Annotated in this window: 51 protein-coding genes (1 of these 51 cut by a window edge); 29 read left to right on the top strand and 22 right to left on the bottom strand. The window is 64.8% G+C overall.

Features of this window, described 5'->3' with window-relative positions; translation table 11 throughout:
* Positions 1-30: 30 nt before the first annotated feature.
* Both ACV1FX_RS28920 and ACV1FX_RS28915 read left to right on the top strand, forming a co-directional pair.
* The gene (locus tag ACV1FX_RS28920; RefSeq protein ID WP_473120963.1) at positions 31-894 is read left to right on the top strand and encodes an urea carboxylase-associated family protein; all 864 of its coding nucleotides are present in this window, start codon (positions 31-33) and stop codon (positions 892-894) included.
* 88 nt (positions 895-982) lie between these two features.
* The gene (locus ACV1FX_RS28915; RefSeq protein WP_473120962.1) at positions 983-1,225 is read left to right on the top strand and encodes a GCG_CRPN prefix-to-repeats domain-containing protein; all 243 of its coding nucleotides are present in this window, start codon (positions 983-985) and stop codon (positions 1,223-1,225) included.
* 63 nt (positions 1,226-1,288) lie between these two features.
* Here ACV1FX_RS28915 and ACV1FX_RS28910 read toward each other — a convergent pair whose 3' ends face one another.
* Positions 1,289-3,307, bottom strand: coding sequence for a glycogen debranching protein (locus tag ACV1FX_RS28910; protein WP_473120961.1), 2,019 nt, complete (start codon positions 3,305-3,307; stop codon positions 1,289-1,291).
* 238 nt (positions 3,308-3,545) lie between these two features.
* Between ACV1FX_RS28910 and ACV1FX_RS28905 the strand changes: the two genes are divergently transcribed.
* The 5 genes from ACV1FX_RS28905 (at position 3,546) to ACV1FX_RS28885 (ending at position 11,806) form a co-directional block, all read left to right on the top strand.
* Positions 3,546-4,091, top strand: coding sequence for an AraC family transcriptional regulator (locus tag ACV1FX_RS28905; RefSeq protein WP_473120960.1), 546 nt, complete (start codon positions 3,546-3,548; stop codon positions 4,089-4,091).
* Positions 4,092-4,097: 6 nt separating this feature from the next.
* Positions 4,098-4,568, top strand: coding sequence for a helix-turn-helix transcriptional regulator (locus ACV1FX_RS28900; protein WP_473120959.1), 471 nt, complete (start codon positions 4,098-4,100; stop codon positions 4,566-4,568).
* A 99-nt stretch (positions 4,569-4,667) separates the two neighbouring features.
* A complete protein-coding gene (locus ACV1FX_RS28895) occupies positions 4,668-6,347 on the top strand; it encodes a methyl-accepting chemotaxis protein (RefSeq protein ID WP_473120958.1) in 1,680 nt (559 codons plus the stop codon).
* Positions 6,348-6,546: 199 nt separating this feature from the next.
* The gene (locus ACV1FX_RS28890; RefSeq protein WP_473120957.1) at positions 6,547-9,852 is read left to right on the top strand and encodes a carboxyl transferase domain-containing protein; all 3,306 of its coding nucleotides are present in this window, start codon (positions 6,547-6,549) and stop codon (positions 9,850-9,852) included.
* Positions 9,853-9,946: 94 nt separating this feature from the next.
* Entirely contained in the window at positions 9,947-11,806 is a 1,860-nt protein-coding gene (locus ACV1FX_RS28885; protein ID WP_473120956.1) for a sigma-54-dependent Fis family transcriptional regulator, read from the top strand.
* Between the two features lie 200 nt (positions 11,807-12,006).
* On the opposite strand, the gene ACV1FX_RS28880 is transcribed toward ACV1FX_RS28885, so the two are convergent.
* Both ACV1FX_RS28880 and ACV1FX_RS28875 read right to left on the bottom strand, forming a co-directional pair.
* Entirely contained in the window at positions 12,007-12,561 is a 555-nt protein-coding gene (locus tag ACV1FX_RS28880) for a flavin reductase family protein (RefSeq protein ID WP_473120955.1), read from the bottom strand.
* 58 nt (positions 12,562-12,619) lie between these two features.
* A complete protein-coding gene (locus tag ACV1FX_RS28875; protein WP_473120954.1) occupies positions 12,620-13,717 on the bottom strand; it encodes an LLM class flavin-dependent oxidoreductase in 1,098 nt (365 codons plus the stop codon).
* Between the two features lie 244 nt (positions 13,718-13,961).
* Between ACV1FX_RS28875 and ACV1FX_RS28870 the strand changes: the two genes are divergently transcribed.
* Positions 13,962-14,876 (top strand): 2-dehydro-3-deoxygalactonokinase, encoded by a 915-nt coding sequence (locus ACV1FX_RS28870; RefSeq protein ID WP_473120953.1) that lies wholly within the window; start codon positions 13,962-13,964, stop codon positions 14,874-14,876.
* A 13-nt stretch (positions 14,877-14,889) separates the two neighbouring features.
* Positions 14,890-15,522, top strand: a complete 633-nt coding sequence (locus ACV1FX_RS28865; RefSeq protein ID WP_473120952.1) for a 2-dehydro-3-deoxy-6-phosphogalactonate aldolase — start codon at positions 14,890-14,892, stop codon at positions 15,520-15,522.
* Positions 15,523-15,534: 12 nt separating this feature from the next.
* Here ACV1FX_RS28865 and ACV1FX_RS28860 read toward each other — a convergent pair whose 3' ends face one another.
* Positions 15,535-15,900: a hypothetical protein gene (locus tag ACV1FX_RS28860; protein WP_473120951.1), complete on the bottom strand. Its 366-nt coding sequence runs from the start codon at positions 15,898-15,900 to the stop codon at positions 15,535-15,537.
* Between the two features lie 69 nt (positions 15,901-15,969).
* Entirely contained in the window at positions 15,970-16,881 is a 912-nt protein-coding gene (locus ACV1FX_RS28855; RefSeq protein ID WP_473120950.1) for a PaaI family thioesterase, read from the bottom strand.
* 122 nt (positions 16,882-17,003) lie between these two features.
* Between ACV1FX_RS28855 and ACV1FX_RS28850 the strand changes: the two genes are divergently transcribed.
* Complete coding sequence (locus ACV1FX_RS28850) at positions 17,004-17,321, top strand: hypothetical protein (RefSeq protein WP_473120949.1); 318 nt, start codon at positions 17,004-17,006, stop codon at positions 17,319-17,321.
* 66 nt (positions 17,322-17,387) lie between these two features.
* On the opposite strand, the gene ACV1FX_RS28845 is transcribed toward ACV1FX_RS28850, so the two are convergent.
* The gene (locus tag ACV1FX_RS28845; RefSeq protein WP_473120948.1) at positions 17,388-18,863 is read right to left on the bottom strand and encodes an amidase; all 1,476 of its coding nucleotides are present in this window, start codon (positions 18,861-18,863) and stop codon (positions 17,388-17,390) included.
* A 594-nt stretch (positions 18,864-19,457) separates the two neighbouring features.
* Here ACV1FX_RS28845 and ACV1FX_RS28840 point away from each other — a divergent pair.
* The 4 genes from ACV1FX_RS28840 (at position 19,458) to ACV1FX_RS28825 (ending at position 24,508) form a co-directional block, all read left to right on the top strand.
* Positions 19,458-21,794 carry a Tex family protein gene (locus tag ACV1FX_RS28840; RefSeq protein ID WP_473120947.1) on the top strand — a complete coding sequence of 779 codons (2,337 nt, stop codon included), beginning with the start codon at positions 19,458-19,460 and terminating at the stop codon, positions 21,792-21,794.
* 332 nt (positions 21,795-22,126) lie between these two features.
* Complete coding sequence (locus ACV1FX_RS28835) at positions 22,127-22,642, top strand: hypothetical protein (protein ID WP_473120946.1); 516 nt, start codon at positions 22,127-22,129, stop codon at positions 22,640-22,642.
* Between the two features lie 110 nt (positions 22,643-22,752).
* A complete protein-coding gene (locus ACV1FX_RS28830; protein ID WP_473120945.1) occupies positions 22,753-23,445 on the top strand; it encodes a response regulator transcription factor in 693 nt (230 codons plus the stop codon).
* On the top strand, positions 23,432-24,508 hold the full coding sequence (locus tag ACV1FX_RS28825) for a sensor histidine kinase (RefSeq protein WP_473120944.1): 1,077 nt from the start codon (positions 23,432-23,434) through the stop codon (positions 24,506-24,508). The genes ACV1FX_RS28830 and ACV1FX_RS28825 overlap by 14 nt, the downstream gene beginning before the upstream one ends.
* Before the next feature lie 2 nt (positions 24,509-24,510).
* Here ACV1FX_RS28825 and ACV1FX_RS28820 read toward each other — a convergent pair whose 3' ends face one another.
* Both ACV1FX_RS28820 and ACV1FX_RS28815 read right to left on the bottom strand, forming a co-directional pair.
* Positions 24,511-24,876 carry a response regulator transcription factor gene (locus ACV1FX_RS28820; protein WP_473120943.1) on the bottom strand — a complete coding sequence of 122 codons (366 nt, stop codon included), beginning with the start codon at positions 24,874-24,876 and terminating at the stop codon, positions 24,511-24,513.
* A complete protein-coding gene (locus ACV1FX_RS28815; RefSeq protein ID WP_473120942.1) occupies positions 24,873-25,739 on the bottom strand; it encodes a S1C family serine protease in 867 nt (288 codons plus the stop codon). Before ACV1FX_RS28815 ends, ACV1FX_RS28820 begins: the two co-directional genes overlap by 4 nt.
* 186 nt (positions 25,740-25,925) lie before the next feature.
* Here ACV1FX_RS28815 and ACV1FX_RS28810 point away from each other — a divergent pair, with 186 nt between their 5' ends.
* Positions 25,926-26,891 carry a VOC family protein gene (locus tag ACV1FX_RS28810; protein ID WP_473120941.1) on the top strand — a complete coding sequence of 322 codons (966 nt, stop codon included), beginning with the start codon at positions 25,926-25,928 and terminating at the stop codon, positions 26,889-26,891.
* A gap of 9 nt (positions 26,892-26,900) precedes the next feature.
* Here the strand turns inward: ACV1FX_RS28810 and ACV1FX_RS28805 are convergent, their stop codons facing one another.
* Together ACV1FX_RS28805 and ACV1FX_RS28800 are read right to left on the bottom strand one after the other, a co-directional pair.
* A complete protein-coding gene (locus ACV1FX_RS28805) occupies positions 26,901-27,173 on the bottom strand; it encodes a hypothetical protein (protein WP_473120940.1) in 273 nt (90 codons plus the stop codon).
* Between the two features lie 12 nt (positions 27,174-27,185).
* Complete coding sequence (locus ACV1FX_RS28800) at positions 27,186-27,512, bottom strand: YbjQ family protein (RefSeq protein WP_473120939.1); 327 nt, start codon at positions 27,510-27,512, stop codon at positions 27,186-27,188.
* Between the two features lie 162 nt (positions 27,513-27,674).
* On the opposite strand from ACV1FX_RS28800, the gene ACV1FX_RS28795 reads away from it, so the two are divergent.
* The 5 genes from ACV1FX_RS28795 to ACV1FX_RS28775 all read left to right on the top strand — a co-directional run bounded on the left by ACV1FX_RS28795 (position 27,675) and on the right by ACV1FX_RS28775 (position 33,457).
* Positions 27,675-28,550: a dihydrodipicolinate synthase family protein gene (locus tag ACV1FX_RS28795; protein ID WP_473120938.1), complete on the top strand. Its 876-nt coding sequence runs from the start codon at positions 27,675-27,677 to the stop codon at positions 28,548-28,550.
* Positions 28,551-28,686: 136 nt separating this feature from the next.
* On the top strand, positions 28,687-31,011 hold the full coding sequence (locus ACV1FX_RS28790; protein ID WP_473120937.1) for a xanthine dehydrogenase family protein molybdopterin-binding subunit: 2,325 nt from the start codon (positions 28,687-28,689) through the stop codon (positions 31,009-31,011).
* 280 nt (positions 31,012-31,291) lie between these two features.
* Positions 31,292-31,900 (top strand): LemA family protein, encoded by a 609-nt coding sequence (locus ACV1FX_RS28785; protein WP_473120936.1) that lies wholly within the window; start codon positions 31,292-31,294, stop codon positions 31,898-31,900.
* Positions 31,901-32,032: 132 nt separating this feature from the next.
* A complete protein-coding gene (locus tag ACV1FX_RS28780) occupies positions 32,033-32,956 on the top strand; it encodes a TPM domain-containing protein (protein ID WP_473120935.1) in 924 nt (307 codons plus the stop codon).
* Between the two features lie 3 nt (positions 32,957-32,959).
* The gene (locus ACV1FX_RS28775) at positions 32,960-33,457 is read left to right on the top strand and encodes a TPM domain-containing protein (protein WP_473120934.1); all 498 of its coding nucleotides are present in this window, start codon (positions 32,960-32,962) and stop codon (positions 33,455-33,457) included.
* Positions 33,458-33,568: 111 nt separating this feature from the next.
* Here ACV1FX_RS28775 and ACV1FX_RS28770 read toward each other — a convergent pair whose 3' ends face one another.
* Together ACV1FX_RS28770 and ACV1FX_RS28765 are read right to left on the bottom strand one after the other, a co-directional pair.
* Complete coding sequence (locus tag ACV1FX_RS28770) at positions 33,569-34,381, bottom strand: MBL fold metallo-hydrolase (RefSeq protein ID WP_473120933.1); 813 nt, start codon at positions 34,379-34,381, stop codon at positions 33,569-33,571.
* Entirely contained in the window at positions 34,378-34,749 is a 372-nt protein-coding gene (locus ACV1FX_RS28765) for a Crp/Fnr family transcriptional regulator (protein ID WP_473120932.1), read from the bottom strand. Before ACV1FX_RS28765 ends, ACV1FX_RS28770 begins: the two co-directional genes overlap by 4 nt.
* Positions 34,750-35,035: 286 nt before the next feature.
* Here ACV1FX_RS28765 and ACV1FX_RS28760 point away from each other — a divergent pair, with 286 nt between their 5' ends.
* The 3 genes from ACV1FX_RS28760 (at position 35,036) to ACV1FX_RS28750 (ending at position 37,960) form a co-directional block, all read left to right on the top strand.
* Complete coding sequence (locus ACV1FX_RS28760) at positions 35,036-36,139, top strand: hypothetical protein (RefSeq protein ID WP_473120974.1); 1,104 nt, start codon at positions 35,036-35,038, stop codon at positions 36,137-36,139.
* A 94-nt stretch (positions 36,140-36,233) separates the two neighbouring features.
* Positions 36,234-37,769, top strand: coding sequence for a hypothetical protein (locus tag ACV1FX_RS28755; protein ID WP_473120931.1), 1,536 nt, complete (start codon positions 36,234-36,236; stop codon positions 37,767-37,769).
* 23 nt (positions 37,770-37,792) lie between these two features.
* A complete protein-coding gene (locus ACV1FX_RS28750; protein WP_473120930.1) occupies positions 37,793-37,960 on the top strand; it encodes a hypothetical protein in 168 nt (55 codons plus the stop codon).
* Between the two features lie 10 nt (positions 37,961-37,970).
* Here ACV1FX_RS28750 and ACV1FX_RS28745 read toward each other — a convergent pair whose 3' ends face one another.
* The 3 genes from ACV1FX_RS28745 to putA all read right to left on the bottom strand — a co-directional run bounded on the left by ACV1FX_RS28745 (position 37,971) and on the right by putA (position 43,109).
* Positions 37,971-38,618: a glutathione S-transferase family protein gene (locus ACV1FX_RS28745; protein ID WP_473120929.1), complete on the bottom strand. Its 648-nt coding sequence runs from the start codon at positions 38,616-38,618 to the stop codon at positions 37,971-37,973.
* A 181-nt stretch (positions 38,619-38,799) separates the two neighbouring features.
* Positions 38,800-40,005, bottom strand: coding sequence for a CaiB/BaiF CoA transferase family protein (locus ACV1FX_RS28740; protein WP_473120928.1), 1,206 nt, complete (start codon positions 40,003-40,005; stop codon positions 38,800-38,802).
* A gap of 104 nt (positions 40,006-40,109) precedes the next feature.
* Complete coding sequence (gene putA, locus ACV1FX_RS28735; RefSeq protein ID WP_473120927.1) at positions 40,110-43,109, bottom strand: bifunctional proline dehydrogenase/L-glutamate gamma-semialdehyde dehydrogenase PutA; 3,000 nt, start codon at positions 43,107-43,109, stop codon at positions 40,110-40,112.
* Between the two features lie 112 nt (positions 43,110-43,221).
* Here putA and ACV1FX_RS28730 point away from each other — a divergent pair, with 112 nt between their 5' ends.
* Complete coding sequence (locus ACV1FX_RS28730) at positions 43,222-43,683, top strand: Lrp/AsnC ligand binding domain-containing protein (protein WP_473120926.1); 462 nt, start codon at positions 43,222-43,224, stop codon at positions 43,681-43,683.
* Positions 43,684-43,857: 174 nt separating this feature from the next.
* Here the strand turns inward: ACV1FX_RS28730 and ACV1FX_RS28725 are convergent, their stop codons facing one another.
* The 4 genes from ACV1FX_RS28725 to ACV1FX_RS28710 all read right to left on the bottom strand — a co-directional run bounded on the left by ACV1FX_RS28725 (position 43,858) and on the right by ACV1FX_RS28710 (position 47,655).
* Complete coding sequence (locus tag ACV1FX_RS28725; RefSeq protein WP_027527932.1) at positions 43,858-44,058, bottom strand: cold-shock protein; 201 nt, start codon at positions 44,056-44,058, stop codon at positions 43,858-43,860.
* Positions 44,059-44,269: 211 nt separating this feature from the next.
* Positions 44,270-44,572: a SorB family sulfite dehydrogenase c-type cytochrome subunit gene (sorB, locus tag ACV1FX_RS28720; protein WP_473120925.1), complete on the bottom strand. Its 303-nt coding sequence runs from the start codon at positions 44,570-44,572 to the stop codon at positions 44,270-44,272.
* A gap of 12 nt (positions 44,573-44,584) precedes the next feature.
* A complete protein-coding gene (gene sorA / locus ACV1FX_RS28715) occupies positions 44,585-45,784 on the bottom strand; it encodes a SorA family sulfite dehydrogenase catalytic subunit (protein WP_473120924.1) in 1,200 nt (399 codons plus the stop codon).
* A 140-nt stretch (positions 45,785-45,924) separates the two neighbouring features.
* Positions 45,925-47,655: an adenylate/guanylate cyclase domain-containing protein gene (locus tag ACV1FX_RS28710; protein WP_473120923.1), complete on the bottom strand. Its 1,731-nt coding sequence runs from the start codon at positions 47,653-47,655 to the stop codon at positions 45,925-45,927.
* A 343-nt stretch (positions 47,656-47,998) separates the two neighbouring features.
* Between ACV1FX_RS28710 and ACV1FX_RS28705 the strand changes: the two genes are divergently transcribed.
* The 3 genes from ACV1FX_RS28705 (at position 47,999) to ACV1FX_RS28695 (ending at position 51,340) form a co-directional block, all read left to right on the top strand.
* The gene (locus ACV1FX_RS28705; protein ID WP_473120922.1) at positions 47,999-49,570 is read left to right on the top strand and encodes a glycosyltransferase family 39 protein; all 1,572 of its coding nucleotides are present in this window, start codon (positions 47,999-48,001) and stop codon (positions 49,568-49,570) included.
* Positions 49,571-50,504: 934 nt separating this feature from the next.
* Positions 50,505-50,795: a hypothetical protein gene (locus ACV1FX_RS28700; protein ID WP_473120921.1), complete on the top strand. Its 291-nt coding sequence runs from the start codon at positions 50,505-50,507 to the stop codon at positions 50,793-50,795.
* A gap of 62 nt (positions 50,796-50,857) precedes the next feature.
* Complete coding sequence (locus ACV1FX_RS28695; protein WP_473120920.1) at positions 50,858-51,340, top strand: hypothetical protein; 483 nt, start codon at positions 50,858-50,860, stop codon at positions 51,338-51,340.
* Positions 51,341-51,558: 218 nt separating this feature from the next.
* Here ACV1FX_RS28695 and ACV1FX_RS28690 read toward each other — a convergent pair whose 3' ends face one another.
* Together ACV1FX_RS28690 and ACV1FX_RS28685 are read right to left on the bottom strand one after the other, a co-directional pair.
* Entirely contained in the window at positions 51,559-52,587 is a 1,029-nt protein-coding gene (locus ACV1FX_RS28690) for a YcjF family protein (RefSeq protein ID WP_473120919.1), read from the bottom strand.
* Entirely contained in the window at positions 52,584-54,053 is a 1,470-nt protein-coding gene (locus ACV1FX_RS28685; RefSeq protein ID WP_473120918.1) for a YcjX family GTP-binding protein, read from the bottom strand. Before ACV1FX_RS28685 ends, ACV1FX_RS28690 begins: the two co-directional genes overlap by 4 nt.
* 184 nt (positions 54,054-54,237) lie before the next feature.
* On the opposite strand from ACV1FX_RS28685, the gene trhA reads away from it, so the two are divergent.
* Positions 54,238-54,933 (top strand): PAQR family membrane homeostasis protein TrhA, encoded by a 696-nt coding sequence (trhA, locus tag ACV1FX_RS28680; RefSeq protein WP_473120917.1) that lies wholly within the window; start codon positions 54,238-54,240, stop codon positions 54,931-54,933.
* A 41-nt stretch (positions 54,934-54,974) separates the two neighbouring features.
* The gene (locus ACV1FX_RS28675; RefSeq protein WP_473120916.1) at positions 54,975-55,769 is read left to right on the top strand and encodes an SDR family oxidoreductase; all 795 of its coding nucleotides are present in this window, start codon (positions 54,975-54,977) and stop codon (positions 55,767-55,769) included.
* Between the two features lie 91 nt (positions 55,770-55,860).
* On the opposite strand, the gene mdlC is transcribed toward ACV1FX_RS28675, so the two are convergent.
* Positions 55,861-56,457, bottom strand: the 3' portion of a protein-coding gene (mdlC, locus tag ACV1FX_RS28670; RefSeq protein WP_473120915.1) for a benzoylformate decarboxylase. Its footprint extends 1,026 nt past the window's final position; the window shows 597 of its 1,623 coding nt (coding positions 1,027-1,623); its start codon lies beyond the right edge, outside the window; it ends in the stop codon at positions 55,861-55,863.

Genomic DNA, 56,457 nt, shown 5'->3' with positions numbered 1-56,457 from the left:
TCCCGTCGCCGCTTCGATCCAAGGTGAACCATGTCATCAAGAATCCCACCTGCTCCCGCCGATGCAGCCTCACGCCGGGCGGCCAGGCCGACTGTCGTCTATCCCGCCGGTTCAATGCCGAAGCCGGATATGGCCGTTCTCGAAGCCGCGCGGCGGACGATGGTCAAGACGCAGGAGATCGTGGTGCCGCCGCGCGATGCGCGCGCGTTTCGCGTCTTGCGCGGCCAGTTCTTCCGTATCGTCAGCATCGAAGGTCCGCAGGTCGGCGACCTCAATCTCTGGAACGCTCACGATCTCTCCGAGCGCTTCTTCAGCGGCAAGACGCGCGCGCTTCACGCAACGCATGTCGGCACCGGCGACCGGCTCTGGAGCACCATGCCGCATCTGCGGCCGATGTCGACCATCAGCCACGACACGCTCGGCTGGTACGGTTTTGATGCGGACGGCGCCGGCATCCACGACGTGATCGGCACCCGCTGCGATCCCTACACGAAGCTGCTGCTGGGCGGCACGTCATATGACTTCTGCTGCCACTCCAACCTCTCGCGCGCGCTGGCGGCCGAATTGAAGACGGACGCGCGTGATGTCGAGCACCACGTCCACGACGTGCTCAATGTCTTCATGTGCACCGGCTTTACCGGGGATACGCACCAGTATTTCATGAAGGCCAGTCCCGTCCGTCCCGGCGACTTCATCGAGTTTTTCGCGGAGATCGATCTGCTCGGCGCGCTGTCGGCCTGCCCGGGCGGCGATTGCGGCGCGACCCATTCCAGCGACGTTGCGGCCTGTTATCCGCTCAAGATCGAGATCTTCGAGCCGGATCCGACGACACTGGGCAGCTGGAGCTGGCCGTTGCCGAATACCTACCATCGCGGCCATGGCAGCGATCGCTGAGTGCCGGGAACCAAAGCTACCGTCCGCGCGTCATTGACGGGTTCCCGTGGCTCCTGCCGGAGCCGGAGGCAACCAGAAGGGGGAGACCATGAGAGCGCTTTTCGTCACCGCTTTGCTGATCGCGACCGTTGCCGGCGTTGATCTTGCCCGCGCCGCCTATGGATGTGGCCCCGGCTGTCATCCCACCATCTCCGGGGCCTGTGTCGTCGATGGATGGGGAACTGGCGCGCGCGTGTGGAACGAGTGCCCAGCGGGGGCGCAGCCCCAGCCGCGCTGTCCTTCAGGCTACGTCTGGAGCCCGCGCAAACGCGCCTGCTTCCTCAGTTATTAGGCCCGTCACGTTTCGCAACGAAGGTTGGCATTCCCAAGCGCCAGCATTGATGGCGCAAGGTGGTCATGTGCTCTCTGACGAAGCAACGAGGACCGCGACCGATCGCGGGCCGACGCTGTACGAGCTGGAGATGTATGGCTGTGCGGCGATCTCCTCGACGATATCGTTCGGACTGTCCAGCGACGTATCCACCACGCGCTTCCAGATCGGTGACGTCGGGAGATTGAAGCTCAGCGGCTCCCAATACGCATTGAACATCGCAAAAATGTCGGCGCCGTCAGTCGATGCGCCGCGCAGATGCAGCGCCAGCGAGCGCGATCCGCTGCCAAGATCGGGATCGCCGTCGGTGCCGTGCCATGTGCAGTCGGCGCCCCATCCAGTGCTCCCAGCGATCACCGGATGGGCCTTGCGCAAGCCGATCATCATGCGGAAGAAGCGCAGCACATCGGCGTTGGTTTCGGTGAGGTCCCAGTCGAGCCAGGTGGTCTCGTTGTCCTGGTCGTAAACGTTCGCATTTCCGTTCTGGCTGTGCATGAACTCGTCGCCCGCAACGAACATCGGCACGCCGTTCGACAGCATCAGCAGGCAGCAGAAGTTCTTGATCTGCCGCTTCCTCAGCACGGCCACATCGGGAGGTACGTTATTCGTGCCCTCGTAGCCGCAGCCCCAGCTGCGCTGGTCGTCATTGGTGTAGCTGACGAGATCGCAGAGATTGAGCCCGTCATGGCAATCGACGAAGTTGATGCTCTGCGTACGCCGGTCGGCGTCAGCGAGCGTGTCCGGAAACAGGTCCGTGCTGCCGTAGAGGCGGGTCATGAGATCGGCGACCAGGCCGCCATCGCCCTTGACGAAGCCGCGGACGGTGCTGCGGAAATGATCGTTCCATTGGCACCATGACCGGCCCGGAAAGGCGCGGCCCATCTGGTAGCCGCCACCCGCGTCCCACGGTTCGGCGATCAGCCTGATATCGGCGAGATCATTGTCGCCGGAAATCTCCACGACGATCGGCGGATCCTCTGAATTGAGCGAGCCGTCCTCGTTGCGGGCGAAGATCGAGGCGAGGTCGAAGCGGAAGCCGTCGACACCGATTGACGTCGCCCAATATCTCAGGCTGTCGACGACCATCAGCCGCGGGGCCGGATGCGCGGTCCGCAAATCGTTGCCGCATCCGCTGAAATTGACGTAGCTGGATAGGTCGGTCGGCGACAACGCGTAGTAGGTCGAGTTGTCGATGCCGCGGAACGAGTATGTCGGCCCGCCATTGCCCATCTCCGCGGTGTGATTGTAGACGACGTCGAGCAGCACCTCGATACCCGCTCTGTGCAGTTCGTCGACCATGACGCGGAATTCACGAAGCGCGCCTTCTGGCGTGCCGGCCACGCTGTAGAGCGTGTGCGGCGAGAAGAAGTTGAGCGTCATGTAGCCCCAGTAATTGCTGGTCCCCGGCTCGAACTGGTGCACGGGCATCAGCTCGACGGCGGTGATGCCGAGTTCTTTGAGATACGGGATCTTTGCGACGATGCCGGCAAAGGTGCCGCGTTGCTCCTCGGCGACATTCGAATTGGCCCGCCGCGTGAAGCCGCGCACATGCATTTCGTAGATGATCAGCTCGTGGTCGTGGCGTGGCGCGGGCGAACGTTCCGGAGGCGGGGCTGTCGCGCCATCGGCGAGCAGGCCGAGCGGCGCCTTGCCCGCGTTCGATCCAGCCGCCGTCGCGGCATCGCGGCTGAAAGCGGGCGGAAAGAACACGCCTCTCGCATAGGGATCGAGCAGGATCTTGTCGCGATCGAAGCGCTGCCCGCTTCGGGGATCGAAAGGACCGTCGACCTGATAGGCATAATATTTGGCGTCGGCAATCGCTTCGGATGGCAGCCGCATATGCCAGACGCGGCCGGTCTTGTTGGCAGGAAACGAGAAGGGGAGAACGCGAAGCGGTGTCGCGAACTCGCCATCCCGATAGAGCAGGAGCGTGACCGCGGTCGCGTGCTTGGAATAGAGCGCGAAGTTGCAGCTCTGATCCGCCTCGTTGCGGGAACAACCAAGCGGCCAGGGCAAGCCCTCGCTGCCTTCCAGATCCGCCATGACGATCTCCAATACGCCCGCCCGCGCGCCATGCTCGCTCTCATCAAGATGGCGTCGTGCGGCGATAAGAGCCGACCAGAATGACAATGTCGAGACAGCGTGCTGCTCGCGTCGATCGCCCGAAGCATTGCCTCGGTGGCATGGCAGGCCGTTTCGTGTCATATTCGGAGCCAGGCGGCCGGTGCGCCTCGGCAGTTGCGGCGCCAATCAACCAACAAGCGCTGGAGGAGCGTTGGGGATGTCGAAGCGGACGACGGCCGCGGTCTGGGTGCGGAGCATCGCCGAAATGCTCGCCGCCGAGGGGCTGGATGTCGCGAGCCTGTTTGCAGCCGCCGGCATCGATCCGCAGGAACTGGAGGGCCTGAGCGCGCGGCTCGCCACCGAGAAGATCAGCCATCTCTGGGAGCTCGCGGTCGAACGTTCGAAAAATCCGGCGCTGTCGCTCGCGCAGCATCAGACGGCGCGGCCGGCGGCGTTCGACGTGGTCGGCTACACCATGATGTCCTGCGCCGATCTGCGCGGCGCCTTCGAGCGGCTGAACCGCTACCTGCTCATCCTCAGCGACGCGCTGACCATGAGCATGATGGAAGGGAACGATTGCTGTCGCATCGATTTCGTGCTGTTCGGCGGCAGCCGGCCGATCCCGCGTCAGCGGATCGAGTTCATTTTCGTCACCGTGATCGGCTTCTGCCGCTGGATCGCGCGCAGCGACGTCAATCCGCGCGCCATCGCGCTGACCTATCCCGCGCCCGCGGATGTGTCGCCCTATCACGCCGCCTTTTGATGCCCGGTGACCTTCAACGCCGAGCGCAACAGCGTGATGTTCGCGCGCAGCGATATGAGCCTCGCGTTGCCGACCTTCAATCCGCAACTCGGCGAGCTCCACGAGCGTTATGCCGGCGAATATCTGCGTCACTTCGATCACGCACTGACCAGCTTTCGGGTTCGCGAGGCGATCGTGCGGCGGCTTCCCGACGGCGAGCCGAGACGGGACGAGGTTGCCGTCGAGCTCTGCATGAGCGAGCGCACCCTGCAGCGTCGGCTGGAAGAGGAAGCGACCTCGTTCGTGCAGCTTCTGGACGACACGCGGCGGGAACTGGCGGATCAGTATCTCGGCCGCCTGCATCTGTCGCTCGGGCAGGCAGCCTATCTGCTCGGCTTCGCCGACCAGAGCAGCTTTTTCCGGGCTTGCCGGCGCTGGTTCAAGGCCTCGCCGGGGGAATATCGCAATCGCCTGCTGCAGGGGGTGCCGGCGACTTAGCGATGCAGGCGGCACCGGGACCCGAATGCTTAAATCTTTGCTAAGCGGTTCGGGATAAATTGGCATTTCACCATTCTGCCAATTCACGCGAGCACCAAGATGTTTTCCCGCATCAGTTTCAAGCTTGTCCTGATCGTTACCATCGGCCTTCTCGGCATGATCGTGCTGGCGCCGATCGCGCTTTATACCATGCGAGCACAGATGGTTGCGGACCGCCAGGCCAAGACCCGGCAGATGGTCGACGTCGGCTATGGCATCCTGTCGCATTACCAGAAGCTCGAGAGCGAGGGGAAGCTGACGCGCGAGCAGGCGCAGGCGGCCGCTCAGGCCGAGATCAAGAGCCTGCGCTACGACAAGGTCGAGTATTTCTGGATCAACGACATGACCCCCAAGATGGTCATGCATCCGATCAAGCCCGAGCTCGACGGCAAGGATCTCTCCGGCATGAAGGATCCTACCGGTAATGCGTTCTTCATGGGGTTCGTCGATGTCGTGAACAAGCAGGGCGCGGGCTTCTACGGCTATCTCTGGCCCAAACCGGGCTTCGACCAGCCGGTATCAAAAATCTCCTTCGTCAAGGGTTTTGCCCCCTGGGGCTGGATGATCGGCACGGGCATCTATCTCGATGACGTCGATGCCGTGTTCCGCCAGACCGCCATGACGTTCGGCTGGATGTGCCTCGCCGTGCTTGCACTGGTGCTTCTTGCCTCCTTCCTGATCGGCCGCAGCGTCACCGGGCCGCTCGCGAACATCACGGCGCTCACTGAGCGGCTCGCCTCCGGCGACAGCGCATTCGATGTGCCCTATACGAGCCGCCGTGGTGAAGTCGGCGGTTTGGCGAAGGCGCTCGCCGTGTTCAAGGACAATGCCGCGGCCGTGCACCAGATGCACGCCGAGCAACAGGAGCTGAAGCAGAAGTCGGACGCCGAGAAGCGCAAGGTGATGGTCGATCTCGCCGGCAAGTTCGAGGCCAGCGTGCAGGCCGTGGTCCGCGAGGTCTTCAGCGAAGCGCAACGGATGCAGCAGGCCGCGCAAGGCATGTCGGAAACCGCCGACAAGGCGAGCGCGCGCGCGAGCATCGTCGCCGATGCCTGCCAGCAGGCTTCGAGCAATGTGCAGACGGTGGCCTCCGCCGCCGGCGAGCTATCGTCGTCAATATCAGAGATCAGTCAGCGTGTCGCGCAGGCCGCGCAAGTCGCCGACAAGGCGGCGGCTGATGGCCAGCGCACCAATGAGACCGTGCAGGGGCTGGCTCAGGCGGCCCACAAGATCGGCGAGGTCATCGACCTCATCAACCAGATCGCCTCGCAGACGAACCTGCTCGCGCTGAATGCCACCATCGAGGCGGCGCGCGCCGGCGAAGCCGGCAAGGGCTTTGCCGTCGTCGCAAGCGAGGTGAAGTCGCTGGCGAGTCAGACCGCGAAAGCAACCGATGAGATCGGTGCGCAGATCTCGGCGATCCAGGCCGAGACCGATCAGGTCGTCGGCAACATCCAGAGCATCCGCGCCACCATCATGGAGGTCAACGAGATCTCTTCCTCGATCGCGGCGGCGGTGGAACAGCAGGGCGCCGCGACGCAAGCGATTGCTCGCAGCGTGCAGGACGCTGCGTCCGGCACCAACCAGGTCTCGCAAAACATCTCCGGGGTCACGGAGGCAACCTCCGAGACCGGCCATGCCGCAGGCCAAGTGCTGCAATCGAGCGGCCGGCTGACGCAGAAGCTGCAGGCGCTGCAGCACGAGGTGACGACCTTCGTCGCCGGCGTACGGGCGGCGTAGGGCTCAACCGTCACCATCACCGCGAGGTGGCCACGAAGCGGCCGTCGAAGAGCGACGGCATGGCTAAACGCAAACGGATTTATTCCGCGTCGCGGCACCCGTGCGTGTTGCCGTGCGCGCTACCCTTGACTCCACCCCCGCTTGTCGTTGAGGTCCTTCCATGCCCGCTGCAAATAGGCGGTGCACGGAGGCCCGCTCAATGTCGTTTCGAAAGCTCCTGATCGCCAATCGCGGCGAGATCGCCATCCGCATCGCGCGGGCCGCTGCGGATGCCGGTATTGCGACAGTGGCGATCTATCCGGCGGATGATGCGCTGTCGCTGCACGGCCGCATCGCCGATGAGGCGATCGAAATTCCCGGCCGCGGCGCGCGGGCCTATCTCGACATCGAAGGCGTGGTGAAGACGGCAAAGGAAGCAGGCTGCGACGCAGTGCATCCCGGCTATGGCTTCCTCAGCGAGAACGCGGACTTCGCCAAGGCCTGCGCGGCCGAGGGCATCGCCTTCGTCGGGCCGAAGGTGGCCGCGCTCGAGCTGTTCGGCGACAAGGTCGCCGCGCGGCAGCTTGCAAAACGTTGCGGCGTGCCGATCATCGCCGGCACCAGCGGGCCGTCCTCGCTTGGCGAGATCCAGGCGTTCTTCGACTCGCTCGGCAAGTCCGCCGCGATCGTGATCAAGGCGATGGCCGGCGGCGGCGGCCGCGGCATGCGTGTCGTCGAGAAGGCTGCGGACCTGGTGGAAGCTTATGCGCGCTGCCAGTCGGAGGCGAAAGCGGCCTTCGGCTTTGACGGCGTCTATGCCGAGCGCCTGATCCGCAAGGCGCGGCACATCGAGGTGCAGATCATCGGCGACCATCATGGTGCGATCAGCCATCTCTGGGAGCGCGAATGCACCGTCCAGCGCCGGCACCAGAAGCTGATCGAGGTAGCGCCCAGCCCCTCGCTCAGCGACGGCTTGCGCGGCCGCATGATCGAGGCGGCGAAGCAGCTTGCCTCGCACGCGGCCTACGACAATCTCGGTACCTTCGAGTTCCTGGTCGATGGCGCCACCGAAGACGGCTTCGCCTTCATCGAGGCCAATCCGCGGCTTCAGGTCGAGCACACCGTGACGGAGGAGGTGCTCGGCATCGATCTCGTGCGGGCCCAGCTTGCGGTCGCCTCCGGCGCCTCGCTCGCTTCGCTGGGTCTCGACCAGGCTTCGATCCCGAAGCCGCGCGGCCACGCCATGCAGCTCCGTATCAACATGGAGACGCTGGACGAGACCGGCGCGACGCACCCGACCGGCGGCGTGCTCGCGGTGTTCGAGCCGCCCTCGGGCCCCGGGGTGCGCGTCGATAGCTTTGGCTATGCCGGCTACAAGACCAGCGCCGCCTTCGACTCACTGCTTGCGAAGGTCGTCGTCCATACGTTGGGTGAGGCTTGGCACGATGTGGTCGCCAAGGCTTCGCGAAGCTTGCGCGAGTTCCGCATCGATGGCGTCGTCACCAACATCCCCTTCCTCCAGGCCGTGCTCGCTCATCCCGACTTCAGGACCAATCGTATCGCGACCGACTTCATCGATCGCAATGTTGCCAAGCTCGTGGAGGCGGCCGACGGTGCGGCGCGGCCGCTGTTCTTTGCACCGACTGACAAGTCCGGCGAACACGCGGCGCAAACCCACGTGGCGCAGGAGGTGCCGGAGGGAACGGTGATGGTCGCGGCGCCCTTGCAGGGCACCGTCGTGACGATCCAGGTCAAAGAGGGTGAGGTCGTGCGGCCCGGCCAGCAGCTCGCGGTGATCGAATCCATGAAGATGGAGCACCTGGTAATGGCCGAGCAGGGCGGCCGGGTCATGAGGCTCGTGGCCGGCGACGGAGTCACGCTGCTGCATGGCGAGCCGATCCTCTATCTCGAGCCGCTCGACGTCGCGGCCGACAGCGCTGCCAAGGAAGCCGAGATCGATCTCGATCACATCCGCCCCGATCTCGCCGAGATGTTGTCGCGCCAGGCCAACACGCGCGACGAAAATCGCCCGGCGTCCGTGGAGCGCCGCCGCAACACCAATCAGCGCACCGCGCGCGAAAACGTTGCGCAGCTCGTCGACGACGGCTCTTTCATGGAATATGGCAGCCTTGCCATCGCCGCGCAGCGCCGCCGCCGCAAGCTCGACGATCTCATCAAGAACACGCCGGCGGACGGTCTCATTACCGGCGTCGCCACGGTCAATGCGGACAAGTTCGGCTCCGATGCTGCGCGCTGCATGGTGGTCGCCTACGACTACACCGTGCTTGCCGGTACGCAGGGCCACATGAACCACAAGAAGATCGACCGCATGCTGACGCTGGCCGAGCAATGGCGGATGCCGCTGGTGTTTTACGCCGAAGGCGGCGGCGGCCGGCCCGGCGACACCGACCGACTCGGCATGACCGGTCTCGATGGCCCGTCGTTCCTGCAATTCGCCAAGCTCTCCGGCCTCGTGCCGGTCGTGGGCGTCGTCTCCGGCTATTGTTTTGCGGGCAATGCGGCGATGCTCGGCTGCTGCGACGTGATCATCGCGACCAAGAATGCCTCGATCGGCATGGGCGGTCCGGCCATGATCGAAGGCGGCGGTCTCGGCGTCTATCATCCCGCCGAGGTTGGTCCGGTCTCGTTCCAGTCCCCGAACGGAGTCATCGACATCCTCGTCGAGGACGAGGAGGAGGCGACGCGGGTTGCGCAGAAATACCTGTCCTATTTCCAGGGCGCGGTGAGCGAGTGGCAGGCGGCCGATCAGCGCCTCCTGCGCCGTGCGATCCCCGAGAACCGGCTGCGCGTTTACGACATCCGCAGCGTGATCGATCTCATCGCAGACCGGAACTCCGTGCTCGAGCTCCGCCGCGACTATGGCGTCGGCATGATCACCGCCTTCATCCGCATCGAAGGCAAGCCGTTCGGCCTGATCGCCAACAATCCCCGCCATCTCGGCGGCGCGATCGATGCGGATGCCGGCGACAAGGCGGCGCGCTTCCTCCAGCTCTGTGACGCCTTCGATATCCCGGTCGTCTCGCTCTGCGATACGCCCGGCTTCATGGTCGGCCCGGAAGCGGAGAAGACCGCGATCGTGCGCCATGTCTCGCGCATGTTCGTCACGGGTGCGAGCCTCGCCGTGCCGCTGTTCGGCATCGTCCTGCGCAAAGGCTATGGCCTTGGCGCACAGTCGATGATCGGCGGCGGCTTCCACGCCTCCTTCTTTACCGCGGCGTGGCCGACCGGCGAGTTCGGCGGCATGGGTCTCGAAGGCTATGTGCGGCTCGGCTTCCGCAAGGAGATGGAGGCGATCGCCGATCCGGTCGAGCGCGAGACCTATTATCGCAACAAGGTCGCCGAGCTCTACGCCAACGGCAAGGCCGTCTCGATCGCGTCGGTGTTCGAGATCGACAACGTCATCGATCCCGCCGAGACGCGGCGCTGGATCATGGCGGGCCTGCGCTCCGTGCCGAAGCCGCCCGAGCGCACGACCAAGAAGCGCCCCTGCATCGACGCGTGGTGAGCAGGCGCAGCAACGGCAGCGCACCGGTTCCCGATTGACATCCCCGCCCGGACTGCGAGACTTCGCCCAATAATACAGGGTGGAGACGTCTGCGATGGCCAGCCTCTCGGCCTCGAACCATGTCGCCCGTGTGCTGTCCGTCGCCACTCACGCGGCCGATGTCGACGCGGAGTCGCGGATCGCAAGTTCCTGGCGGCGCTGCCTGATCAACCACAAGCTCGATCCCGCGCGCCAGGGCCCGCCGCAGACGCTTACGGAAGCCGAGGTTCGGCATGTCACCGAGCCGATGGAGCAGCTGATCCGGCTGGCGACGCCGGAGCTGGAGGATCTTGCCCGCGTGCTGCGCGAGGCCGGCTATTGCGTCAACCTCGCCGATCCCAATGCCACCATGCTCTGGAGCCGGCTGCCGGGTGAGGCCGACACCGAGGTGTTTTTGCGCTGGAAGGTCTATACCGGCTCGAATTTTTCCGAGGCCTGTGAGGGCACCAATGGCCTCGGCACGGCGCTTGCCGAAGAGAAGTCGATCCTGGTGCATCGCGACGAGCATTTTCGCGCGCAATGGAGCATTTTCTCCTGCGCGGTGACCCCGCTCTTCGACGAGACCGGCCGACTGGCAGGCGCGGTGAACATCACCTCCTGTCGCGATGATCTGAGCCGGACGGCTCATCAGCTCGCGCTCGCGGTCAGCATGGAGGCGACGCGCCGCATCGAAGGCGCGATTTTCCGCAACCATTTCCGCAATGCCTGGATTGCGACCGTGCCTGGTGACGGCGGCAGCGGATTGATCGCCTATGACGACGACCGCCGCATCGTCGGCGCCTGCCGCGCGGCGCGCGCGATGCTGGGGCTGACCGACGGCCTGATCGCATCCGGCATCGATCTATCGCGCTACATCAAATTCGACGCGGCGCGCGCGGCGGACGAGATCGTCGGACTGCGTCGCGCCGATGGCCGTCCGCTCGGGCAGGGGCATGTGGCGGCGCCGCTGCGCGCAAGACCCGGCCGTCAGCCGGTTGCACGTCGCGAGGCTCCCGCCGGCCGGCTCGATGGCCTCGACAGGCTTGCCGGCAGCGACCCGGTGCTGCTCAAAAGCGTGAAGCGACTGAAACGCATCGGCGACCACAATCTGCCGATCCTGTTGCACGGCGAGACCGGCGTCGGCAAGGATGCCTTTGCGCGCGCGATCCATGCCGCAAGCAGCCGCGCGCGCAGCAATTACGTCGCGCTGAATTGCGCGGCCATGCCGGAGAGCCTGATCGATGCCGAGCTGTTCGGCTATGAGGCCGGCGCCTTCACCGGCGCGCGGCGCGACGGCTCGAAAGGGCTGATCGTGCAGGCCGACGGCGGCACGCTGTTCCTGGACGAGATCGGCGACATGCCGATCGCGCTGCAGACCCGGCTGTTGCGCGTGCTGGAGAACCGCGAGGTCTGGCCGCTCGGCGCGCTGAAGCCCACGGCCGTCGACATCCGCCTGATCAGCGCCACTCATCGCGATCTCGGCCGCATGGCGGAGGAGGGCATCTTCCGCGCCGATCTCTATTTCCGCCTGCGCGGCCTGGAGATTCGGTTGCCGGCCTTGCGCGAGCGCGCCGACAGGGCGGATGTGATCAGGGATATCGCGGCCGAGGAGGCGCCGGGCTGCAGGGTCTCGGCCGCAGCCTGGTCGGCGCTATCAGCCTATCCCTTCCCGGGCAATATGCGTCAGCTTCGTCATGTGCTGCGGCTTGCCGGCTGCACCGCCGAGAACGATGTCATCGACGATACCGATCTCGATCTGCCGCCGTTCGGCGGTCGCGCCGCCGAGCCCAGTCTCGCGAGCGCCGAACGTGCGACCATCATGGACGCGCTGCGCAAGCACGGCGGCCGGGTCGCCGAAGCCGCCAAAGCACTCCACCTCAGCCGCGCCACGCTCTATCGCAAGATCAAGCAGTTGAAGATCGACACGGCCCAGTAACGCGAATAGTGGGCGCTCGCTCGATGTGCCCTCCCGCCTTGCGGGAGAGGGCAGCGACGCTGGTAGACCCGATCTCGCCGGAGTGAGGGGTCTCTTACCGCGAACTCACCTCGCCATTGGTGCACGCAGATGCAACCCCTCATCCGGCGCTTCGCGCCACCTTCTCCCGCAAGGGAAGAAGGGAAGGCAGAAAGGTGGCCCTACGAAAAGTCGCTCCAGCTCAGATGCCGCGCATCGAGATCGCCGAGCGTGACGGCATCGCGGATCTCCTGTGGCGTATGAAAGGCGCTCCTCAGATATACGAGCGGAACGGCCAGCGCCGAATGTGTGACGCTGCGTACTTCGCCGACAAAAATCGAATGCGTCCGCGTCTCGAACTCCTGCGTCAGCACGCAGTCGAATGCGGCGACCGCATCTACCAGAACCGGGACGCCAGTGACACCTTGCGTCCATTGTCCGAACGCAAAGCGGTCGTCGCCATTGACGCCCTTCTGTCCGCTGAAGGTCAGCGCCAGCAGTGCGTGGTCCTCGCTGAGGAAGTTGACCGCGAACGCGCCGTCCTCGCGGATGCGCGTGTGGGCGCTGGCATTGCGGTTGACGCAGGCGATCAGCGACGGCGGATTGTCCGACAGCGAGCAGGCCGAGGTCACGGTCAGTCCGGTGCGCTTGCCGTTGTCGGTGCCGACCGTCACCAGCGCAACCGCGCCGGCGCATTGCCGCATCGCCAGCTTGAAGTCCTTTGCATCGATGGTCACGCGCGGTCTCCACGAATGATTGCGGGTGCGGGATGGTCGTCCCCGCACCCGCGTGTCGTTAGGCCGCCCTGCGCGCGCTGCCGAGATGCTTCAACCGCGGCATCACTTCGTTCTTCAGCAGCGCCAGCGAATGATGCCAGGCTTCCGGCTTGTGCTTGTAGTCGAAGCCGAACACGAGCAGTACGCCGAAGCCGCCGACTTCCTCGTAGATCTTCTCGATCTTTTCGGCCACCGTGGACGGCGAGCCGACGACCCAGTTGCGCTTGGCGCAATATTCGACGGTGACGTCGCTGTCGGGAACGTCGGGTGCGTGCTTCAGATAGTCCTTGAAGCCGAAATGGCCGAGCAGCGGCAGGAAATACTCGCTCATCATCCGGCCCATCATGTCGCCGGCCGAGAGCTTCCACGCCTCCTCGTCGGTGTCGGCGACGAACACCTCGCGCACCAGCCGCCAATCGCTGCGGTTCGGCTTGCGTCCGGTCTTGGCGGCGCCGACCTCCACGGAATCCCAATGGCTGCCGACATAGGCCGGATTGAGATTGAGGCTCATCGGGATGAAGCCGCGCTCGCCGGCAAGCTTCAGCGTGTCCGAGTTCTTCGAGAGTCCCGCAACGCCGATCGGCGGATGCGGCGCCTGCACCGGCTTGATGTGGGGTTTGAGGAAATCGAACATCGTGTCCGGCTTGGTCACCGTCCAGTATTTGCCCTTGTGGGTGAAGGGGGCGGGCTCGGTCCAGAGTTTGAGGATGATCTCCAGCGCCTCGCGCGTCATCTCGCGATTCTGTCCGCTCATGCCATCGACGTTGAACATCGCCCAGTCGCTCGGCAACCCCGAGGCAGCGACGCCGAAGTTCAGCCGTCCTTCCGCGAGGTGATCGAGCATCGCGACGCGATTGGCGAGCTCGGCCGGATGGTGATAAGGCAGCAGGAAACCGCCCGGTCCGATGCGGATGTTCTTGGTCTGCAACAGCGCCTGCGCGATCAGAAGGTCGGGCGTGGGATTGGGCTCCCAGGGCGCGGTGTGATGCTCGCCGATCCAGGCCTCCTGATAGCCGAGCTCGTCGAGCCAGCGCATGGTCTGGAGGTCCCAGTCGTTTCCTTCCTTCAAGCCGCACTCCGGCGGATGCGAAGGCATCGTGAAATAGCCGATCTCCATGGTGTTTCCTCGTTACGTTGTTGACGCGTCTTGGGCTGCGCGGTTCCGGTAAATGAGCAAGTGGTGTGCCAGCGATGCGAGCACACGGCCGGGCGAGAAAGGGCTGGTTTGCGCGCGGAATAATCGATATCTGGGGTCGGACGCAGGAGCGGGCGTCTCATTGTCGCGAGACGGCGTCTCCGCGGTGAGACAAGGCGGCCGTGATGTCGGGACCGGACGATCAAATCAGGGGACTTGAGGTATCATGACGGAAGCTGCCTATGTCGCGGTGGATTGGGGCACCACGAGCTTCCGGCTTTGGCTGATCGAGCGTGACGGCCGGGTTCTGGCGGAGCGCCGCAGCGGCGAAGGCATGATGGCGGCGGCCAAGACCGGCTTTGCCGCCGTGCTGCAATCGCATCTGGATGCGGTCGGTGCGGGAAGCGAGCTTCCCGTGCTGATCTGCGGCATGGCCGGGGCTCGCCAGGGCTGGGTTGAAGCCGGCTATGTCGATACCCCGGCGCCGCTCGCTGCGATCCTCGCGCGCGCGGTTTCGGTCGCCGGGCAGTCGCGCGACATCCGCATTCTGCCCGGAATTGCGCAGCGCGACGCCGGCGCGCCGGATGTCATGCGGGGTGAGGAGACCCAGTTGCTCGGCGCGCTTGGTCTCGACCCGGCCGGCGAGGCGCTGGTCTGCATGCCCGGCACGCATTCGAAATGGGTCAGTGTCAGCGGCGGAACGGTAGCGCGCTTTGCCACCTTCATGACGGGCGAGCTCTTCAGCGTCGTCTCGCGCGAGACGATCCTCTCGCACGCGGTCACCGGTGCCGATGACGCGGAAGACCGTGAGGCGTTCAGGTCAGCGGTTGCGGCTGGGTTCAAGACCCCGGCATCCGCAGCCAACCTCCTGTTCCAGGTCCGCTCGCGGCAGCTCCTGTTCGGTGGCACGCCGGCCGCGGCGCGCGAAACCATCTCGGGCACCCTGATCGGAATCGAACTCGCGGCGGGGCTCGCGCATGGCCGGCCGCAGAACAGTATCAAACTGGTTGCATCAGGGCGGCTCGAGATGCTGTATCGGCTGGCGTTTGAAACACTCGCGGTTGCGGTCGAGCCGATCGACGCCGACGAGGCGGTGCGCCGCGGCCTTGCAATGGCGGCGCGCGCCATCTGGACGAGATAGAGGGATCCTTCGCATGAGCGTGCCATTTCCGACCATGAAGCGTCCGCTGGTCGCAATCCTGCGCGGCGTGAAGCCTGACGAGGCCGACGGTATCGTCAGCGTGCTGATCGAAGCCGGCATGACTGCGATCGAGATTCCCCTGAACTCGCCCGATCCGTTCCGCTCGATCGAGATCGCGGTCAAGCGCGCACCCGCGAGCGTGCTGGTCGGCGCCGGTACGGTGCTCACGACCGCCGACGTCGACCGGCTGAATGACGCCGGCGGCAAGCTGCTGGTGGCTCCGAATGTCGACACCCAGGTCATTGCGCGTGCGCACCAGCACGGCATGGTGACGATGCCCGGCGTGTTCTCGCCGACCGAAGCCTTGCTTGCCGCGAGGGCCGGCGCCTCGGGCCTGAAGTTCTTTCCGGCAAACGTGCTTGGCGCGGCAGGCATTGCCGCGATCCGCGCCGTGCTGCCGCCTGATGCCATGATCGCCGCGGTCGGCGGCGTCTCCGACCAGAACTTTGCCGAATACATCAAAAGCGGGGTCCGCGCCTTTGGACTCGGCGGCAGCCTCTACAAGCCGGGCATGACGGTGGCCGATGTGGCCGCGCGCGCCAGCGCGACGATTACGGCCTACGATCTCGCGATCGGGAGTGTGTGAAAGCGGCGCGTCTCAGCTTCGTTTTACCGACGGCCACACCAGCCGCTCATGCCGGCGCGCAAAGCGCTGCCAGTGCAGCACCGCGCCGACCAGCAGGGCAGGCACGAAGCCGAGGATGATCAGGAAGTTCGGCAGCGGCATCGGCGAGATGAACTCGATAGCGATATCCGAGATCAGCCACAGCGCGGCGAACAGCACGGCAAAGTCTGTTCGCGGAAAGCGCAGGTAGTAGAAGATCGCGGTGATGATCACCGCAGGCCCGATCGCGACGCCGATCATGATCGCGGTCAGCTCTTTCGGCGTCAGCGCGTCCAGCACCATCGAGGCCAATAGCCATATGGCGGCGAACATGGCGATGATGTCGATCGGGTGCCGCACTGCGGTTCCTCTCGTGGAGTCCGCGTCATCGTTGTGGCGCTTGCGCCGGGCGTCAAGCCCCTAATGCGGTTATTCCTCGTCGTTTCCAGGCGTCGGCCGCAGCATGAAATGGCCGAAGGCGGATGCGATCGGCTTGTCCGGGGCGTCCTGCCAGGCCTTTGCCTCGAACGCCACGATGCGCCGACCCTGCTTGACGATCGAGACGTTGGCAAAGCTGTCGAGCGCGCGGCCGGAACGCAAATAGTTAATGGTCAGCCCGATCGGCTTGGGCGGCGCGGCGATACCGAGCTCGCGCGTCACGCCGACGATGGCCGTTGTCTCCAGGAATGCGCCGGTCATGCCGCCATGGATCGCGGGCAGGATCGGGTTGCCGATGATCCTTGGCGAGAACGGCATCATCAGCGTGCCGTCGTCCTGGATGCGGATGCCGAGGCAGCGCGCGAACGGGCTGTTGGCGAAGGGACCTGACGGATCTTCCGGCGCCTCCAGCGTCGGGATGCTGAGCGGGTCGGTCGCGCGGTCGGCAAGCATGTTGGTGCGGTTGGCGCCGATCATGAAGCACGCGGTGGCGGTTGCAACCGGGTCGCCCTCCGACTCCTGGTAGGCCGTCGAGCGCACGAACGCGATCGAGCGCGTGGTGCGATAGCAGATCGAGTGCGCTCTGATGTCGAGGCCGGGCGTGGCCGGCTTCTGGTAGTCGATGCGCAGATCCAGGGTTGCGATCGCGCGCGTGCCGTCGAGCGCGAGCTGCACCGCCATGCCGCAACTCTCGTCCAGCATCGCGGTGACGACGCCGCCATGCAACACGCCGGTTTCGGTGTCGCCGACGAAGACGGGGCGATAGGGCAGGCTCGACCAGGCCTCACCAGGCGCTACGCGATCGAGCCTGAGTCCACTGATGTAGCCATAGTCGGAGCGGCGGCCCTTGATGGCCTCGGCGAGCGCGTCAAACGGGAGCGTCGTAGCTTGCGATCTGGACATGGTCACCTTTTAGACCGTTGTCGCGGTCCACGCAAAAATCTCATGCACCATTCGGGGCTCGACAGGCGAGCGCGAAGCAACGATGCTGCGGCACCATCTGTTTTGAGAACGACGAGGAACCCATGGCAAACCCTGACGCGCCGACGACGAATCCGGGGGGCGTGACGATTTCGACAGGAAGTGCCGAGCGGGCGCCGTTCATCTATTTCGACGGCGTGTCCTGCTTCGGCCATCACAACGGCGCGATCCAGATCGAGCTCGCGGCGAACCTGTTGATGCCGGTCGGCCCGGGCGTGCGGGTCGACGTGATCCAGACCGGACACATTCGCTGCAGTCCGGCCGCGGCCATCGCCCTGCGCGAGGCGATCGACAAGGCGCTCGCCATGATGCAGCAAGGCCAGCAGCAGCCGATGGAGACGATTCCAGCGATGAAGAATTGAGGTCGAATGTCGTCCTGGCCTTTGCCAGGACGACGATTGGGTTGGGTTCGTGCGAAACTCGCCCGCTCACCCCTTCGTCACATGGACCTTCGGCTTCTTGCCCGCATTCCACTTGCCGTCGATGGCGCGCTCGATTTGCGCGGCGAGTTGCAGCAGGAGGCCGTCATTGGCCTGCTTGGCGATGGCCTGGATGCCGAGCGGCAGGCCGTGCTCGTTTTCGGCGAGCGGCAGCGAGATCGCCGGCATGCCGCAGAGGTTCGCCAGTGGCGTGAAGGCGAAATTGCGCCAGAGATTGCCGAACCAGTCCAGAACGTCCGGATTGTCGGATATCGTGAGGTATTCCTTCGTGCCGACCTTCGGCGTCGGCAGCGCGGTGACCGGCGTCAGGATGACGTCCCACTGCTCGTAGAACGCGCCGAAGCCGCGCGACGTCGTGTTGAACACCGCCTGCATCTTTGCCCGTTCGGCAAAGCTCGTGTGGCGGCCCGCTTCCCAGATGCGGATATTCATCGGCTCGATCAGATCCTCCGGCGGCCGCTCCAGGCTGCGCGCGGCGAGCATGTTGGAGATCACGACGGCGAAGTTGGAGATGTAGCAGGTGGTCTGCGCGTCGAAGGCGGCGCGGAAATCGAGCTCGGGCAGGGCAAAGTCCACGTGATGGCCGAGGCCTTCGAGGAAGCGGCCGACCTTCTCCAACTCGGCCGCGATGTGCGGCGTCGCGCGATAATCGCCCCATTGATGCGACAGCGCGATGCGGAGCTTGCCGGGGTCGCGCTTGATCATCTCCGTGTAAGGCTGCGCGGTGGTCCAGAATGGCATGAACTCGCCGGGGGCGGGTCCCCGGGCATGGTCGACGAAGGCCGCGGTGTCGCGCACGCTGCGCGACTGGCAGCCCTGAATCGAGACGAGGCCGGTCAGATCGGACATGTGCGGCGCGAGCGAGAACACGCCGCGCGACACTTTCAGTCCGATATTGCCGTTGACGCCTGCGGGAATGCGAATCGAGCCGCCGCCGTCGGTCGCATGCGCAATCGGCACGATGCCCGCGGCGACCGATGCGGCGCTGCCCGCCGACGAGCCGCAGGTGGTGTAGTCGGTGTTCCAGGGATTGCGCGTGACATAGACGGCCGGGTTGTCGGCCGAGCTGCACACGCCGAACTCCGGCGTCGTGGTCCGTCCGATCAGGTTCAACCCGGCCTGGCGGAATTTCGAGGTGAGGAAGGTATCGGCGCCTGCGCGATTGCCGCGCATCAAGAGCGAGCCCATTTCCTGCAAGCGGCCTTTCATGGTGGGCCCGAGATCCTTCATCAGGAAAGGCAGGCCGGCGAACGGGCCGGTGAGATTGGCGCCGTCCTTGGCGGGATCGGCGATGACATCGTCGAACAGCTCGACCACGCCCGACAACGTGGAATCGACCTTCGCCACTGCAGCCGCGGCCTGGCGCGCCAATTCGGCAGGCGTGAGCTCGCCCTTCTTGACGCACGTGGCCAGCGCCACGCCGTCATGCTGCGCCCACTCGTTCCAGCTCATCGGCAAAGTCATAGTGATTCAATCCTCTGGTTCGGCGGCGACCTTAGTTTCGCGACAGGGCGTGTCAATCGAGGGGACCCGCATGGCTGCGCCGCCGAATCCTGTGACTTTGCCGGTAGCCCTGTCTGCGCGCTTGCGGGACCAAACCTTGAGATTGAAGTTCTTCCTCGGATCGCGTGATGAGCGCTGCTGATCGGACAAGTCAGGACGGGTGCACCAATTCCTGCGGTCGAAGAATAGCTCACGTTACAGGACTTCGGAATATCGATACCTTTGTTGTCGCGACCCACATTCCGTCATTGGGAGCGTAGCGAAGCAATCCAGACTGTCTCCGGGGAAAGATTCTGGATTGCTTCGCTGCGCTCGCAATGACGAGATTGGAGCAAAGCGATGCCTCTCCAATAACGTTCTGAGGGCAGGCGCTTTGCAGGCGCCTCCACGGGCAACCAGCCGAATGTGGCGAGATCGCATCAGCGCAACAAAAAAATCCCTTGTCGACGGTTCCGTGTCGTACCTTGATGAATCAAGCCGGGTTGGTCCATAAGCGGCGTCCCCGCGGGCCGTCGGTTCGGTTCGCGTCGCGTGCTTGGATTAGAGGATACTGGCGTGGCAAACATCAACCAGAAGATTGCGCAGGAACTCGGGGCCCGGGAGGAGCAGGTTCAGGCGGCGGTGGAGCTGCTCGATGGCGGTGCCACGGTTCCCTTCATTGCCCGCTACCGCAAGGAAGCCACCGGCGCACTCGACGACGCGCAGCTCCGCACGCTGGAAGAGCGCCTCGTTTACCTGCGCGAGCTCGAAGACCGCCGCAAGGCCATCCTCGAATCGGTCCGCGAGCAGGGCAAGCTCGACGCCGCGCTGGAGGCCACCATCATGGCCGCCGACAGCAAGGCGCGCCTGGAGGATATCTACCTGCCGTTCAAGCCCAAGCGCCGCACCAAGGCGGAGATCGCCAAGGAAGCCGGCCTCGAGCCGCTCGCCAACCAGCTGATGGCGGAGCCCGCGAACGATCCGAAGGTCGTGGCGGAGACGTTCGTCAACGCCGAGAAGGGCGTCGCCGACGCTGCCGCCGCACTCGATGGTGCCCGCGCCATCCTGGTCGAACGCTTCGACGAGGATGCGGACCTGATCGGGAGCCTGCGCGAGGAGCTGTGGACGAACGCACGGATGGCCTCCACGGTGCGCGAGGGCAAGAAGACCGAGGGCGAAAAGTTCGCCGACTATTTCGAGTTCTCCGAGCCGCTGACGAAACTCCCGTCGCACCGCATCCTCGCGATGTTCCGCGGCGAGAAGGAAGAAATCCTCGATCTGCAGATCCAGCCCGAGGCAGAAGCGCCGCCGGCGGGCGTGCCGAGCGCCTATGAATTGAAGATCATGAAGCGGTTCGGGATCGCCGACCTCAAGCGCGCGGGCGACCGCTGGCTGATCGACACCGTGCGCTGGGCCTGGCGCACCAAGATCCAGGTGCATCTGAATATCGATCTGCGCATGCGGCTGTGGAACGCGGCCGAGACCGAGGCCGTGCGCGTGTTCGCCTCGAACCTGCGCGATCTGCTGCTGGCTGCACCTGCCGGCACCCGCGTCACCATGGGGCTCGATCCCGGCTACCGCACCGGCGTCAAGGTCGCAGTGATCGATGCGACCGGCAAGGTCGTCGATACCACGGCGATCTATCCGCACGAGCCGCAGCGGCAGTGGAACGAGTCGCTTGCGATCCTCGGCAGGCTGGCGCTGAAGCATCGCGTCGAGCTGATCGCCATCGGCAACGGCACCGCCTCGCGTGAGACCGACAAGCTCGCGACCGAGCTCGTCAAGGGCCTCGCTGAACTGAAGATGACCAAGATCGTGGTGTCGGAAGCGGGCGCCTCGGTCTATTCGGCCTCGGCCTTCGCGTCGCAGGAATTGCCGGGCCTCGACGTCACCCTGCGCGGTGCGGTCTCGATCGCCCGGCGCCTCCAGGATCCGCTCGCCGAGCTGGTCAAGATCGAGCCCAAGGCGATCGGCGTCGGCCAGTATCAGCACGATCTCGGCCAGGCCAAGCTCGCCAAGTCGCTCGATGCCGTGGTCGAAGACTGCGTGAACGCCGTCGGCGTCGACGTCAACACTGCCTCGGCGCCGCTGCTGGCCCGCGTGTCGGGTGTCGGCGCGGGTCTTGCGCAGAGCATCGTGCAGCATCGTGATGCCAACGGCCCGTTCAAGTCGCGCAAGGCGCTCAAGGAGGTGCCGCGGCTCGGACCCAAGGCGTTCGAGCAGTGCGCGGGCTTCCTGCGCATCCTCGGCGGCGAGGATCCGCTCGATGCATCCGGCGTCCATCCGGAAGCCTATCCGGTGGTGCGCCGGATTCTCACGGCCACCAAGAGCGACATCAAGGCGCTGATCGGAAGCAGCGAGATCGTGCGTACGCTGAAGCCGAAGGATTTCGTCGACGAGACCTTCGGTCTGCCGACCGTCACCGATATCCTGCGCGAACTCGAAAAGCCGGGTCGCGACCCGCGTCCGGCGTTCAAGGCCGCCGTGTTCAAGGAGGGCGTCGAGGAGATCAAGGACCTCCAGAAGGGCATGATCCTCGAGGGCACCGTGACCAACGTCGCCGCTTTCGGCGCCTTCGTCGATATCGGCGTGCACCAGGACGGCCTCGTGCATATCTCGGCGATGTCGAAAAACTTCATCAAGGATCCGCGCGAGGTGGTGAAGCCGGGTGACATCGTCAAGGTGAAGGTGTTGGACTTCGAGGTCGCCCGCAAGCGCATCTCGCTGACGCTGCGTCTTGACGACGAGGTCGGCGCCACGAAGGACGCGCCCGGCATGCAGCGCGATAATTCGCGCAACGCCGGCCGCATGACCTCATCGGCGCCGCGCAAGCAGGAATCCTCCGGCGGCGGTGCGCTCGCCGAAGCGCTGCGCCGCGCCGCCGAAAAGAGCGGCCGCGGCAAGCCGGTGTGAGCTCCGACCTCTCCCCGCTCTTCAGCGGGGAGAGGTCGGATCGCGCCAGCGATCCGGGGTGAGGGGCAAGGCAATCTGCGGGCCCGGCCAAAAGTCGCTCCGACTTGTGTAGCGTTGACAGGTGATCACGCAGACGAAATCGAACTCGCGGAAGCAACCCCTCACCCCGCCCTCTCCCCGTAAGAACGGGGAGAGGGTGTAAGAGAGCGGCGCATTCCTGACTTCCGCGTCAGAATCTGGCGCATTTGTAAGTTGAAGGAGAGGCTGCCATCTCCTCATCTGATCCTCCTGGCGCGGCGCGTTTGTCGCCGCTCTGTATGGAGGATATTCCGATGACCAACAGGCTTCTCACCGGCCTCGTCGCGGCGGCAATGGCCGCGACGCTGGCGGTTGCTTCACCGGTGCTTGCCCGCGGCGGCTTTGGCGGTGGTGGCGGCGGCGGTGCACGTGGCTTCGGTGGCGGTGGCGGCGGCATGCACATGGGCGGCGGCATGGGCGGCGCTCATTTTGGCGGAGCGAGTTTTGGTGGCGCCCGTTTCGGTGGCGCGGGCTTTAGTGGCGCGCGCTTCGCGGGCACCCCGATGGGGGCGCGCGCGGCCTTCGCGCCGCGCTTTGCAGGCAGCCCAATGGCCGCTCGCGCAGCCTTCGTCGGCCCGCGCTTCGCCGGGACCGGCTGGCGCGGCAGGCCCTTTATCGGCCGCCACGCCTTCTTCTTCCGGCACCATCGCCGCTTCGCCTTCTTCGGCGCGCCGTTCATCTACGCCGGCTTTTACGGCGGCTGCTGGCGGCAGAGCTGGACCCCGTGGGGCTGGCAGTGGGTCAATGTGTGCGGAGACGATTGGTACTAGCATCGCGTGACCGCACCGTTGTCGCGATCGCCACCGGGCAGTTCCGCCCTGCCCCGGAACGGGATAGTCTGGTGGCGATTGTCGCAAGAAGTTGAGCCATGGGTTGAGCCATGACCGGAGGTCACCGCCGTATTCTCGTCGTCGAGGACGACCTGGAGACCGCAGGCCAGCTCGCCGAAGAGCTGACGACGAGCGGCTACGAGGTCGATCTCGCCGCGACCGGGCGCGAGGCGCTTAGCCGCGGCGGCGAGCGCGACTATGCCGTGATCACCATCGACCGCATGCTGCCCGACATCGACGGCATCACGGTGATGCGCCAGCTGCGCGACGACGGCATTGCTTCGCCCTTCCTGATCATCTCCGCGCTCGGTGAAGTCGACGACCGCGTGCGGGGCCTGCGTGCCGGCGGTGACGATTATCTCGTCAAGCCGTTCTCCTTTGTCGAGCTGCTTGCGCGCCTGGAGGCGCTCGGCCGCCGCAGCGAAACGATCGCCAAGGAGACGATCCTGCGCGTCGGCGATCTCGCGGTTGACCTGATCTCCCGCAGCGCCAGCCGGCGCGGCAAGAAGATCCCGTTGTTGCCGCGCGAATTCCAGCTGCTCGAATATCTCGTCCGCAACGAGGGCCGCGTCGTCTCCCGCGCGATGCTGCTTCAGCACGTCTGGGACCTGCATTTCGATCCCTCCACCAACATCATCGACGTCTATGTCGGCCGCGTTCGCCGCAAGGTGGACGATGCCCAGGCCTATCCGCTGATCCACACCATCCGCGGCATCGGATATTGCCTCCGTGCTCCTGGCTAAGACGCTCAAGTCATCGACGTTCCGCCTGGCGCTGATCGCGATCTCCGTCTTCGGCCTGATCGTCGCGGCGATCATCGCCTATGTCTATTACGGCACACTCGCCTATGTGCGGAACCGGGTCGGCGAGGTCGGCGATCACGACGGCTTCACCGGGATGCTCGAGCTCGCCATGATCGCGGTCGCCCTGCTGCTGCTGGTGCTCGCGGCAGTGGCCGCAGTGCTGGTGACGCGGCGCACGGTGGGTCGCATCGAGCAGATCAACGCCACCAGCCGCGCCATTATGCTCTCGGGCCTCGACCAGCGCATCCCCTTGCGCGGCAGCCATGACGAATGGGACAGCGTCGCTGAAAATCTCAACCAGATGCTCGACCGCATCGAGACCCTGATGGGCGAGGTCAAGCAGGTCAGCGACAACGTCGCGCACGATCTGCGCACGCCGCTGACGCGCATGCGCGGCCGTCTGGAGAAGGCCTATCACGCGCCGCGCAACAGCGGCGCCGATGCTGCGCTGATCGGCGACACCATCGCCGATCTTGACGCCGTGCTCGGCATGTTCGCCTCGATCACCCGGATCTCCGAGATCGAGACCCGCGCGCGCAAGGGCGCGTTCCGCGAGCTGAACCTCGTGGAGATCGCCGGCGAGGTGGTCGAGCTCTATGATGCAGCGGCCGAGCAGGTCGCAACCCGTCTTGGTTTGACGGGCGATCGCGAGGTCAAGGTCACCGGCGACCGCGACCTGCTGTTCGACGCCATCGCCAATCTCGTCGACAACGCCATCAAGCACGGCCGCGCAAGCGGGCAGGTCAGTGTGACCTGCACCGCCAAGGACGGCGCCGCGGTGATCGCAATTGCCGACGATGGCCAGGGCATTCCGAGCGACCAGCACGACCAGGTGTTCAAGCGCTTCTACCGTCTCGAGCAGAGCCGCTACACGCCCGGTAATGGTCTCGGCCTGAGCCTCGTCGCAGCCGTTGCGCGCCTGCACGGAGCCGAGGTTTCGCTGCGCGACAATGCGCCGGGACTGACCGTCGCGCTCAAATTCCCGCCGCCCTCCGCGCTGTGATCCTACAAATTGATCACGCCGCGCCGCGCAGCATGGGCAACCGCGTCGGTGCGGCCGGTGGCATCCAGCTTGTCGAGCAGCGAGCCGACATGGAACTTGACGGTGTGGACGGAGATGCCGAGCTGGCGCGCGATCATCTTGTTCGAGGCGCCTTCGGCCATCAGCGCAAGCACGTCGAGCTCGCGTGGCGTCAGCTCGATATCGGCCGGCGAGGGCTGCCGGTCGCGTATCACCACCGCGGCTGGATCTCCGGGCGCTACGAGCCGCAGACCGGATATGCTGCCGAGCAGCGAGGCCAGCCGGTCGGCGAGGGCTGGATCGTCGATCTCCAGCGCGAGCGCGATGTCCTGCGTCGTGTCCTCGCTCACGCCTCCGGCCTTTCGCCGATCGTGACCTTGAAGCTCACCGGCTCGCCGCCACGCCGCACCGCGACGTCGACGACCGAGCCCACGCTCTCAGGTCCGAGGGATCGCGACAGCGCACGGACGCCGGCGAGCTTCTCGTCATTGACGGCCACGATGACGTCGCCCTGCCGGATGCCGGCCGCGGCGGATGGTCCGGACTTGTCGACGTTCATGACCATTGCACCGACGCCGTCATCGAGACGCACCGGTTGCAGGCCGAGTCCGAGATAGCCGCGTGCGATCCGGCCGCGCGTCTCGAGCTGCGCCGCGACGCGCTCGATGGTCGCGGCCGGGATCACCAGCACGCGCCGCGGTCCCTGCACCGCCATGCCGAAGGGCTCGCCTTGTGCATTCAGCGCAAGGCCGCCCTCGTGGCTGTGGCGCAGCCGTACGTCGAGCTCGATCCGCGCCTCGATGTCACCGCCGCGCAGGCTGCGCCAGCGCGGGCCCGCAAGCGACACCATGCCGAGGGATGCCGTGGGTGCGCCACGATCGGCTGCGACGACGACGGTGAGCGAACCGAGCGCGGGGGCGGCGGAGGTCAGCTTGACCGGCGGGACGGCGGCATCGACGCGCAGCAGCGCGATATCGGTGGTGTGGTCGCGGCCGGCGATCGTGGCTTTCCGAGCGCTGCCGTCGGCGAGCCTGAGCTCCACCTCGCCCTCGTCGGCCAGTGCCTCGTCGGCTGTGATGATGAGACCCGCCTTCCAGGCGAATCCCGAGGCCCGCAACCGATGCGAGTGGACGGAGACGAGCGAAGGTGCGGCACGCGTAACGACATCCGATAGCGCTGACGAGAGCGCAGTGAGGGGGCTAAGGTCGGTCATGGGGGGCTCCTGTCGGTTGTCCCAAATCTGGGATGCCGCCGGCGCTCTGAAAACTGGCCGGATGGCCAGGAAGCTCCGTAATGTCCGGGACGACGAACATGTGATTGGGAGGAGGTCACGGGAACGTGTAGCAATCGGCCAGCCATTGCGCCGCACGGCCTCAGCGCATTTTCGAGAAGACCCCGGATGACCATCGACCTTACCCGCCGCACGCTGCTTCACCTCGCCGGCGTCACCACGCTCGCGGCGGCTGCCGCGGCCGCGGCGCGCGCCGAAGGCAATCCGGTCGGCAGCGGACCGACCTATGCGAGCCGCACGCCGATGCGCGTCGGCATGGTGACGCTGCGGGTCAAGAATCTAACTGCCGTTGCCGATTACTATCGCGACGTGCTCGGCCTCACGGTGATGGAACGCTCGGCGGTTTCCGCGCGGCTTGGCGCAGGCGGCGTGACGCTGCTCGTGCTGGAAGCGCAGCCCGGTGCCGCGATCGAGCCGCGCAGCGCGGCCGGCCTCTATCACACCGCTTTCCTGATGCCGACACGCAAGGATCTCGCGCGCTGGCTGGTGCATGCCGCCTCGCATCGCGTGCCGCTGACGGGCTTTGCCGATCATCTCGTCAGCGAGTCCGTCTATCTCGACGATCCCGAAGGCAATGGCATCGAGGTCTATGCCGACCGCGATCCTTCGCAATGGCAGTGGAGCGAGGGTTCGGTGAAGATGGCAACCGACGAGCTGAACGTTCCGGACCTGCTGTCGCTCACGAATACCCGTGTCAGCGATTACGCCAAGGCGCCGGAGGGGCTGCGCGTCGGGCACATGCATTTGCGCGTCGGCGACCTCGCGCAGGCCGAGAGCTTTTATCACGGCACCGTCGGCCTCGATCCGACCCGTCGCCGCAACGGCGCCGCGTTCCTTTCCTCCGGCCGCTATCACCATCACCTCGGCATGAACGTCTGGCAGAGCCAGGGCGCCGGCCGCCGCGACGATACGACGACCGGGCTCGCCTGGTTCTCGCTGGTGACGGAGAAGCAGGACATTCTTGCTGCGCAGCACGAACGACTGCGCAAGGCGGGCGTACCGGTCACCGCGCTCGCCGATGGCGTCGAGGCCGTCGATCCCTGGGGCACACGCGTGCGGCTCATCAAGGCGTGAGCGCGATAGCTAGAGCTCGATATATTCCCGCTCGCCGGTCTCGGGCCGCGTGAACACCGCGACGCGCCGCTTCGTCTCGGGATCGATGAAACGCTCCCCGGTGTCGACCCAGCCCGGACCTGTTGGGCGCTTTGAGGCTGGCTTGTAGCGGGTGTCGTAGATCAGGCTCAGGATCAGGCCGAGCCCGACGAGGGTGAGAGGTACGCCGAACGGAAAAAAGTGGCCCACGATCAGGAGCGCGGCGGCAATCACGAGCGCGGCGATCCCGATTCCCAAGGACATGCCCTCGGCCTCTTAGCGTGCAACCGCCTCGATCTCGACCGCGGTGCCATAGGCCACGATCTCGCTCATGGTCTGGCCGATCTCCGCGGAATCGAACCGCATCATCACGATCGCGTTGGCACCCATCGCGGTGGCGTTCTCGACCAGACGGTCGATGGCGTGGCGACGGGCATCCTCCAGGAGCCGCGTATATTCGGGGATCTCGCCGCCGACGATCGAGCGCAGGCCGGCGACGATATTGCCGCCGAGGCCGCGGCTGCGGACGACGATGCCGAAGCACTGGCCGAGCGTCCTGACGATGCGGTGGTTCGCTACGTTCTCCGTCGTGACGATCAGCATGGGGCTTCCTGATTGGTTCGCTTGCTGCGTTCCATTAGTCCGTCAATGCAGCGGGCGGGTTCATTCGCCGGCTTTGCTTGTCGGCCTCACGGAGGCGTGTTAGCACCCGCGAAACCATACGGGCTGACCTGCAACGCCCGGCTCAGCGCACGGTTTCCCGGGATGACCGATTTCCACGGCGTATTCCCTTATCTCGTCTCGCCGGTCGACGCTGACGGCGCGGTGCGCACCGGCGTGCTCGCCCGGCTCTGCGACGACCTGATCGGCGCGGATGTGCATGGGCTGACGCCGCTCGGCTCGACCGGCGAGTTTGCCTATCTCAACGCTGCACAGCGCGCGAGGATCGTGCAGACCACGATCGAGGCCGCGAAGGGCCGTGTGCCCGTGGTGGCAGGTGTCGCCTCGACGTCGACCGCCGATGCGGTCATGCAGGCGAAGGCGTACCAGAAGCTCGGCGCCGACGGCATTCTGGCGATCCTCGAGGCGTACTTCCCGCTCGCGGACGCGCAGGTCGAATCCTATTTCCGCAGCATTGCGGATGCCGTCGACATTCCCGTCGTCATCTACACCAATCCGCAATTCCAGCGCTCCGATCTGACGCTCGACGTGATCGAGCGCCTCGCCGATCATCCGCGCATCGGCTACATCAAGGACGCCTCGACCAACACCGGCCGGCTGCTCTCGATCATGAATCGCTGCGGCGACAAGATCCGCGTGTTCTCGGCTTCCGCGCACATTCCGGCTGCGGTGATGCTGATCGGCGGCCTCGGCTGGATGGCGGGTCCGGCCTGCATCATCCCGCGCCAGAGCGTCGCGCTCTACGATCTCTGCAAGTCCGGCCGTTGGAACGAGGCGATGGCGCTCCAGCGCAAGCTGTGGCGCATCAACGAAGCTTTCGCCCGCTTCAACCTCGCCGCCTGCATCAAGGCGGGGCTTGCGATCCAGGGCTACGACGTCGGCGATCCCATTCCGCCGCAGGCGGCTCTTTCGCTCGAGCAGCGCAAGGCTGTCGAGGCGGCGCTGCGGGAGGTGGACTGACTCTCACCTCTCGTCATGCCCGGGACAAGCCCGGGCATGACGCAACCGTGGATGTCCCGCACAAAACCGCGGCTGGCCTGCGCCCGACCGATCCGCTAAAAGGCGGCCGCACGTTGAGGCCTAGAGGACAAGTGGAATGAACATCCTTCCCGGCAATTTGCGTTTCGGGGCGGGCAAGCCCGTCAAGCGTCTGGAAGACCAGCGGCTGATCACCGGGAAGGGACAGTTCATCGACGACAAGCCGGAGGACGGCGCGCTGTGGCTGCATGTGCTGCGCTCGCCGCATGCCCACGCCAAGATCGTGTCGATCGACACCAAGGCTGCGCTGGACCTAGCCGGCGTCGAGGCCGTTTATACCGGCGCCGATCTGGTCAAGGACGACATCGGTACGCTGCCGACGTTGGCGATCTTTAAGCGTCCGGACGGCAAGCCGATGAGTGTGCCGCCGCGTCGCCTGCTGGCGCATGAGATCGTGCGCTTTGCCGGCGAGGCGGTCGCGGCCGTGGTCGCGACCTCGCGGGTGCTGGCGCAGACCGCGGCGGAGGCGATCGTGGTCGATTATGAGGTGCTGCCCTCGGTTGTCGATCCCGTCGAGGCGATCAAGCCGGGCGCGCCCGCGGTCTGGGCGGAGGTCCCCGATAATATTGTCGCCGGCATGAGCTATGGCGACGCGGCCAAGGTGGAAGAAGCCTTTGCCAAGGCCGCGCACACCGTGTCGCTCGATTTGGTCAGCCAGCGGCTGGTGCCATCGGCGATGGAGCCGCGCTCGACCATTGCCGAGATCGAGAAGAAGACCGGCCGTCTGCTCCTGTATGTGCAGTCGCAGACCCCGGGTTCGACCCGCGACCTGTTGGCCGAAGCGATCCTCAAGCGACCGAAGGAGAGCATTCGCGTGCTGGTCGGCGATATCGGCGGCGGCTTTGGCCAGAAGACCAGCCTTTATCCCGAAGACGGCATCGTCGCCTATGCCGCGACCAGGCTGAACAAGAAGATCCGCTGGCGCGGCGATCGCACCGACGAGTTCGTCGGCGGCACCCACGGTCGCGACCTGACCTCGACCGGCGAACTGGCGCTGGATGCCAAGGGCCGCGTGCTGGCCTATCGCGTGCGCTCGATCGGCGGTACCGGCGCCTATTCGTCGGGCACCGGCAACATCATCCCGCTGATCCTCGGCCCGTTCGTGCAAACCGGCGTCTACGACCTGCCGCTGGTGCATTTCGAGGTGAAGTCGGTGATGACCAACACCGCTCCCGTCGGTGCCTATCGGGGCGCAGGCCGGCCCGAGGCCGTGTTCATCGTCGAGCGTCTGTTCGACGCGGCCGCGCGCAAGCTCGGCATGGACCCGCGGGCCATTCGCAAGGCGAACTACATCAAGCCGGCGCAGCTGCCCTACACCAACGCTGTCGGCCAAGTGTATGACTCCGGCGCCTTCGCGCATATGATGGAACGTGCCTCCGAGCTTGCCGACTGGAATGGCTTCGCCGCGCGCAAGCGAGCTGCCAAGAAGAAGGGCCTGCTCTATGGTCGTGGCCTGACCAGCTATATCGAATGGACGGGCGGCACCGTCCACACGGAGAAGGTCAGCCTGCATGCGACCTCGCAGGGCCGCGTCATCCTGCATTCCGGCACGATGGCAATGGGGCAGGGGCTGCAGACTACCTACACCCAGATGATCTCGGATACGCTCGGCATTTCCCCCGACAAGATCGACGTGGTGCAGGGCGATACGGATCTGGCCACCGGCTTCGGCAGTGTCGGCTCGCGCTCCCTGTTCGTCGGCGGGACGGCTGTCGCGGTCTCCTCGAACGACCTGATCCAGAAGGCGCGCGAGAAGGCGTCTAGCGTGCTGGAGACCTCGGTCGATGACATCGAATATCAGGGCGGCGTGCTCACCGTGGTCGGCACCGACCGCCGTATCGGCCTGTTCGAGCTTGCCGAGAAGGAGAGCGGCGCGAAGCTCAGCGTCGATTCCGAAGGCGAGGTGGACGGCCCGAGCTGGCCGAACGGCACGCACATCTGCGAGGTCGAGATCGATCCGGAAACCGGCGTGTCCCGCGTGGTGCGCTACACCACGGTCGACGACGTCGGCGTTGCCGTCAATCCGATGCTGGTCACGGGCCAGATTCATGGTGGCGTCGCGCAGGGCATTGGACAGGCGCTCTACGAAAGTGTCGCCTACGATTCCGAAGGCCAGCTTCTCACCGCGAGCTACCAGGACTATTGCATCCCGCGTGCCGACGACGTGCCGCCGATCGTGGTGACGCTCGACGATACCGCGCCCTGCCGCACCAACCCGCTCGGCGCCAAGGGGTGTGGCGAATCCGGCGCCATCGGCGGCCCGCCCTGCGTGACCAATGGCGTGATGGACGCACTTGCCGAACTCGGCATCACTCAGCTCAACACGCCGCTGACCCCGCAGAAGATATGGGAGGCGATCCGGAAGGCGAAGGCGGGCGCTTAGGGGCAAAGACGCATTTGACATCGGCTGTCGCCACAGCCCCAACTCGTCGTCCCGCGGCGCGCGTAGCGCGAGCCCGGGACCCATAATCACAGGGAGTGGTTTGGCGAAGACTGATAATATCTTGCGCCATAATCTCTCCCTGTGATTGGGTCCTGGCTTTCGCCAGGACGACGCCGGAGTACGTGGCGCGAGCGTTGCTATGCCGCAGGTACCTCCGTCAGCATGTCCTCCGCGAGCGCAATCTGGTATCTAGGCTCTCGATTCCACCGGGAGAAATTTCATGCGCAAGATCCTGACCGTGCTGGCGGCACTCGCCTGCCTCAGCCTGACCAATTGCGGCTACAACGCGATCCAGAGCCAGGATGAGCAGATCAAGGCCAACTGGTCGGAGGTGGTGAACCAGTATCAGCGCCGCGCCGATCTCGTGCCCAATCTCGTCAACTCGGTGAAGGGCTTTGCCCAGCAGGAGAAGGACGTGCTGCTCGGGGTCACCAATGCGCGCGCCAAGGTCGGCAGCATTCAGGCAACGCCGGAGGTGCTCAACGATCCTGCCGCGTTCCAGAAATTCCAGGCCGCGCAAGGCGAGTTGTCCAGCGCGCTGTCACGCCTCCTCGTCGTCACCGAAAATTATCCGCAGCTCAAATCGGATGCGCTGTTCAAGGACCTGATGTCCCAGCTCGAGGGCACCGAGAACCGCATCACGGTGGCCCGCAACCGCTACATCAAGGCGGTGCAGGATTATAACGTCACCATCCGCTCCTTCCCGACCAACCTCACCGCGATGGTGTTCAGCTACAAGGAGAAGCCGAATTTCAGCGTGGAGAACGAGAAGGAAATCTCCACCGCGCCGAAGGTTGATTTCAACCCGGCGCCTGCGCCGTCGAAATAAGCGCGTTCGACCCCGATGCGCGCCACCTCCTCCGCTGTCATTCCCCGCGAAAGCGGGGAATCCAGTACGCCGCGGCCTTCCCGTATCCCGCCGGCGTCTCTGGAATACTGGATCGCCCGGTCAAGCCGGGCGATGACAGCGAGTTTGGTGCGCGCTTGTTCTGCCTTCTCCTCGCGTGCTTTCCTCGTCCTTGCACTCTTCCTCGCTTTTGCCTTCGCCGCCGTAGCCGACGTTGCGGTGCCGCAGCTCACCGGGCGTGTCGTCGATCTGACCGGGACGCTGTCCAGCAGCGATGTCGCGTCGCTGACCTCGCGCTTACGGGACTATGAGAACCGCAAAGGCAGCCAGATCGCCGTCCTGATCGTGCCGACCACGCAGCCGGAGACGATCGAGCAATACTCGATCCGCGTCGCCGACGCCTGGAAGATCGGCCGCAAGAAGATCGACGACGGCGCGATCCTGCTCGTTGCCAAGAACGACCGCCACCTGCGCATCGAGGTCGGCTATGGCCTGGAAGGCGCGCTCACCGACGTGACCTCGCGCCGCATCATCGACGAGGTCATTACACCAAAATTCAGAAGCGGCGACTTTGCCGGCGGCATCTCGGATGGCGCCGATCGCATGATGCGCGTGATCGACGGCGAGCCATTGCCGGCACCTCAACGCAGCACGAGCTTTGAGAGCGACTTGAACGATTTCGGGCCTGTCGCGCCCTTCGCCCTGTTTGCCTCACTGTTCTTCGGCGGCATCCTGCGCTCGATGTTCGGTCGGTTGCTCGGTTCGGTTGCGACCGGTGGCGTGCTTGCGGCTGTGGCCTGGTTCATGTTCAGCTCTCTGGTCCTCGCGTTTGGCGTCGGTGCGATCGCTTTCATCCTGGCGTTCATCGCTGATGTCACTCCGACGACTGGCACCGGGAGGCGCTATTCGCGCGGTGGCTCATGGTCGAGCGGTTCTTCGGGCGGTGGCTGGAGCAGCGGTTCGTCGTCGAGCGACAGCGGCAGCTTCAGCGGCGGCGGCGGTAGCTTTGGTGGCGGCGGCGCATCGGGGAGCTGGTAGGTCATGAGCATCAAGCGCATCACCAGGCATCTCCTGCAGCACCAATGGCGCGCCAACCAGGTGTTCACGCCAAAGGTGCTCGACCGTATCGAACAGGCGATCAAGCAGAGCGAAACCGCCCATTCCGGCCAGGTCCGCTTTGTCGTCGAAGGCGCGCTCGACGGCAGGCCGCTGTTCCGCAACCAGCCAGCGCGCGAGCGCGCGCTCGATGTGTTTTCCCATCTGAGGATCTGGGACACCGCGCATAACAACGGCGTGCTGATCTATCTCCTGCTCGCCGACCGCGACGTCGAGATCGTCGCCGACCGCGGCATCGACGCCAAGGTCGGCACAGCGGGCTGGGATAACATCTGCCGCGAGATGGAGACCGAGTTCCGCGCCGGCCGGTTCGAGCACGGCGTGATCAAGGGCATCGAAGCCGTCTCGCGCGAGCTCGCAAAGCACTTCCCGCCGCACGGCCCGCATCCGAACGAGCTGCCGGACAAGCCGGTGGTGATGTGATGGGATTGGACGATCGCGACGGACTCTCCAATGTCGTCCTGGCCTTCGCCAGGACGACATTGTGGAAGCATGGCGCTTTGCCATCGCTGGTGGACGCCCTTGGCGCCGGCCCTAATCATCCAGCTTGTTCAGATCCCGCACCGACTGCATGATCGGCTCGAAGTTCGAGCGTGCGTCCAGCGCGTCGAACAGCTGCGCGGTGTCCTCCAGGAGCGCGTGCGAACGCGCAATCGCGATGCGGACGTCGTCCTGCGGCGTGTCGGAGAGGCGGCCATGGCCGGAGAGCAAAATCTTCGTGTTCAGTCCCCTGATGCGCTCGAGCGACTGGATGTAGTCGGCGATGCTGCCCGAGCCGAACACGCCGCCCATCACGCCGCCGGGCATCAGCGTGTCGGCTGCGAACAATAGCCCCTTGTCCTGGTCGAACAGCGTGATGCAGGCCGAGGTGTGGCCCGGCGTGTACATCACGTTGAGGCGGAAATTGCCGAGATCGATCAGATTGCCTTCCTCGAGCCAGATGTCGATGTTGATCGGCACGTTCGGCTCGTTGAACATTTTTCGCAGCATCGAGAAATCGTCGCGCAGCATGATCTTGTTAGCGGCTAGCCGATGCGCCGCGACATAGGTACGGCGCTCGTTGAAATGCCAGGCAGCCCCGATATGATCGAGATGCTCGTGGCTCAGCACCACCATGTCGATGTTCTCGGGCGGGCACTCGACGAAGTTCAGGCACTCTACCAGCGCCGGATAGTTCGTGGAGAGCCCGACATCGATCAGAATCGTGCGCGCCGAGCCGCGCACGAGATAGGCGTTGGCAGCGCGATTGTTGAAACGGATCTGGTAGACGTCGTCTGCAGCCTGGATCAGCGAGCAAATGTCGTTCTTCATCAGGATCGGAAACGTCGCCGGCTTGCGATCGCTCATGGTTGCGCCGTCCGATAGGTAACGGCGTTTGACGCGCGCAGGCGTTTTGACAGCGCGTCCATCACCATCAGCGCGAATGCCGGCTGCTGGCTGACGAGATAGACGAAGCGGGCGTGGTTGATCTTCATCACCTTGGTGTTCGGCGCCGCCGCGATTGCGGTCGCCGAGCGCGCCGAACCATCGATCACGGCCATCTCGCCGAAGAATTCGCCCTTGCCGAGCTTGACGATGGTGGTCCGGGCTCCGCCGCTGAGCTTGGCGATCTCGACCTGGCCGTCGAGGACGACGAACAATTCGCGGCCCGTCGAACCCTCCTCGAAGATGACGTCATCGACATCAAACTCGTTGATGCACTTCTCGATCGCCATGACATCCCCCTTTGCGCCGTGTGGCTGACGGGACGGTTAAGGCCATGTTAACCGGGGAATTTCGTCAGGCAAACAACACCTTCGCCTGATGCTGCGGCTTGGTTCGCTCGTTCCGAACGCAATTTTGCGCGTGGCCTGCCACGCCGGTTCCATGATCCCGGCCCAATTCGGCCCCGGATGAGTTCCTAAAATTTCGGTAAGCGGGTCCAAGGGTAAGGATTTCGCAAGCAATGAAAGTTACCAAAAGGTCAACCGTGACTGGAGTATTTGAGCCGTGAGCGAAGCAATGCCCGAACAGGCCGCTGAACCGCAGCCCGCCGAGGTTTCGTCGGAGGCTGGCCTGGAGACGCGCGCCGACGCCCCGTCGATCGCGCCCGACCACGAGGCACCCAAGCCGGATGCAGTTCAGCCGGAAGCCCCCAAGGCCGAAGCGCCGAAGGTCGAGCCGCCCAGGCTGGTGGTGCCCCAGCTTGATGAGGCCAAGTCGGAAGAGCGCAGGCCGGAACAACCTAAGTCAGACGAGCTCAAGTCAGACGAGCCCAAGTCGGACGAGCCCAAGTCGGACGACCTCAGGTCGGACGAGCGCAAGGCCGAGCCGAAGCCCGGCAAGCTGATCGTCATGACGCCATCAGACCGCGCCTGGGATCGCGCGGAGCCGGAGGTCAAGCTGGAGGCGAGGGATAATACGGGCGGCAAGCGCCGGCTCTCGGCAATGGCCGCTGTGGTCGCGCTCGCGGCTGTCGTCGGCGCGATCAGCGGCGCACTGGCGACTGCCGGCGTCGTGCACTTCGCCGCCAACCAGGCAGCCGCGCCGGCGCCGGTTGCGGACACCAGCGCGCTGGAAGCCTCCGTCGCGCGGATCGATGCCGATGTCGTCGCGCTGAAGGCTGGCCTCGATCACGCGTCGAAGTCCGCGACCGGCCAGTTCAACAAGACCAGCGATCGTCTCGAGAAGTTGGAGAAGGCGCAGGCCGAGCCCGCCGCCAAGCTCGCCAAGCTGTCCGAGACGGTCGACAAGCTGCGCTCGGCACAGGCTCCCGCACCCGCGCAGACCGCTGCTGCGAAGGAGACCACGGGTTCGATCGCCCCGGCTCAGGTCGCCGCCGCGACGCCTGCACCGGCGCAGGGCACACCGACGCAAACCCTTTCGGCGCAGGCGGCTGCGCTGGCCGCAGCGCCGGCGAAGCCCGAAGTTGGCCGGCTGCCGACGATTGACGGCTGGCGCCTGCGCGACGTCGCCAATGGCGGTGCGCTGATCGAGGGACACGGAGGACTCTACGAGGTCTATGCCGGCGACCCGGTACCGGGTCTAGGCCGGATCGATGCGATCCGCCGCCAGGACGGCCGCTGGGTCGTCGTCACCAGCAAGGGCCTGATCGTCGCGCGCTAACGAGCGGATTATCGAACCTTAAAGAAGGCGCTTCACCGCGATGTGAAGCGCCTTTTTGCTTGAATAGGCCTGTCGCCGCGGTGTTAGTGGAGGCATGAGCCATCGCTGTTTGCGAATTCTCGTTATCCTCGTCGCGCTATGTGCCGGCGCGCTGTCGCTGTCGGCCGCGGAGAAGGCGGGCCTGGAGCGTGGCACGGCGATCACGGATCCGCAGCAGCTAGGCAAGCTTGATCAGCACGACGTGCTGACGATCTCGCGCCTCTTGTGGCCGGAGCGGAACGCCAATTTCCCGCTCACATCGGACATGCTGTTCGCGGGGCTGCCGCAGCTTGCGCAGATCCGCCCCGCGATTGGCGCTGAGATCGATCGCTACATCGCACGGCGCAAAGCGGAGGCACCTGATGAGACCATCGGCGTCGGCGAAGGTTTCGACGTTCAACTGTTCGACCGCGCCAATCTCAACTCCCCAGACACCCGCTTCGTGCTCGCGGGCATCGTCAACCGCATGGACCGCGCCTATGTCTCGGAGGGCTCCTGCGGCGAAATCCGGTTGATCTACCGCTTGACGCGTTTCGAGCCGAAGCAAGAGGGCGACAGGGCGGCAACGCGCCTGCCGATGACGCTCAATTTCATCCTCAAGGCAGGAGATGACGGGCAGGTCGGCCCCGGCCGCAAGTCGGTGACCTGCGCGGAAATCGCCCGCCGATGGCTCGCCAACGACAATCCGCTCGATCTCGTCGAGCAACTTCCGTTTCCCCACGATGCGATGCTCGACCGCATCGAGACCAACATCCAGATCGCGGTCATGCCGAAATCGGCGAGCCACGATTTCCGCACCGACTATCTCCTGAAGGTGTTCAAATACAATTCCGACACCAAGCTGTTCGAGGAATCGACGCTGGAGAACCAGATCGACCGCGATCGCATTCTTGGCGATGACACGCTCAAGCGCGACTTCAAGGACTGGCTGCTTGCCCCCGAGCATTTTGGCGAGTTTGATCGCGGCACAGTCCTGATCCCGGAAAAATTCCTCGCAAGAGCCGCGATCGCGCCGACGCCGGCGGGACTCGATGCATCTGCGCTGCAGCCGGAATTCGGCCTGATGCGCGGAGAGGGCAAAGGCGATGGCGTTTTCACCGACCGTGACGTGGTCGGCGCACTGAAGGCTGCCGCCGAGCGCGGCATCGGATTGCAGAACGTTCGCTCGGTGGCGGGTTTTCAGCGCCGGCTCAATGACATCACCTGCGCCGGCTGCCACCAGACCCGCGGCATCGGCGGCTTCCATTTCCCGGGCGTCGACTGGCTCACGGACAAGCCGTCCACCATCGTGCCGGCCTCGCCGCATTTCTTCGGCGACCAGGTCCGCCGCCGCGACATCCTGACCGCATTCGCCGAGGGGCGGCGTCCCGATTTCTCCCGCGGCTTCGCCAGCCGGCCGCAACTCCGCGGCAGCACCGAGCTTGCGGGAACCGAGTATCAGGACGGTTGGGGGGCCCATTGTTATTTGCAGCCGCCGGGATCGGCCGGCACCGACAAGAGTTTTACGTCATGGACCTGTGGTAAAGGTCTGACCTGTCAGGCCGCTGCGGCGTCGAGCCGCATCGGCATGTGCTTTGTGAAGACGCGTTAGCCAAAACGACATTTGGATGACCGATGACGGACAGCAGCGAAGCCAACAAGGAGCGCAATCGCCAGATTGCGCGTAACGAAGAAGCCAAGCAGATCACTGGCAGCATCCGGGTCAGCAGCTGGGCGATCGTGGTCGCCGTCGTGATCGGCGCAGTGGTGGCCGCACTGATCTGGATCGCGGCGCGATCGTAGTTTCTGTCAGTTAGGACTCGTAATGCGTCAGCCGCTTCCCCGGCAGCAGATCATACGCCGAACGCCAGCCGGGCAGCGCGGCCATGCGGCCGAGCCAGGCGTGGATAGCGGGATGGCTCTCTCCGAAATCGTAGCCGTGCTCATCGCTCGGATAGTGCAGATAGGCCATCATCGAGATGTCGGCGATTGTCGGCCTCTCGCCAATTGCAAATGCGTTCCGTGCGAGATGGTGCGCGAGAATGCCGAGGAAGTCGTCGAGCCGTCGGCGGAAATGTTTCAGCACCTGTGGGTCGCCATTCGGCGTGAAGGTCCGCATGAAGCGGTAGGTCGCCATGTAGCCGGTGAGCTTGTGGTTGTCCCAGAACAGCCAGCGCAGCAGCTCGAACTTCTCCTCCGCCGTCGCGCCGCCGAAGCGGTCGTACTGGTCGGATAGTTTCAGCAGGATCGGCGCGGTCTGCGTCATCTTCACGCCGTCGATCTCGAGCACGGGAATCTCACCCATCTCGTTGACCGTCTGCCGCCACTCCTGAGTGCGCGTGACGCCACCGGCAAAATCGGTCCACACCGGCTCGAAGGTCTCGCCGCACAGTGTGAGCATCAGCGCCAGCTTGTAGCTGTTACCGGATTCGGGGAAGTAGTGCAGGCGATAGCTGGGCATGGGACCTCATGACGCGGCGCGGGATGTAGCGGTGAAATCATATCGTCCCGCAACGTCATTGCGAGCGCAGCGAAGCAATCCAGCAATGCATCCACGGAAGCGAGCTATCCAGCCAACGTCGTCCTGGCGAAGGCCGGGTCCCGGCTTTCGCCGGGACGACAGCGGAGTGCGTTGCGCCCCCTTACGCCACCGCTCCCGACGCGCGCAGTGCCTTGATCGTGGCCTCGTCGTATCCCGCCTGGCGCAAGATATCGTCACTGTGCTCGCCGACTTCAGGCGGCTTGCGCGGCTGGACCTTTCTCGTGCCGTCGATCCATATCGGGCTGTTGATGGTCAGCATGGTGTCGTTCTCGAACGGCACCAGCACCTCGTTATCGAGCATCTGCCGGTCGTTCGGGATGTCGTCGAGAATTCCGACCACGCCGAACACCAGCCCGTTGCCGTCGAGGATCTTGCGCCATTCGGCGAGATCCTTGGTCGCGAAGACCTCGTCGAAGATTCTGATCAGCTCGACCGATCGCGCGTGGCGGTCCGGCTTGGTGACAAAGCGCGGGTCGTTGATCAGATCCTCCCGCTCCATGCAGCGCGCGAGCGTCGGCCACTGCCGATCCTCGTTCAGCAGAGAAAGGATGATCCAGCGGCCGTCCTTGCATTGGTAGTGATTGGTCACCGCGTTCAGCGCGCGCTCGCGTGGCCGCCGTTCGCCGAACTTGGCGCCGCAGAGTTTTGCCTGGGCCAGCACGCTCGCCGCCCACACGCCGTTCGCCATCAGGTTGGAGGCGACGTGCGCGCCCTTGCCGGTCTTCTCGCGCTGATAGAGCGCAGTGACGATCGCGCTGTAGAGCGCCATGGCGCAGGGATGATCGCCCATGCCGGCGACCGAGCGCGCCGGCGTCGTGTCGGTGTCGGCGCGCACGAGATCCATCAGGCCGGAGCGTGCCCAATAGGCGTTGCTGTCGAAGCCGGGTTTGTTGGCCTCCTCGCCTTTCTCGCCGTAACCGGTGAAGGAGGCGTAGATCAGCCGCTCGTTCAGATACGCCAGATGGTCATAGGTGATCCCAAGCCTGGCGCGCACCTGCGGCGGCATGTTCGTGATGAAGACGTCGCTCTCGGCGACCAGCTTGTAGAGCACGGCCTGCGCGTCGGGTTTGGTGAGGTCGAGCGCGAGGCTCTTCTTGTTGCGAGCCTCCAGCAGCCAGGCGAAATTGTGCTCGCTCGAGGGATAGCCCGGCAGGTTCGGCAGATTGCGGTAAGGATCGCCCATGCCCGGCGGCTCGATCTTGATGACATCGGCGCCGAAATCCGACAGCACGGTCGCGGCAGCGGGCGCCGCGATGAAGCTTGCGCAATCCAGGACCTTCAGGCCGTCGAAAATGCCTTTCTGCATCGTGCCGCCGCTCCCGCTCGTTTCCCGCGCGCTGGAATTAGCGCGTCTTGACCCGTCGATCATTTGACCGATGTTCTGGCGGGATGCAACGTCGCAGGCAGTGGCTACTCCTCACCTGCGAGCAGGGCAGCATTGCCGCCGGCTGCGGCAGTGTTGATGGTGACGGTCTGCTCGGTGGCGAAGCGCGCCAGATAATGCGGGCCGCCGGCCTTGGGTCCGGTTCCGGACAGGCCGTTGCCGCCGAATGGCTGCACGCCGACCACGGCGCCGATCATGTTGCGGTTGACATAGACATTGCCGACCGACAGTCGTTCGACGATGGCATCGACCGTGTCGTCGATGCGCGAGTGCACGCCGAGCGTGAGCCCATAGCCGGTGCGCTCGATCGCAGCCAACACGCGCTCGAGATTTTCTGCACGATAGCGCAGGACATGCAGGACCGGGCCGAACACCTCCTCGGTGAGCTGTCCGCTATCGGCGAGCTCGAAGATATGCGGCGCCACGAAGCAGCCCTCGGGCGCACTGCCTGCAAAATGCAGATGCGCCTCGGTTTTCATTCGGGCGATGTGCGCGTCGAGCCGCTGTTTGGCCTCGCGGTCGATGACAGGCCCGATATGGGTCGCGACGTCACTGGGGTTGCCGATCTTCAATTCGCGCGCGGCGCCAGCGATCATCTCGATCATCCGGTCGGCGACGTCCTCTTGCACGAACAGGAGCCGCAATGCCGAGCAGCGCTGGCCGGCGGAGCGAAACGCCGAGGTGACGACGTCATCGGCGACCTGTTCGGGCAGGGCGGTGGCATCCGCGATCATCGCATTGATGCCGCCGGTCTCCGCGATCAGCGGCACGATGGGGCCGTCCTTGGCGGCGAGCGTCCGGTTGATGGATCTCGCGACCTCGGTCGAGCCGGTGAACACGACGCCGGCGATGTCGGGATGCGCAGTCAGCACGGCGCCGATCCGGCCATCGCCGATGACGAGCTGCAGCACGTTTGCGGGAACGCCTGCCTCATGCAGCAGCCGCACGGCATCGCGCGCGATCCGCGGCGTCTGCTCGGCGGGCTTTGCCACCACGCTGTTGCCGGCCATCAGCGCCGCCGTCACCTGACCGAGGAAGATCGCGAGCGGAAAATTCCAAGGCGAGATCGCGACGAATACGCCGCGGCCGCGCAAGGCCAGGACATTGCTCTCGCCGGTCGGTCCCGGCATCGCTTCGCCATTGCCGAACAGTTTTCGGCCCTGTGCGGCGTAGTAGCGGCAGAAATCGGCGGCTTCACGCAGTTCCGAGAGTGCGTCGTCGAGCGTCTTTCCGCCCTCGCGCTGGAGCAGCGCGATGAAGTAGGGCGCCCGCTGCTCCATGAGATGCGCGGCCTGCTCCAGCGCCGCGGCGCGGGTGCCGGCGGACGTCCGACTCCAGGCCGCAAAGCCCGTGCGCGCCGCTGCGATGGCTGCGTTCGCCTGTCCGGGCGTGGAGTCGGCGATAGGCTTGAGATCGGATGGCTCGGCGGCGACGTCGGCCAGCAGGCGATCGAGTGCGGCCCGCTCGCCGAACTCGACGCCGCGGGAATTGCGCCGCTCCGGCGCGAACAGGTCGGGCGGAAGCGGGATCTTCGGGTGATGCGCAGCTTGGGGCTTGGCGATGATGTCGGCGGGGCGTTGCAGCAGGGCGGTCATCGCCACGCGATAGTCGGCGGCCAGCGCCACGAACGACGAGTTGGCGCCGTTCTCCAGCAACCGCCGCACCAGATAGGCGAGCAGGTCGCGATGGCTGCCGACCGGTGCATAGGTGCGGCAGGCGAGTTTTGGGTGATCCTGTGCGAGCTGCTCGTAGAGCGCCTCGCCCATGCCGTGCAGGCGCTGGAACTCGAAGCCGCCGCCATCGCCGGCAAGCTCCAGCACGGTCGCAACGGTCAGTGCATTGTGGGTTGCAAATTGCGGGAAGATGCGCGGCCGCAAGGCCAGAAGCTTTTGCGCGCAGGCGACGTAATTGAGGTCGGTCATCGCCTTGCGGGTGAAGACCGGATAGCCGTCGAGTCCGCGCTCCTGCGCGCGCTTGATCTCGGTGTCCCAATAGGCGCCCTTGACCAGCCGCACCATCAGCTTGCGGTCGTAGGCACGGGCGAGGCCATCGACATAGTCGATCACGGCGACCGCGCGCTTCTGATAGGCCTGGATCGCGAGGCCAAAGCCGTCCCAGCCGGCGAGCGAGGGATCGGCCAGCGTCGCGGCGATCACGTCGAGCGACAATTCCAGCCGATCGGCTTCCTCGGCGTCGACCGTGAAGTTGAGGTCATAGGCCTTGGCGCGCTGGGCCAGATCCAGGAGCCGCGGCACCAGCTCGGTCATCACGCGATCACGGCTGATCGCCTCGAAACGCGGATGCAACGCGGAGAGCTTGACGGAGATGCCGGGCCGTTCGGGCAGGGGACGGTTGCCCGCCGCCCTGCCGATTGTTTGAATCGCGCTGGCATAGGCATCGAAATAGCGCTGGGCATCCGCCGCGGTGCGCGCGCCTTCGCCGAGCATGTCGAAGGAGTAACGCGGCTGCTCTCCGGAGCGCGGCCGGGCGCGCTCCAGCGCCTGCTCGATGGTCTCGCCGAGCACGAAATGGTTGCCCATCAGCCGCATTGCCTGCCGCGTCGCTGCGCGCACCGCGGGCGCGCCCAGCCGCTTCACCAGCCGGCCGATGGTGCCGTCCGGCGTCTCGCCGGGCTGGATCACCCGTGCCGAGAGGCCAAGCGCCCAGGCCGACGCATTGACCAGGAACGCGCTGGATTTGGTTTCGTGGTGGACGAAATCGCCCTCGCCGAGCTTGTCCTCGATGAACTGGTCGGCGGTGCGGGCATCGGGCACGCGGAGCAGGGCCTCGGCCAGCACCATCAGCGCCAGCCCCTCCTTGGTCGAGAGCGCGAATTCGCGCAGCATATCTTCGACCCCGCCGAGCCGGTCGTCACGCTTGCGGACCGCCTCGATCAGCCGCGTGGCAGTGCGGTCGATCCGCGCCTCCTGCGGAGGGGACAGGTGCGCGCTGCGCAACAGCGCAGCGGCAATCTCGGCATCATCGGGCGCGAAGGGCGCGCTGAAGGGGGAGGAAGTGGTCGGCATGGCGTGTCCTGTCTCACCTCGAAGGTAATCCCCACATCGCCGCAGTTCGATAGACAAGATAACGATTTTGCCTTAGATAATAAAGAAATGGCGCATAAATTCCGTAGATAATATGGAACTTGATAAAATCGACCGGAAAATCCTCTCAATTTTGCAGGAGGATGGACGCATAGCCAATGTCGAGCTTGCCGAACGCATCGGCCTGTCGCCGACTTCGATCGGCGAACGGCTGAAGCGGCTGCAGCGCGAAGGTTTTGTCGAGGGCTATGGCGCACGGCTCAATCCGCACCGCCTCGGGCTAGGCCTGCTCGTGTTCGTCGAGGTGCTGCTCGACAAGACCACGCCGGACAATTTCGAGCGGTTCGCCCGCGCAGTGAAGCTCGCGCCCGAAGTGCTCGAGTGTCACATGGTTGCCGGCGGCTTCGACTATCTCGTGAAGGCGCGCCTTCCCGACATGGCCGCGTATCGGCGCTTTCTCGGCGAGACCTTGCTGTCGATGCCGGGCGTGCGCGAGACGCGAACCTATGCGGTGATGGAGGAGATCAAGCGCGACGCACCTTTGCCGGTCGGCTGAAACGGACCGTCGCGATTGTCGGGCAGGTTGTGTCGATCAGGGGCATTTTACGCGCAAAAAAGCCTATCCTCGCGCAATCGCAACGCCCGTCGTCGAATGCACCTGATCGTCTTCTAAATTTTTTTGGCCCGTTCTCCCGGATCCGATCCGGGAGACGGCGAAATGCCGGAGGGCTTATACCTTGAGGTTTTCTGCCGACGTCTTGCCCCGGTTTGCGATCTCTTCATACTCTACCGTCTGCCCCTCGTTCAGGGTGGACAGACCGGCTTTCTGCACTGCCGAGATATGCACGAACACATCCTTGCCTCCCGACGCAGGCTGGATGAACCCATAACCCTTCGTCGGGTTGAACCACTTGACCGTACCTTTGGGCATCACGTCTTCTCCGCGGGACTTTCCTCCACAAGCACGAGCCGCCAGTCCCCGCAAACCGGCCGGCTCGGTCGAAGCAGGATACACCGGAATGTTACGGGCTTGGTAGCTCAAACCATGCCGATTTCCTGCGGAAATTCGCTCAACTTCGCGGCGCTTTTGCCGCTTTTGCCCGTTTCGCGGTCATTTGACCGGCCGGCGGCCGGCAGCCACATCAATAGGTGGCAGCGAGGTAGTCGACGATCTTGCCGACATCGGCATCGTCGATCGGCGCGCCATACACCTTGATCATCTTGGTTACCTCGGCCTGCCAGAAGGCTTTCTTGTCCTTCATCGGTGGCTGGGTGTTGACGTAGTCGGCCGAGTGGCAGGCCGTGCAGTTGTTCTGGACCACGTCGAGATTGGGCCCGGGCTTGAAGGCGGCGACCTCGTCCGGATTCTGGTAGCCGATGGGAGCGGCGGTGGCGGCGCCGATGCCGGCCGCGAAAGCGAGCGTGAGGAGAACGGTGCGCTTCATCGTCAGTCTCCTTCAGACGACCGTGACACGGACGGTTTCAACGACGTTGCGCAAATAGCCGGCCGGGTTCCAGCGCGGCGTGTCCGGCTGGGTTTCGCCGCCATTGCCGGTCGCGCGGACCTTCAACTCGACGGAGCCTGCCGCGAGCTTCACCGGCAGCTTCCATTCACGGAAGGAGTACTTGCCGAAGTCCTTGCCGAGCACGGCGTTCGTCCACGTCTTCCCGCCGTCGGTCGAGACCGCAACCTCCTTGATGCCCTTGCCGCCGTCGAAGGCGATACCGCGCAGCGTGGTGCGGCCGGACTTCAGCTTGGCGCCGTCGGCGACGCTGGTGATGAAGGAGCGGATGGTGAAGCGGTTGATCGGGATCGTCGCCTTTGGCGCGGTTCCCGGCTCAACGCAATTGCAGGGCGTATCGGGGATGCGATAGGCCGACTTCATCCAGAAGCCGTCGTAGACATCGTCGATGACGGTGATCTCGTTGAGGTGCTTGACCCAGTAGGTGCCGTAGTAGCCGGGCACGATGAGGCGCAGCGGGAAACCGTTGAGGAACGGCAGGTCCTCGCCGTTCATGCCGTAGGCCAGCATGACCTCACCGTCGGTTGCGTGGTCGAGGTCGAGCGCCTTGACGAAATCCGGCGTCTTGTCGCTGACCGGGCCGTCCATGCCGTTGAAAGTGACCTGCTTGGCGCCGGCTTGCACGCCGGCCATCTCAAGCACGGCCTTGAGCGGCACGCCGCGCCAACGCGCATTGCCCATCGCACCGTTGGCGAGCTGGCCGCCGGCGACGCGCGGATCGGAGAAGCCGCGGCTGTTGCCGGAGCATTGGTTGACGGCGACAGTCTCGCTCGCCTTCATCTTGCGGATGTCTTTGAGCGAAAGTCTGAGCGGCTTGTCGACCTTGCCCTTGATCTCGAGCGTGAACTTGTCGGGATCCAGATTGTAGGGCAGGTCGGAGAGATGATAGCGGACGAAGAACGCGTTGTTCGGCGTGAGCGGGCCATCGTTGAAGATCGCGAACGGCGTCTCGAGTTGCGGCGGCCGGCTGGTCAGGCCGATCATCGGCCGCTTCTGCGGATATTTCACCAGCGGCCGCTCACCATTGGCGAAGGGCAGGGTCACGGTGTCCAGTGCCAGTGCCTTGGTCGGGCTCAGTGTGGCCGCGACTGCGGCAAGTCCCGCTCCTTTGAGCAGATCGCGTCTGTCGAACATGGTCTCCCTCCGGAGTATTTCAGTTGAGTCGCGGTCATCACCGCTGACCTTGCGATCATCTGTCGCATCGGTGCGTGCGAAGTCAATTCGTGCTTTCGCAGCGTTACCAAGGCGCTGCATCGCAGCACGGTCGCGTGTCGTCAGGCCGCGACGCGCTCGTCGCTGTCGACCACGCCGGCGAGCAGCCGTGCATCGGCGATAACGCGTACAACCATCGGCTCGTCGCGGCCGCGGATCGCGACCTCCTGTTGCGGCAGCGCGTCGTCGGCAAGGCCGGCGGTGCGGCGGACCTCGTCGGAGGCGATGGCTTCGCAGGCAAGCGCCTTGGTCATGTCCTGCAAACGAGCCGCAACGTTGACGGCATCGCCGAGCGCGGTGAACACGACGTGGTCGCGATAGCCGATGTCGCCGATGATCACCTCGCCGCCGTGAATGCCGATGCCGAAGCGGATCGGCTCGCGCAGGTCATGGCTCAGGAGCTCGTTGAGCTCGTCGACATGGCTGGCGATACTGGCTGCAGCGCGCAGCGCCTGTCGACAGGCGGTTTGTGGATTGGCCGCCAGGCCAAACAGCGCCAGCATGCCGTCGCCGACGAACTGGTTCGGCTGGCCGCCATTCTCGATCACCGCCTGCGAGACGGCGCCCAGGAAACGGTTGACGATGAAGACGGTGTCGAACGGCAGCCGCTTCTCGGCGAGCTGGGTCGAGCCGCGCATGTCCACGAACAGGCTGACGAGATAGCGCTCCTGGCCGATCCGCGCCGGTCCCGAGCCTTCCGGGCTCGCCGCGGTGTGCGGCGTGAACAGCTGGAAGAAGGAGAGATCGCAGGTCGGCCGCAGCTGGCAGGCGAGGCGAATGGAGGGATCGGTGGTGCCGACGCGCGCGAGCACGAAGGCTTCGCGCTGCGACGGCTCGGGGAGGATGCCATGATCGCCGATCACGCGGATGCGGCAGGTCGAGCAGCGCGCACGGCCGCCGCAGACGCTGGCATGCGGCACGTTGTGGCGCAGGCTCGCCTCCAGCACGGAAAGGCCCTTCGGCACGCGCACCGTTTTGCCGTTGCCGTAGGACAGCGCGATCATGCCACCGCGCCGTTCGCGCAGGCCTCGCACGCCGCGCGCGAGCAGCACGACACCGAGCAGGCCGAGATAGCCGATGGTCAGCCCGCCGGTGACGCGGTCAAGCGTGCTCGCTTGTGCGACGGTGCCGACCTGGCGCTGGGTCAGATTGGCCGCGCGCCAGTCTGCATCGTCGCTGTCAGCCGCGACGCTGCGTCCGCCCTGGTAGATGCCGAGCATCGCCAGCGTCGGGATCAGCACGGCCGCCGAGAGCAGCCAGGGCGCGGCGCGCTGGAAGAACGTCTTCATGCGCAGCCAGAAATAGAGCCCGATGCAGCCATGGATCCAGGCGACGACGAGCAGGATCGTCATCTGCCATAGCCGGGCGGAGGACGCGACGAAGAACAGGTAGAGCTCCTGCGGATAGAGCTTCTCATGTCCATAGATCGTGTGGCCGAGCCGTACGCCGATCAGGTGCGTCATCACCAGAGCTGGGATGCTGAGGCCCAGCACGAGCTGGAGCGGCTCGACCGTCTTCCAGCGGAACTGCCGGCGCTGATAGAGCGCGAAAACGCCGAGCCCGGCATGCACCAGCGCCGCCGTGTAGAACAGGATCGCGACCGGCAGGAGCTGCCAGAACATGACGTGGTAGTAGACGCCCGCCTGCATCGCCTCGACCGAGATATTGCCGAGCGCATGGTTGAGGAAGTGGCTGACCACATAGGCAAACAGGATGACGCCGCAGACCAGCCGCACCTGGCGAATGCCGGTGCCGCGGAACAGTTCGGAAAATCGTGCCAGAGCGCTTGCCATGATTCGGTTTGTATCAGCTCGTCATGTCGATCAGCCATCGTAGAGTTTAATTCCAGCCGATAACAGCTTGCCCGATCACTTGCGCGGCATGGGGCCGCATCGCTCGGTCGTCGTCCCGGGGCGCGCGAAGCGCGAGCCGGGACCCACAACCACAGGGAGGAGTTTCGCGAAGATTGGTAACCACCATCTCGCGCCTCAACCACTCCCTGGGGTTATAGGTCCTGGATCGACGCTCCGCTTCGCTACGCTTGTCCGGGACGACGCCGAAATCTCGGGCAATATCCCCTGCATTGACTCCCCCTCCCAAGTCGGTGAAAAGCCGCCCGTGACGACAGCTCCCGACATGACAGCCAAGCCCGACGGCGCCGCGCGCCGGCACTTCATCATTGCCGCGCTGGTGGTCGCGGCGATGACGGCTTTGCGCATCGTTTACGCCTCGACGCTCGAGCTGCGCACCGACGAAGCCTATTACTGGACCTGGTCGAAGGAGGGTGCGCTGAGCTTCCTCGATCATCCCCCGGGCATCGCCTGGCTGATCCGCTTCGGCACCGCGATCTTCGGCGACACCCAGCTCGGTGTCCGCTTCGGCGGCATCGTGGCGATGCTGATCACGCAATGCCTGCTCGCCGATATCGTGCGCCGTGTCACCCGCGACGCGCGCGCGATCGTGTTCGCGCTTTTGATGCCGGAGGCGGCGCTCTATTACGGGCTGCTGATGTCCAAGGTCGCGCCCGACGTCGCGATGATCCCCGTTGCGGTCGCGATGTTCTGGTCGCTGGTGCGGCTGACACAGAGCGGTGACGGCCGCTGGTGGCTCGCGGCTGGATTTTTCGCCGGTCTCGCCCTGCTATCCAAATTCACCGTGATCATGTTCCTGCCCGCTGTGATCCTCTTCGTGCTGCTGCCGGATTGGCGATGGCGCTGGCTACGCAGCCCTTATCCCTATCTCGCCGCGCTGATCGCGGTCGCCGTGTTCTCGCCGGTCCTGATCTGGAACGCGCAGCACGACTGGGCCTCGTTCCGCTTCCAGGGCGTGCGCGCGACCGCGAATTACGGCGTCTCCTGGCGTACCCTCGGCGACTATATCGGCCTGCAGTTCGGCCTCGTCGGCTTCGTCATGCTGCCGGTGGTGCTGACGGGCCTGACGATGACGGCATGGCGTGGCTATCGCACGCGCGAGCCGATCGCTATCCTGCTTTCGACCGCAGTGCTGGTACCGTTCCTCTACTTCCTCTGGAAATCGCTCACCTTGCGGGTCGGCGACACCTGGCCGATGTTCATGTGGCCGGTCGGGTTCGCTGCGGCGGCTATCAATCTCGTGACGTTGCCGCGCGAGGGCTGGTCCGAGCGGATGATCCGATCGTCAAATTTCTGGGCCAACACCGCCGTCACGACCGGCATCGCCTTCGTCGTCGTGGTGTTTCTCTACTACATGGTCGCGCCCTGGAATTTCCTCGGCAAGATCGATCCGATCGGTGCCGAGGCCGGCTATGACGAGGTCGCGGCACGCGCGCAAGCGCAGCTCGACAAGACCGGTGCGACCTGGATCGCGACGACGGACTATCGCACCTACGCCATGCTGCGCTGGCTGTTCCGCGGTCGCGTGCCGGTCATCGAGATCAACGAGCGCGGCCGCTTCCAGGATTTTCGTGATCCCGGCATGGAGCGCATCAGTGGCCATGCCGGCCTCTATGTCGGACGCGAGCCCGACAATCACCTGCCGCTGTGGAATTCATTGCCCGTCACGCGCGAGCCGCTCAAGCAGGTCGACCGCCGCTGGCGCGGCCTCGTGATGGATACCTACGCGCTGGAAAAGCTCACCGGCTGGACTCCGGAGCTGTCGCCGCCAAAGGACTCGCCGCTGTTCTGGTGGCGCGTGCTGGCGGGTGAATGCGAGATGCGCGCTCTCGCGTAGCGGCTGCGGATGCCGACTCTTGCCTTCTCTTCTTGCGGGAGAAGGTGGCACGCTAGAGCACGCTTTGACGACACAGCTGCGTGGCAAATATTCTCGTCGCCTCCGGATGTAGAAGCCTTGCGTTTCAACGGCTGACTTGATCTCGTCGCTGATTTTGAGAACTCGTTTTCTGCTCTTGCGCCACTTTCTTGGAGAGATGAGCGCGGGTAGTGCGGAGCCGTTTCTCAGGACGAGCAGATCGCGCTTATCGTTCAAGTAGACATCAAACATTTCGTCCCCCGATCGATCATCATTGAAGTAGACATCAAACTCGATCGACCAGTTTAGTGCCCGGGCCGTTCTTGCGGGGTTGCAAATGTGCAACGCCGGAGATTTTACTTCATCGAAGTTCCGTTTCTGGACGTCGGTACCATGATATGACCAGATGTTATCGCCCGCATCTTCGCGAGCAACGCCTTTCATGCGTCCGGAGCGCGGGAGCCGATTGCACGCAACGGCGACCGCATCTTCAGATAATCATTTCGCGTTGTGGTTGGATTTTCGGCCGCGGGACCGCTCTCTTTGGTTGAAGAACGAAATCAGGCTGAAACAGAAGGCTGCTATCACTAAGCCAATGTTCTAGCGGCATTGACTGCGTTCCTGTTTGCATCGGCAGAGCACGTTGATGGCTTTTTCGAATTTGCGGTGTGTGTGAAGAGGTTCACGTTGGGCCGCCGCCAATGGCGCTAAGTTCAATGCTGAAATTTGTGACCCCCGTAGTCAGAGGCGATGCACCGCCATCGTAGGCACCGTTTGCGCCTTTCCTCTGCTTTTTCAAAAGAACAACAAACGAAGAAGAATTCCCCTGTCCCCGACCCGCCCACGACGGCGAATTAGGGCTCCACTCATAGATAGAATTGTAGTGGGTATCAATTTTTCTAGGGGAGAATTTAACATGACACGACTTGCTCTGATTGCAAGCATTGCTGGCGTCGTCGTAACTGCCGGAGCATCGGCCGCAGAGCTGCCCATGTTTGAAGTGATGGGGTTTCCGATCTCGCGACATCAGGTTGCCGTCATGGGGGCAGCCAATGTTGAAGAACAGTCAGCCGTCCCCACGCTGACCCTGCAGGGCATGCCAGCTTCTCCAACTCAGATCGCGATTTTGACGCCACGTCCGACAGTGCTTCAGGCAACGGCCGAAAGGCCGACACTGACCACCGTTGGCCTCACTGTTAAACCCTGACTCACCAATGATTGGGGCGACGAATATCCGCCACTCCTAACGTTCGAAACGGGAGGAATGCCATGTTACGCGAAGTTCTCCTCGGTTGCGGCATGGCCGCTGGACTGGCCTTTTGCACGCAAGTCTGCGCCGCTGAAGGCAAATACGACATGATCAGCTGTTATGCGGGTACAGCTCACGTCCTTCAACAGGGCGAGGGCATCACAGCCGGATCATACGACGTTGCTGCCATGATGCCTGGTCAAGAGGGAACTCCGTACTATAGGATGTCGGGACGTTGTCTTGGGCAGTTCACAGTCATCAGCGGCGATTACAGTGAGGCTGGTAGTTGCCAATTCTGGAACGCAGCCGGCGACAAGGTCTTCGGCGTGTACGCTCGCAAGGGCGATCCCGCAAAAGCTGAAGGAACTTGGCACGTCGTGCAGGGGACCGGAAAATTTGAGGGGATGACGGATGAAGGCAAATGGATGCCCATAGGCCTTCCGGCCGTCCCGAACATGGCAAGCACGTGTAACCACGACTGGGGTACTTACACTGTGAAGTGAGACGCGGGCTCGCGCCGGAGACCCACCGGCATCTGCGAGCATACTCGGTCGCCCCATCGCGGAAAATGTTCGGAAATGTGGAGCGCGCCACACGGCCTGCGCCGAATGTGGAGCGCTCCACGTGTCGCGTCTGTCACGTGGAAGCGCGCATGACCCTCGATCCACACAGAAGCGCTGGATGAGGGGTTGTTCCCGCGAATGTGCGCGTGGCGCGAACGTTACTCCTCGTCGTCCTTCTTCCGCAGCAGATCCGTCGCAAGATCCGACAGCTTCGGCTGCGGCAGCGCCGCGAACGGCAGCGGGCGCGTGACGTCGATGGCGGCGAGCCCGAGCCGCGCCGTCAGCAATCCGTTGAGCACGCCTTCACCCAGCCGCTGCGACAGTTTTGCTGCAATCCCATGGCCGAGCATCTGCTGCACCAGGCTGTCGCTTGCGGCCATGCCGCCGGTGATGGCGAGATGGGCGATGACGTGGCGCAAGAGCCGGATCATGCCGAGTGCACCGGGGCGGCCGCCATAGAGCCGGGCGAGCTGGCGGATCAGGCGCAGCGAGGCCACGAACACGAACAGCACGTCGATCAGCGCGCGAGGGCTCACCGCGGTGACGATCGACACGCGCTGTGCGGCCGACGACACCAGGCGCCGGGCTTCCGCATCCAGCGGCGTCATCAGTTCGCGCTCGGCGAGGCGGATCATGTCGGCGCCGTCGATGATCTCGCCGGCGTGGTTTTGCAGCGTGGCGCGGGCGCGCGCGAGCTGCGGGTTTTGATGCGCGATGCGCAGGAGATCCTGCACGATGACGCGGCTCTCGGCGCGGTTGTCGCTGGCAAGCACGCTGGCCGCGCGTTGATGCAGCTTTTCGATGGTCGCAAGACGGACGAGGCCGAACGCCTCGCGCCCGACCACCACGGCGAGCGCGAGCGTGGTGACGAAGGCGAGAGCGAGGCCGACGATGCCGAGGCTCTCGCTGCGCGCAAAGAGATCCTCGATCAGATGTACGCCGCCAAGTCCGACCCCGAGCAGTGTCAGGCCGGCAAGGCCGGACCAGAACAGCGTGCCCCAAGGGAAGCCGCGCCGGACAGGGACCGGCGTCTCGATCGGCACGGGCAGCGCCAAAGGATCAGGTTCGGGCGTGATCTGGATCGTACTGCGGCTGAGCCGTGCGGGCTCGTCGGATTCCGTCACGACGACGCCGGGGTCGTCCAGCCGGAACGTCGCGGGCCGCCGCTGCTGGTGTCGCTCGTTCATTCCAACCTGTCTCCGATCAGGAACTGCAAGGCACGGTCAAGGCGGATGTGAGGCAGCGCCGGCTCCTCGGCGCCCTCGCGCTCGAGCTTTGGCGGGCGGAAGCGCAGGAAGCGGAAGTCGCTCGTCTCGGCAGCAGCGGTCGAAAGCCCGCGGAAGGACTCGGCGCCGTTGAACAGCGCTTCGGGATCGGCCGGAAGATCGCCCGGGAAGGTCGCCACCTCCGTATTGCCGTCGAAGAACTCGCCGCCGGCGCTTTCGCCGGCCGCGGGCGTGCCGAGGATGGACGGCAATCTGTCGCGGCCGCTCGCAACCTGCGCCTCTCGCGTCGCGCGGACGGCAGCGAGCGCCACCACGTCGATTTCGGCACCGGTGCTCTCAGCACGCGCGACAGCGCGCGAGACTGCGCGCCGCAACACGGCCTCGAGGCGGTCGTGACTGGAATGATGCAAATGATCGGCCTTGGTCGCCGCGAACAGGATGCGGTCGATGCGTGGGCGGAACAGGCTGGAGATGAAGGTGCTGCGTCCGATCCGGAAGCAGTCGAGAATGCCGGCGAGCGCTGCTTCGAGGTCGTGCAGCGCCTCAGGGCCGGAGTTGAATGCGGCGAGCGCATCGGCCAGCACGATCTGGCGGTCGAGCCGGGCAAAGTGGTCGCGGAAGAAGGGGCGCACCACGATGTCCTTGTAGGCCTCGTAGCGACGCGCCATCATCGCCCAGAGCGAGCCCTCCGGTGCCTGTCCGCCCGTGGGCAGATCGAGCGGCGCAAAGGTCAGCGCCGGCGAGCCGGCGAGATTGCCGGGCATCAAAAAGCGGCCGGGCGGCAGCAGGCTCATGGCAAAGCGCTCGTCGCGGCAGGCGCGAAGATATTCGGTGAACAGCCTAGCCGAGATCAGCGTCGCCTGCTCGTCCTCGGCAGCCTCGGGCTTGAGGGTTGCCAGATGCGCGTGCCAGTCGGCCGCCAGATGCGCCCGCGGCGCCGCGCGCGACAGCGCAAGGCTCTCCGCCGACCATTGATCGTAGCTCTTTTGCAGCAGCGGCAGGTCGAGCAGCCACTCGCCGGGATAGTCGACGATGTCGAGCGTCAGGGTGCGATCAGCGCCGTTCTGGCGCTGGTAGTCGATGACGAGGCGGAGCTCTGAGATGTCGACGGTGGAGTTGGGCCAGCGCCGGTCCTCGGTCAGCGCACGCAGATGGTTTTCATAGTCGAAGCGCGGCACGGCATCGTCGGGTTGCGGCGCGAGTTTTGCACGTGCGATGCGGCCGGAGGCAAAAGCCTCGAATACGGGAAAGCGGCCGCCGCGCGTCAGCCCATGGATCAGCGCGGTGATGAACACGGTTTTACCGGCCCGCGACAGGCCGGTGACGCCGAGCCGGACAGTGGGGTTGAAGAAGTGCTCGCCATAGTCGAGCAGCGCGCGGGCCGACAAGCGCGCCTCTTCGACCATATCCTGGAAGCTGAATGCCATGGGGGAGGCGAGAGATCTCGTGGCGGCGGAGTACGCAAATTGGACTAGTCACAAAGGTGGCAACTGCCTGAGGAAAATCAAGCTTCATACTTCCACCGCGTTTTTCGGGTGAACCAGCCTTTGAACGCCATGCCGACCACGAAAGACCCACATAAGAGTGCCACAGCGTCGCCTTCGAGCTGCCATGACCGTCTTCAGATTGAAACAACTTGCGTCCACCTCCGTCCATGCCGCAGCCGACGTCATCGGCTGGGACTACGACCGTGCCGAGTTGATCGCCGACGGCGTCATTCACGCCATCGGCGTGCTGACGGGCATCGTCGCGGCGACCGTTCTGGTGGTGCTGGCGGTGGTCAATGCCAGCACGGTCGACATCATCGGCGTCTCTGTCTATGTCGCCGGCCTGCTTTCGATGCTGGTGCTGTCGGCGACCTATAATCTGTGGCCGGTGTCGCCGGCCAAATGGATATTGCGACGTTTCGATCACTCGGCGATCTATCTCCTGATTGCCGCGACCTACACGCCGTTCATCCTGGAACTGAAAGACAGTACCTTCGCGCTGGCGCTGCTTTTCGGTGTCTGGTGCGTGGCGATCCTCGGCATCGTGCTCAAGCTCGGCTGGCCCGGCCGGTTCGATCGCGTCGCGGTCGGTATTTACCTCGCCATGGGCTGGAGCGGCCTGATGCTCTACGACGCCGTGGTCAAGGCGCTGCCGACCATGGCGCTGTGGTTCGTGGTCGCGGGCGGCGCGCTCTATTCCTTCGGGGTGATCTTCCACGCCTGGCGGCGCCTGCGTTTCCAGAACGCGATCTGGCATGGCTTTGTGTTGGCCGGCGCGGCGTGCCATTATACCGCGGTGCTCGATCTCGTCCTGAGCTGAGCGTGATGGAAGCGGTATAGTGGCATAAGAGGAGACGTCGGATGCAGGTGGCCGGCAAGGTCGTGGTCGTCACCGGCGGCGCCAATGGCATCGGCAAGGCGCTGTGCGAGGTGTTTCATCGAGCGGGTGCGGCCAAGGTCGTGGTCGCAGATATGGAGGCCGCCGGCGCGCGAGCGGTGGCGGCGACCGTGAACGGTGCAGCCTTCAAATGCGACGTCGCCCAGGAAAAGGAGATCGCCCACGTCATCGAAGAGACGGAGCGCCAGTTCGGCCCGATCGAGCTGTTCTGCTCCAATGCGGGCATCGGCGGCGGCTTCGATCCCTTATCAGTGAACGCCGGCGGCTCATCGGATGAGCCCTGGCAGCGGAGCTGGGCGATCCACGTCATGGCCCACGTCTACGCGGCGCGGCACCTTGTCCCGCGCATGAAGGCCCGCGGCGGCGGCTATTTCCTCAACACCATCTCGGCCGCGGGCCTGCTCTCGCAGGTCGGCAGCCCCGCTTATTCGACGACGAAACATGCCGCGGTCGGCTTCGCCGAAAACCTCGCGATCTCGCACAAGGCGCACAACATCAGGGTGTCGATCCTGTGCCCGCAGGGCGTCGACACCAACATGCTGCGGGGGATCCCCAAGGGCCCGCAAAGTGGCGACGGCGACCTCTCGCCCGAGCAGGTCGCGAAGGATGCGCTCAACGGCATCGAGCAGGAAACCTTCCTGATCCTGCCGCACGCGCAGGTGCTCAGCTACATGCGCAACAAGACCGAGAACTACGACCGCTGGATCGGTGGCATGGCCAAGATCCAGGCGAAGATGCGGGAAGATTTCGGGAAGTGACCGGAGGTCATTCCAGGGCGATGCGAAGCATCGACCCCGGAATCTCGAGATTCCGGGTTCGGTCCTGCGGACCGCCCCGGAATGACGCTGGTTAGCTCTTCTGCGCGTACAGCAGCGGCACGGCGGAATCGACGATGACCTCGACGAGACTCGTGCCCTTTGCGCTCAGTCCCCGCTTTAGCGCCTCGCCAAGCTCCGCTGCCTTCGTCACCCGCACTGCGTCGCAGCCCATGCCTTCGGCGAGCTTGACGAAATCGATGCCGGGTAATTCCAGCCCTGGCACGTTGCGCACTTGCATGACCTGGCTGAAGGAGCGCATCGCGCCGTAGCCTGAATTGTTGATGATGACGACGGTCAGCGGCAGCTTGCGCTGTGCAGCGGTCCACAGCGCCTGAAACGAATACATCGCCGAGCCGTCGCCGATCAGGCACACCGTGCGGCTGTTCGGCTTGCCCATGGCCATGCCGACGGAGGCGGGCAGCGAATAGCCGAGGCCGCCGCTCGACATCGTGTAAAAACTGTCCTGGCCGCGCATCGGCATGAACTTTTGCATCGCCGGCCGGTGCGACGGCACTTCCTCGACCAGCGAAGCGCCCTCCGGCATCGCTTCGGACAGCGAATGCAGCAGGAACTCGACCGGCAGCGGATCTGCCGGTTTCGGCGCTGGCGGCAGGGTGCGGCCCATCGG

It is taken from the genome of Bradyrhizobium ingae (assembly GCF_055791185.1).
This window is presented reverse-complemented; position numbering and strand designations above follow the sequence as displayed.

Bases quoted from the DNA above. Each gene is read 5' to 3' on its own strand.
- ACV1FX_RS28685 (WP_473120918.1), bottom strand. From the start codon at position 54,053: ATGGCATTCAGCTTCCAGGATATGGTCGAAGAGGCGCGCTTGTCGGCC.
- ACV1FX_RS28835 (WP_473120946.1), top strand. From the start codon at position 22,127: ATGACCAACAGGCTTCTCACCGGCCTCGTCGCGGCGGCAATGGCCGCG.
- ACV1FX_RS28875 (WP_473120954.1), bottom strand. From the start codon at position 13,717: ATGGAGATCGGCTATTTCACGATGCCTTCGCATCCGCCGGAGTGCGGC.
- ACV1FX_RS28770 (WP_473120933.1), bottom strand. From the start codon at position 34,381: ATGAGCGATCGCAAGCCGGCGACGTTTCCGATCCTGATGAAGAACGAC.
- ACV1FX_RS28755 (WP_473120931.1), top strand. From the start codon at position 36,234: ATGAGCCATCGCTGTTTGCGAATTCTCGTTATCCTCGTCGCGCTATGT.
- ACV1FX_RS28780 (WP_473120935.1), top strand. From the start codon at position 32,033: ATGACAGCGAGTTTGGTGCGCGCTTGTTCTGCCTTCTCCTCGCGTGCT.
- ACV1FX_RS28725 (WP_027527932.1), bottom strand. From the start codon at position 44,058: ATGCCCAAAGGTACGGTCAAGTGGTTCAACCCGACGAAGGGTTATGGG.
- ACV1FX_RS28705 (WP_473120922.1), top strand. From the start codon at position 47,999: ATGACAGCCAAGCCCGACGGCGCCGCGCGCCGGCACTTCATCATTGCC.
- ACV1FX_RS28695 (WP_473120920.1), top strand. From the start codon at position 50,858: ATGTTACGCGAAGTTCTCCTCGGTTGCGGCATGGCCGCTGGACTGGCC.
- ACV1FX_RS28890 (WP_473120957.1), top strand. From the start codon at position 6,547: ATGTCGTTTCGAAAGCTCCTGATCGCCAATCGCGGCGAGATCGCCATC.
- ACV1FX_RS28700 (WP_473120921.1), top strand. From the start codon at position 50,505: ATGACACGACTTGCTCTGATTGCAAGCATTGCTGGCGTCGTCGTAACT.
- ACV1FX_RS28730 (WP_473120926.1), top strand. From the start codon at position 43,222: ATGGAACTTGATAAAATCGACCGGAAAATCCTCTCAATTTTGCAGGAG.
- ACV1FX_RS28885 (WP_473120956.1), top strand. From the start codon at position 9,947: ATGGCCAGCCTCTCGGCCTCGAACCATGTCGCCCGTGTGCTGTCCGTC.
- ACV1FX_RS28710 (WP_473120923.1), bottom strand. From the start codon at position 47,655: ATGGCAAGCGCTCTGGCACGATTTTCCGAACTGTTCCGCGGCACCGGC.
- ACV1FX_RS28815 (WP_473120942.1), bottom strand. From the start codon at position 25,739: ATGACCGACCTTAGCCCCCTCACTGCGCTCTCGTCAGCGCTATCGGAT.
- ACV1FX_RS28865 (WP_473120952.1), top strand. From the start codon at position 14,890: ATGAGCGTGCCATTTCCGACCATGAAGCGTCCGCTGGTCGCAATCCTG.
- ACV1FX_RS28870 (WP_473120953.1), top strand. From the start codon at position 13,962: ATGACGGAAGCTGCCTATGTCGCGGTGGATTGGGGCACCACGAGCTTC.
- ACV1FX_RS28745 (WP_473120929.1), bottom strand. From the start codon at position 38,618: ATGCCCAGCTATCGCCTGCACTACTTCCCCGAATCCGGTAACAGCTAC.
- putA (WP_473120927.1), bottom strand. From the start codon at position 43,109: ATGCCGACCACTTCCTCCCCCTTCAGCGCGCCCTTCGCGCCCGATGAT.
- ACV1FX_RS28920 (WP_473120963.1), top strand. From the start codon at position 31: ATGTCATCAAGAATCCCACCTGCTCCCGCCGATGCAGCCTCACGCCGG.
- ACV1FX_RS28690 (WP_473120919.1), bottom strand. From the start codon at position 52,587: ATGAACGAGCGACACCAGCAGCGGCGGCCCGCGACGTTCCGGCTGGAC.
- ACV1FX_RS28905 (WP_473120960.1), top strand. From the start codon at position 3,546: ATGTCGAAGCGGACGACGGCCGCGGTCTGGGTGCGGAGCATCGCCGAA.
- ACV1FX_RS28790 (WP_473120937.1), top strand. From the start codon at position 28,687: ATGAACATCCTTCCCGGCAATTTGCGTTTCGGGGCGGGCAAGCCCGTC.
- ACV1FX_RS28785 (WP_473120936.1), top strand. From the start codon at position 31,292: ATGCGCAAGATCCTGACCGTGCTGGCGGCACTCGCCTGCCTCAGCCTG.
- ACV1FX_RS28760 (WP_473120974.1), top strand. From the start codon at position 35,036: ATGCCCGAACAGGCCGCTGAACCGCAGCCCGCCGAGGTTTCGTCGGAG.
- ACV1FX_RS28740 (WP_473120928.1), bottom strand. From the start codon at position 40,005: ATGCAGAAAGGCATTTTCGACGGCCTGAAGGTCCTGGATTGCGCAAGC.
- sorB (WP_473120925.1), bottom strand. From the start codon at position 44,572: ATGAAGCGCACCGTTCTCCTCACGCTCGCTTTCGCGGCCGGCATCGGC.
- ACV1FX_RS28910 (WP_473120961.1), bottom strand. From the start codon at position 3,307: ATGGCGGATCTGGAAGGCAGCGAGGGCTTGCCCTGGCCGCTTGGTTGT.
- ACV1FX_RS28895 (WP_473120958.1), top strand. From the start codon at position 4,668: ATGTTTTCCCGCATCAGTTTCAAGCTTGTCCTGATCGTTACCATCGGC.
- ACV1FX_RS28750 (WP_473120930.1), top strand. From the start codon at position 37,793: ATGACGGACAGCAGCGAAGCCAACAAGGAGCGCAATCGCCAGATTGCG.
- trhA (WP_473120917.1), top strand. From the start codon at position 54,238: ATGACCGTCTTCAGATTGAAACAACTTGCGTCCACCTCCGTCCATGCC.
- ACV1FX_RS28915 (WP_473120962.1), top strand. From the start codon at position 983: ATGAGAGCGCTTTTCGTCACCGCTTTGCTGATCGCGACCGTTGCCGGC.
- ACV1FX_RS28795 (WP_473120938.1), top strand. From the start codon at position 27,675: ATGACCGATTTCCACGGCGTATTCCCTTATCTCGTCTCGCCGGTCGAC.
- ACV1FX_RS28675 (WP_473120916.1), top strand. From the start codon at position 54,975: ATGCAGGTGGCCGGCAAGGTCGTGGTCGTCACCGGCGGCGCCAATGGC.
- ACV1FX_RS28800 (WP_473120939.1), bottom strand. From the start codon at position 27,512: ATGCTGATCGTCACGACGGAGAACGTAGCGAACCACCGCATCGTCAGG.
- ACV1FX_RS28850 (WP_473120949.1), top strand. From the start codon at position 17,004: ATGGCAAACCCTGACGCGCCGACGACGAATCCGGGGGGCGTGACGATT.
- ACV1FX_RS28765 (WP_473120932.1), bottom strand. From the start codon at position 34,749: ATGGCGATCGAGAAGTGCATCAACGAGTTTGATGTCGATGACGTCATC.
- sorA (WP_473120924.1), bottom strand. From the start codon at position 45,784: ATGTTCGACAGACGCGATCTGCTCAAAGGAGCGGGACTTGCCGCAGTC.
- ACV1FX_RS28810 (WP_473120941.1), top strand. From the start codon at position 25,926: ATGACCATCGACCTTACCCGCCGCACGCTGCTTCACCTCGCCGGCGTC.
- ACV1FX_RS28830 (WP_473120945.1), top strand. From the start codon at position 22,753: ATGACCGGAGGTCACCGCCGTATTCTCGTCGTCGAGGACGACCTGGAG.
- ACV1FX_RS28805 (WP_473120940.1), bottom strand. From the start codon at position 27,173: ATGTCCTTGGGAATCGGGATCGCCGCGCTCGTGATTGCCGCCGCGCTC.
- ACV1FX_RS28845 (WP_473120948.1), bottom strand. From the start codon at position 18,863: ATGACTTTGCCGATGAGCTGGAACGAGTGGGCGCAGCATGACGGCGTG.
- ACV1FX_RS28855 (WP_473120950.1), bottom strand. From the start codon at position 16,881: ATGTCCAGATCGCAAGCTACGACGCTCCCGTTTGACGCGCTCGCCGAG.
- ACV1FX_RS28775 (WP_473120934.1), top strand. From the start codon at position 32,960: ATGAGCATCAAGCGCATCACCAGGCATCTCCTGCAGCACCAATGGCGC.